Genomic DNA, 57,671 nt, shown 5'->3' on the forward strand with positions numbered 1-57,671 from the left:
TCCAACCATCAAAAAAATGGTTCACGAAATGATCGACGAATTCGGAAAAGACAAGTATATCGTAAATTTAGGTCACGGAATTTTACCAAATATCCCTGTAGATCATGCGAAAGCGTTTATTGACGCTGTTAAGGAATACGGGCAATAATAACATATAGTATTCAGTCGCAGTCTTCAGTCTCACTATAAAACTGAAAACTGCGACTAAAAAAACTAAACCTATTTGATGGGTATGAATCAAAAGAATGTTAGTTCTGAAATTGAAGAAGTAAGTATTAATTTCATTGGATTTAATATCCTGGTATTGTTGATTTTTACAATTTGGTGGTATAACGTAATTAATGCTTTTACTTTTGGTAATTATCATCTATCAGGCGAAAAGATAATGTTTGAAATCGGGGTTTATTTCATTGGTTCAATTGGTTTACCTCTACTATATACTTTTTATGTTTTAGCTCATATCGACTATAATAAAATTAAAAAGCAGTCGCTATATTTTAAACTCATTGGATTAGCCTGGCTTCCAACTGTAATTGTTTTAGCGATTTTCTTTTATAATCAAGCAACGGTCGATAATCGTGTATATTTCGAATAAAAATTATTCCATTACAAACAAAAAATGCTCAACAAAGGCCTAAGAGACAACGAAGCGATTAGAATAGAAAATACTCTAAGAACTTTGCATGCACTAATTTTTGTGCCAAAATTTTGGAATGCGGAAGACACCAGCCTTATAGACGAACAACTAAAAAGTTTTGGATTAAGTTTACAAAGAACAATTGAAATCCCGGAAGAAGAGTTAATTATTCTATTACAGCGATGCCATTTAGACTGGAATCAGCAAGAACAATTTGCAGATATTCTGGCTGGTTTATCCCAAGAAAAGCAATTTGACTTTTTAGGAAAAGCACTTGCCATTTACCAATACATCCAGCAGGAAAGCAAGGTGTTTTCCTTTGGAATAAATGCTAAAATTGCTTCGGCAAAAAACAAATAAAGATGAGTTTTACCGATTGGAAAACAGAAACAATAAACAACATTCTTCCTGAGGAGTTTTATAATCTCATTGAAAAGAATAAAAAACACATTGAAAAAACTTTTCCAGTTACACTATCTCATTGTTTAGACTTAGAAAAAACAAAAAACTTTATTGCTTTTAACCAGGATAAGGAAAATCATAAAGAAGGATACTTTTTTTATCCTCGCGATATAAAAACCAATGCATTAATTGGCTATTTATGTATAAAAAGCATCGATAATCAAAAAGCAAAATGTGAATTAGGTTATTTTATTGATGAAGATTATCAGGGAAAAGGAATTACTTCAAAAGTAGTTTCTGAAACTTTAGACTTATGTTTCAATACCTTAAAAATGAATAAGGTTTTTATCTGCACTTCAAAAATCAACAAAGCAAGCCAGCAAATTGCCCTGAAACATCGTTTTAAACAAGAAGGAATATTAAGGGAGGAGTTCAAAAGTGCAGACGGAACATTAGAAGATGTCGTTTATTTTGGATTACTTAAATCAGAATACAATCATGAAAGATAAATTTTACGCCTACATACAACAACTACAAGACCAAATCTGCGCCGGATTAGAAGCTGTTGACGGAACGGCTAAATTCCGTGAAGATCTTTGGAAACGCCCGGAAGGCGGTGGCGGAAGAACACGTGTAATCGAAAATGGGAATGTTTTCGAGAAAGGCGGTGTCAACATTTCAGCTGTTCACGGGACATTACCGGAAGCAATGCAAAAGATGTTTGGTGTTGGCGAAGCTGATTTTTTTGCCTGCGGGCTAAGTTTGGTTTTACATCCTAAAAACCCAATGGTACCAACGGTTCATGCAAACTGGCGTTATTTTGAAATGTACGACACTTCGACTTCGCTCAGTACAGGCTCTCCAAAAATAATTGAGCAATGGTTTGGAGGCGGACAGGATTTAACGCCTTATTATTTGTTTGAAGAAGATGCTAAACACTTTCATCAAACCTGTAAAATGGCTTGCGACAAACACAATCCGGAGTTTTATCCGAAATATAAAAAACAATGTGATTCGTATTTTTGGAATGCACACAGAAATGAAGCCCGTGGAATTGGCGGTTTGTTCTTTGATTATTGCAAAGCAAATGAAGCAATGTCAATGGAAAACTGGTTTAACTTTGTTAGTGAAGTTGGAAATAGTTTCCTGGAAGCTTATGTTCCGATTGTGGAAAGAAGAAAAAATCTGGACTTTACTTCTGAAAACAGAACCTGGCAGGAAATTCGTCGTGGCCGTTATGTTGAGTTTAATTTGGTTCATGACAAAGGGACTTTATTCGGTTTAAAAACCAACGGAAGAATTGAGAGTATTTTGATGAGCCTCCCACCGCATGTGCAATGGGTGTATGATCATCATGCAGCAGCGGGAAGTGAAGAGGAAAAATTGATACAAGTACTGGAAAATCCTCGTGAATGGCTTTAATATTTGAAAGTGAATGAATCTAAAAATGGTTTATATAGCGTATTTTAGAAGCGTTTTTGGGTGCTTTGCCAAAATGATTCGCTGCAAAATCCCTATTTTAAATCTTATGATGATAAAGTGACCACGAGCATTTATTATCTCGATACTTCCAATAACTTTCAAATTGGGATTGATTCAGAAGGACAAAAGAATACGACAAAGTAAACAGCAGAATTGCATAAAAAAATCCCCGAAAATTTAGAAGCCTTTTCGGGGAAATTTGTTTTGGGTAGAGTAAAACTATTTAGCTGTTAATTCATCTGCTAAGTCTAAAATTTGTAAAATAATATTTTTGTCTGATTTTATAGCGTTTAATTTAAATGCAAAAACCAATTTATTGTTGATTAGTTTTTTATGGGATTCCATTGTTATGTCAGAAAACTGTTCAGAAACTCTATTTAATTTTTGTACGTCAGAAGTTTTCGTTTCGGTTTTACGGAATGCATTTACTAGTTCAGTAATGTTCAATTTTCCAAACATGTAATTTTTCTTTAAATCCTTTTTTGCTTCTTTAGAAAATGTTCCGTTTTCTGGATTAAGATAGTTAAGAGCATTAGATACTATAACAACATCCTTATCTTTTTTGATAAATACATCACCATATTCTTTCGTACCGGTAATAATGTAATAATTGTCTTTTTGAACCAGCCCCTTTTTTCGAATGCCTAATTGGATTAATTTATCTGCAAAAGTGGGATGCGTAGAGGTAAAAATCAATGAAAATAACGGAATTGATTTCTTAACCATTTTATCCGTTATAATTTCTTCATAATTTTCATCATAATCGTACGATTTAGTCATTACCTCCATTTCTTTAAAATCGTACAGGAATGCGCTCAAATCTCCGTCAAAAAGCGATGCTGTCGCTTTTTCATCAACAATTGTCGAGATTAAATCTGTAAAAACTGCAATATCTTCTTTTACAAGTTTTGGATTTTGAAAAATATCGGCCGTTAATGACGGGAAATTTTCAAGTGTCGCTTTTGTATTTAAATGATATGACATATATGCCAATGGCTTTTCTTTCGGGAAATAATCAAAAACATTCTTGTTTATTTTTCTGTTCGTCATTTTATTCACCACTTCTGCAATCTGTTCTGAATATTCTATGATTTCCTCAATACGTGCATTATTGTTTTCAAAATAAAAATCAACATTGATGCCTTTTATAAAATTCCCGAACTCTTTCTGCATGGGCAAAAATTTATCATATCCACCAAACATTGCCATTGGGTAGCTGTATAAAGAATGTAAATTTGACATTACCGATTCATAATTCACCCATGATGAAATATCCGCATTATTATTTATCTTATCAGAAGAAGGAACCGTAAGTCCATTTTCGAAAAGCAATTTGATAAGTTCATTCTGCTGAATGTTTTGGATACTGTCTAATGCTGTTTTTTCTTCCTGATAGTTAGCATAATAATTATCTGTGTATGGAGTGTCTAAAACTGATTCGTCAATTGTTTCATCAACCTTTCCGTCTACAATAATCTCTACAGGATAACTACCCGTTTCAATTGTGTCCTCTTCCACAAAAGGTTTATAATCGTTATAAGCATAATTTTTTGTAAGTCCAAAAATTATCAAATGACTGTCATTCCATGCAACTGTCATTCTTTTATCACCCGAATTAAAAACTGAGAATAATCCAAAATCTTCAACAATGGCTTTTGTAGCTGGCTCTTTTTTAGCCTTCTTGTCGTTCATCTTAAGCAAAAAAGCTTTGATTTCATCCCTGTTTTTTATTGGAATAGTAACCTGGTAATACGGAATACTATCTGAAAAATTTCCGTGAACCGTTATTTTCTGATCTAATTTAAAAAGATCCGCAAATTGTTGTATATCAAAACTATCGTTCTTGTATTTTTTTAAAACAGAATGATTTAACACATCAGCGACACTGATTTTTTTTGAAAGCTGGCTGCCGTTAAACTGAACAAAATAATCATATTTTTTAGAAAGGGCCTGAGTATAGGCCAAACTGCAAGTCAACAGAATTAAAAAAGTAAAGAAATGTTTCATAAAGGATATTTGTTTTATAATTTTTGAAATAGGAAAACCACATCATTAAGGGGTCAATTGTATCGTATTATTCATAAGTGACGATTTTTTAAGCACACTATACATACTTTGTTTAAGGAAAACCGTTTTTTTATTTTTTGATATTTTACTATTCGTATTCTCTGAACCCAATATATCACGATCAAAAGTGTAAATAGCTATTATATTGGCCTTTTCCAGATTTTCTTTTTTCTTATCATCTTTCAGCAAATCCTCAGGTATTGGATAGGAAGCGATTCTTTCAAAACTCTTTGAATCACTAGTAAAATGTATCTGATTCTTTTGCTTGTTTAAAGTATTTACGACTTCGTTCAGGGCTTTGAGATTTTTATAGTCGAGCTTGATAATAAATATATATGTGTCAAAATCTGTTTTTGTCGAAACATTTGAAATTCCTTCAATTTTAGAAACTTTTGCTTTGAAATCGTTCAGTTTCCGGGTAATTTCCTGTTCGTTTGGAATTTTCACACCATCAACTTCTTCCAGCCAGATAGCGGATTTGGTTTTAAGCCAGGATTTCGAAAAATCAACCATCAGGGTATACTCACCACTCTGATCGTCATGGTGTTTGATTCTTTCTGTTATCTCAAAACAACCTGTTAAAAGCAAACAGCAGCATATGGCAAATAATTTCTTCATCATGCAAATTTAAATTTAAATTCTGAAAAAATCTTCCATAAGAAGATTCTTAATATAAGTTAAAAAAAAACGATACGAATTTAGATAATATTAACGAATTCTAACCACTTGAAAACTCTTTATTTAGTCGATTTTTCTTTAACTTTGCGCCACTTATTTTAATTTCATTTTAATAATGGATAAAAGCTCGTTACAGCAACTATTTATTTTTAAAATTTATAAAAAACAACTATGTTCCCACTACAAAGAAACCGCCGTTTACGAACCAATGAATCTATTCGATCTCTGGTTCGTGAAACTACTTTAAGTCCGAATGATTTTATGCTTCCGATGTTTGTTGCCGAAGGAAAAGATGTTAAAGTCGCCATTCCGTCTATGCCGGGAATTTACCGCCATTCATTGGATAATACAATAAAAGAAGTAAAAGAAGCCTGGGATTTAGGAATCAAAGCGGTGAATATTTATGTAAAAGTCAGCGACAATCTTAAAGATAATAAAGGTGTTGAAGCCTGGAACAAGGATGGGCTGATGCAACAAACCATTCGTGCCATAAAAGATGCCGTTCCGGAAATGATTGTGATGCCGGATGTGGCTTTAGACCCATATTCTGTTTATGGTCATGATGGAATAATAGAAAATGGTCAATTAATAAACGATGCTACTGTTGATGCATTGACACGTATGAGTTTAAGTCATGCCGAAGCAGGAGCTGATTTTGTAGCACCAAGCGACATGATGGACGGACGTGTTTTGTCTATCAGAAAAGCATTGGAAGAAAACGGATATCATAATGTCGGAATCATGAGTTACAGTGCTAAATATGCTTCGGCATTTTACGGGCCTTTCAGAGATGCATTGGATTCTGCTCCGGTAGATTCTCAAAATATTCCGAAAGATAAAAAAACCTACCAAATGGATTATGCCAACCGAATTGAAGGAATCCGGGAAGCATTATTAGATGTTGAAGAGGGTGCAGATATTGTAATGGTAAAACCGGGAATGGCGTATTTGGATATTGTCCGCGAGGTAAAAAATGCCGTTCATGTGCCTGTTGCAGTTTATCAGGTATCTGGTGAGTACGCCATGGTAAAGGCCGCAGCAGAAAAAGGGTGGCTGGATCATGACAAAATCATGATAGAGCAACTTTATTGCATTAAGCGTGCGGGTGCCAGTATCATCTCTACTTATTTTGCAAAAGAAGCGGCAATAATCTTAAATAAATAATAATGAAAAAAGTAATAATTGCATTTGCCATACTTGCATTTGTTTCCTGTAAAAAAGAAAGCCAGGAGCCTTTTGGAAAAACAGAATCCTATTTGGAAGGAGAAGTGACAGAAGCCAAAACTCCTGAAGCATTAGGGAAAGAAATATTCGAAGGCAGAGGAAACTGTACCTCCTGCCATCAGCCAGACCAAAAAGTAATTGGCCCAAGTATTCAGGAAATTGCTAAAATCTACAAAGATAAAAACGCAGATATGATTACTTTTTTGAAGGGAAATGGTGAACCAATAGTAGATCCGGGTCAGTTTGCCGTTATGAAAACAAATTTTCCCGTAACTCAGGCTATGTCTGATGAAGAATTAAAAGCAATTGAAACATACATGTACAGTCATTTGAAATAGAAAATCTTTATTTTTCAACTCTATTACTTAAACAAAAAACGGCGCTAAATTAGCGCCGTTTATCGTATTTATCAATTTACCAGATTTTAACCCTTTTTTCAGGTTCAACATACATGGCATCACCTTTTTTGATTCCGAAAGCATCGTAAAAAGCATCTACATTCTGAATTGGCACATACGCTCTGTACATTCCAGGTGAATGCGGATCTGTTTTTACCTGACTTTTTATAGCCTCATCTCTGGATTTAGTTCTCCAGACTGTAGCCCATGAAATAAAGAAACGTTGTTCTGGTGTAAATCCATCAATCAAACCAGGATGTGGATTAGATTTTAAATACAATTGCAAACCGTCATACGCAGCGTTAATTCCGCCTAAATCGCCAATGTTTTCCCCTAAAGTAAATTTACCGTCAACATGGATTCCCGGTAATGGCTCTAATGCGCTGTATTGTGCTGCAAGATCACCGCCAAGAGCAGTAAATTGTTTTAAATCATCTGCTGTCCACCAGTCAACAAGGTTTCCATCGGCATTGTAACGCGCACCAGAATCATCAAAACCATGTGAAATTTCATGGCCAATAACAGCTCCGATACCGCCATAATTCACCGCTTCATCAGCCTGGTAATTGTAAAAAGGCGGCTGTAAAATCGCTGCAGGGAAAACGATCTCATTGAACGACGGATTGAAATACGCATTTACAGTTTGCGGAGACATTCCCCATTCTGTTTTATCAACCGGCTTGCCTAATTTTGCAAGATTTTCTGAGTAAGTCCATTTTGATATATTTTTCATATTATCAAAATAAGTTCCGCCTTCAGAAACATTCTTAAGCTCTAATTTCGAATAATCTTTCCACTTATCTGGATATCCAATTTTAACCGTTAGTTTATTTAACTTCTCAATAGCTTTTGTCTTTGTTTCTGCCGACATCCAAGGCAATGCATTGATTCTGTTTTGATAAGCCAGCATTACATTAGCAATCATGTTTTTCGCCTTTTCTTTTGCTTCAGCAGGAAATAACTTTTCTACATACAATTTTCCTAAAGCTTCTCCCGTTGCTCCGTTGATTACCTGTAAAGCTACTTCTTCACGCGGACGTTGTTTTAAAGCGCCTGTTAATGTTTTTCCGTAGAAATCAAAATTTGCATTTTCGATATCTGTACTTAATGTTGAGGCTGCTTTATTTAATGCGGACCATTTTAGGTACTCTTTCCATGCCTGTACTTTCTTTTCAGTAAAAATTTTTTCAAGCGCTTCCATATAACGTGGCTGAGCAACATTTACAGTGTCTAGTTTCGCCATTCCGATTCCGGCAAAGTATTTATCCCATTGAATGGAAGGCGTGCTCTTTTTTAAATCGGCAACAGCAGTTGGGTTATATTGTTTTCTGCGGTCTCTTCTTTCAACACGATCCAGTCTGGGAGCTGACATTTCAATTTCCAGGGCTACAATTTGTTTAGCGCTCTCTTTGGCTTTAGCAGGAGATTCTCCAATAAATTGCAACATTCTGGCAACATGAATTTCATATTTTTCCCGTTTTTCTTTAGAATCATTGTCATCTGCGTTATAATAATCCTTATCAGACAATCCTAAAGTTCCGGGACTTAAGCTAACAGCATTTTTATTACTGTTTTTAGCATCTGCTCCAATAAACACTCCAAAAAAACCAATTCCTCCCTGAGGCTGCATTTCGATAAGGAAATTTTGTAAATCCGTAACATTTTTAATAGCGTCTATTTTTTTTAAGTAAGGCTGAAGCGGCGCAATACCCCTTTTATTTCTTCCAACGGTATCTAAAATAGTATTGAATAAGGCAATTGCTTTACCCTGGTCTGTATTTGATTTATACATAGGGTCTTTAGAAGCATCTTTTAAGATGGCAAGTGAATTTTCATCCGTTTTTTGACGTAATTCATTAAAACTTCCCCAGGAATTTCGATCACTCGGAATTTCGGTTTTGTCTAACCATGTTCCATTTACATAACGGAAAAAATCTTCTCTAGGACTAATCTCTTTCTTCATAAAAGAAAGATTGATCCCGGGCTCTTTTTGGGCGATGGTCTGAGCTTGTACTGCAGCAAACGAAAGCATTGCAGAAATAGCATAAAAAGCAGGTTTAGTAAGCACTTTTTTCATTTTTATTTAAGTTTATAGAGTATATACAAACATATTGTTATTATCTTGAATGCTATGTTAAATTTTTAGAATAAAATTAACTGATGCTGATTTTAACTTTAAAAAAAGCAAAAGATATGCTTGTTTTTACTTTCTGAATTCAAATTCTTTTTGGAATATTTGTTCAAAAATTAATTCTAGCGTGAAAGCAAAAATTCAAAATGCCTTTTCAGGAAAAATAGATGCCATCGGATTGCCAATTTTAGCCTTGTGCTGCGTGAGCTTTTTTTGGGGAACAACATGGATTGCATCAAAAGAAGGTGTAAAACATATGCCTGCATTACAACTGGCAACAATCAGGCAATTTATAGGCGGAATTATATATGTTGGTTATTTTATCCTGAAAAAGGAGCCCTGGCCAAAAGGCAAGCAATGGAGAACAATTTTGGTTCTGGCTATTTTAAACTTCGCTTTAAGTAATGGGTTGAGTACCTGGGGTGTTAAATATATTAGCAGTGGATTAGGTGCTATCATTGCTGCCATTTTTCCGATTTGGATTGTAATTATTTGTTTTTTTCGAGGGGAAAGAGTTGCAAAATTAGCCGTTCTGGGCCTTTTAATCAGTTTCTGTGGAATTTGCGTTATTTTTATTGATCATCTAGCCGATTTTTTAAGGCCCGATTTTCAGTTTGGAATTATTTTATCTGTTATTGCGACTATTACATGGGCTTTCGGAATTTTACATACCAAGAAAAAAGCAGCAAGTTTCAATCCCTATTTTAGTTTGGGATTACAGATGCTTATTTCCAGTTTTATTCTTTTAGGACTTACTGAATCCGCTGGGATCAATATTCCGTTAAGCCAGATTCCCATGTCATCATGGTGGGCAATTTGGTATCTGGTAATTATTGGCTCACTGTTAACTTTTGTTGCCTTTATTTATTCGCTGCAGCATCTTCCAAAAGAAATCACCAGTATTTATGCTTACATTAATCCAATTGTAGCGATTATTCTGGGGTTTTTCATCTTTGGAGAAACCCTCACACAGGCTATTGCAATTGGTGTTATAATTACCTTAACTGGCTTGTATCTGGTTAATAAATCCATTCGAAAACCAAAAAAGAAAAAGCAATTGCTATAATTTGGTTAAAAACATGATGATTTAAAGTTTAAAAAAGTCCTTTTCGTATTTTTGTATCCAAATTATTTTTATGAAATCGCTCCTTTACAAATACCGAAAGTTTTTTATCGTTTTAATTGTGTTTTCGGCTATCACCATATCATCATTTTATTTCGCTTTAAAACCTCAAAAAACGTTACCGGTTTACAATCCGGCAGATGTCAATCCGGAATTGGTTGACAGCACGGTTCAGTATAAAAGCAAATACCATACGATTGCCGATTTTTCATTTGTGAACCAAAATGGCGATACTATTACCCAAAAAAATTACGAAGGAAAAATTTATGTAGCCGACTTTTTCTTCACTACCTGTGGATCTATCTGTCCAAAAATGACAACCAATCTGGCCGGGGTTCAAAAAGCTGTTCTGAATAATCCAAAAGTGATGTTGCTTTCCCATACTGTTTTTCCTGAAATAGACAGTATTCCTGTTTTAAAAACGTATGCCATAAAACAAGGTGTTGTTGATAGTAAATGGAATTTAGTTACCGGCGATAAAAAAGAAATATACAAAATAGCCCGAAAATCATATTTGGCTGTAAAATTAGGCCGCCCTGATCAACTATACGACATGGTCCATACCGAGAATTTTGTTTTGGTAGATCAGAAGCGACGTGTTCGTGGATTTTATGACGGAACGAACAAAGAAGAAATGAACCGTCTTTTAGAAGATATTGATTTCTTGTGTAAAGAATAAATCCCTCAATTTTAGAAACATTTAGCATATTCAAAAGGATTAAATGCCTTGAAATAAAGAATTATTGTCTATTTTTGCAATCTAAACTCAATCTAAATAAGCTTGCGAAATACAATCCACACACTCAAAAAAGGCGAAAAAGCCATTATCAAAGATTTTGATATCGATTTGATTCCCCTTAAATTATTAGAGATGGGCTGTTTGCCTGGCAATTTAGTCGAACTACTTCAAATTGCTCCTTTTGGAGATCCTTTATATTTAGATATTAATGGCTCACATGTGGCCATTCGCATTGAAACTGCTCGTGAAATTGAAGTTGAACTTATCAAAACCAATTCGTAATGAGCGTTCAGAATATTAATGTTGCCCTTATCGGGAATCCAAATACCGGAAAAACCTCAGTTTTTAATCAGCTTACAGGTTTAAATCAGCAAGTTGGGAATTATCCGGGGATTACGGTTGAGAAGAAAATCGGTTTCTGTAAATTACCTCACAACATCAAAGCCAACATTCTGGATTTACCCGGAACGTATAGTTTGAACGCCAGTTCGATGGATGAAAGTGTGGTAATTGAACTCTTGCTGAACAAAAACGATAAACTATATCCGGATGTTGCGGTTGTGGTTACCGATGTTGAAAATCTGAAACGAAATTTGCTGATTTATACACAGATAAAAGACCTTGAAATTCCGACGATTTTAGTCATTAATATGTCAGATCGTATGGAAAGCAAAGGAATTACTTTGGATATTCCATATTTGGAAGAAAAACTTAAAACTAAAATTGCTTTAGTGAGTTCTCGTAAGGGTTTAGGGATTGAGGAGTTAAAAGAGTTAATTGTTACTTACAAAAACATCCCTCATGAACCTTGTCTGAATGCATCGGTAATTGATCCTCAATATTTTAACAGCCTTAAACACGCTTTTCCAAATCAATTATTGTACAAATTATGGCTTGTAATTACGCAGGATGTTAACTTTTCAAATTTAGATCGAAATGAAATACGAAGTTCTTTTACCAAATCGCATTCAGAATTAAAGCGTTTACAACAAAAAGAAACCATAAAGAGATATCAGTTTATAAATGATGTCCTAAAAGAAGGTTTACAAGTTGATGCCTCGGTGGCGACAGATTTCAGAGCCAAACTGGATCGTATTTTAACTCATAAATTTTGGGGATATTTTATTTTCCTTGGCATTTTATTCGTGATTTTCCAATCGATTTTTAGCTGGTCAACCATCCCTATGGATTTCATTGACAGCACTTTTGCCTCATTAAGCAGCTGGGTTGCTGAAAAACTGCCTAGTGGTATTTTAACAGACCTGCTTTCTCAGGGAATCATTCCCGGAATTGGCGGAATTTTGATATTCATTCCACAAATTGCCTTTTTGTTTCTGTTTATTTCTATTTTGGAAGAAAGCGGATATATGAGCCGGGTGGTTTTTCTTATGGATAAAATCATGCGCAAATTTGGCCTTTCAGGAAAAAGCGTTGTGCCTTTAATTTCAGGAACTGCCTGTGCGATTCCGGCAATTATGGCGACCCGAAATATAGAGAACTGGAAAGAACGCTTAATTACGATTTTAGTGACGCCTTTTACAACCTGTTCTGCAAGACTTCCTGTTTATGCTATTATTATAGCTTTGGTAATTCCGGATCAGCGTGTTTTGGGAATTCTGAACATGCAGGGGTTATCCTTGATGTTGCTGTATTTATTAGGATTTGGCGCGGCTATTTTTTCTGCCTATATTTTGAACAAAGTTTTAAAACTTGAAAGCAAAACCTATTTTGTAGTCGAAATGCCCAGTTATAAATTGCCTCTTTTCAAGAACGTTGCTATTAATGTTGTAGAGAAAACAAAAGCTTTTGTAGTAGGTGCTGGTAAAATTATCCTGGCCATATCAGTCGTTTTATGGTTTTTAGCTTCTTATGGCCCCGGAAAAGATTTTAACGAAGCTGAAACTATTGTAAAAGAAAGAACTGCTGAAAACCCATTAAATGACGAAGATTTTGAAAATGCTGTTGCCTCCCAAAAAATAGAAAGTTCTTATATCGGAATTATGGGGAAAGCCATTGAACCAGCTATCTCTCCTTTAGGTTACGATTGGAAAATTGGTATTGCAATTATCAGTTCGTTTGCAGCGCGTGAAGTTTTTGTGGGAACATTAGCTACGATTTACAGCGTTGGAAACAGTGATAATGAAGCCACTATAAAAAACAAAATGCAGGCAGAAGTAAATCCTGAAACCGGTGAAAAGATTTTCAACTTTGCCTCCGGAATTTCTCTTTTACTTTTTTATGCCTTTGCTTTGCAATGTGCCAGTACATTGGCCATTACCAAAAAAGAAACCAATTCCTGGAAATGGCCGGTAATGCAACTGGTCTTAATGAGCGGACTGGCCTATTTTGTGGCACTTTTTGCCTATCAACTTTTAAAATAAAAGGTTATGATACAAGAAATTATTGCCTTTGTTATCTTATTTATTGCCGTTGCTTTTTTGATTAAAAAATTCTTTTGGAAATCGAAAAAGAAAAAAGATTGCGGTGACGGGAATTGTGGGTGTTCGTAGGGACATTTCACAGAGCTGCACTAAAATATACACAAAGCTTCACAAAGAATTTAAGTCTCTGTGAAGCTTTTGTGTTCTTTGCGAATCTTTGTGGTAGAAAAACCTACTTCACTCCTTCCCACTCTGCATAAAACTGCGCTAGAAACGACTCCATAAAACGATGTCTTTCAGTAGCGATTTGTTTTCCGGTTTCGGTATTCATTTTATCTTTTAAGAGCAATAGTTTTTCGTAAAAGTGATTTATTGTTGGAGCATTATTCTTTTTATACTCTTCTTTTGTCATGTTGGTAATTGGCGTAATTGCGGGATCGTATAGCGCTCTGTTTTTAAACCCTCCATAATTAAATGCCCTTGCCACTCCAATTGCTCCAATAGCATCTAAACGATCGGCATCCTGCACAATATCCAATTCTGTTGAATGGAACCTCTTTTGAAAATTTCCGCCTTTGTATGAGATGTTTTCAATGATGTTTACCACATGCATTATTATTTCTTCTGAAACATTTTCTGCCTCCAGGAATAAACGTGCTGTCTTTGGTCCAATGGTTTCGTCACCGTTATGAAATTTACTGTCGGCAATATCATGAAGCAAAGCGCCTAATTGCACAACAACCAAATCACAATTAGTGTCTTTTGCAATTAAAAGTGCATTTTTGTACACGCGCTCAATATGAAACCAATCGTGTCCGCCTTCAGCATCATTCAATTTTTCTTTTACAAATGTGATCGTTTTATTTATTAAATCTGTATTATACATCAGCCAATTTATTAAAAAATGCTGATTATCAAAGTTTTAAAAACCTCAACAATCAACATTTATTTGTTAGTATTTATAAACGCAACTAAGTTGCTTTATTTTAAAATCTACAAACTAAACTCTAAAATTAAAATCTAAAGCCTTGCAGGTTCAACCCATTTAAAAATATGTGATTCCTGCGGTATAACGATTCTCTCAGAGATTCTCGCCATACGTCCTGGTAATTTCATTAAATAATCACGTGCTTTTTCTGCTTCATCTGTTAAATTAGAAATTTTGTCAATTTCCCATTTATCGATTAATTTTTGCATGATGTCAACATAATCACTTGCAGTATAAACACCAATACGCTGTGCTGAATCAGAAAATTGTTCGAAAGCTGTACTGATCTTTTGACCTGATTCTCTTAAAAAATGTGCCGGCATTACGATTTTTTGTTTCATCATATATTGAAATGCCAACATCATTTCACTTGGATCAACTGCAAAAATACGTGTTACAAATTCGCTATACGCATGGTGATGACGCATTTCATCACCTGCAATCATCTTACACATTTTAGACAACTTGTTATCACCAAATTTCTTGGCCATTTGTGCTACCCTGTTGTGCGAAACATACGTTGCCAATTCCTGAAAACTGGTATATACAAAGTTTTTGTACGGGTCAGATCCGGTTCCAATATCAAAACCGTCGTTGATTAGATGCTGTGTCGTCATTTCGATTTCACGCATATTCACACGGCCTGACAAATACAAATATTTATTTAGCAAATCACCATGGCGGTTTTCTTCTCCGGTCCATTGACGAATCCATTTAGACCAGCCATTTCCACCATCTTCCACCTGATTAATCCCCTCTACATCCATCAGCCATGATTCATACGTTGGCAAAGCTTCTTCGGTAATGGTATCACCTACTAAAGTTACCCAGAAATCGTATGGCAATTCTTTAGCAATCTCACGTAATTCCCTAACCTCTTCAAAGAAATTATCTCCTTGAGAATTAGGCAAAAAATCGGTGGGCTGCCAAATTTTTTCCACAGGGATTAAATACTGTTCAACGAAGCTGTCCACGTTTTTTTCCAAAAACTGCATCACTTCTAATCTAATGTTTTTTATAGACATTACTTATTTTAAATTGGGATTTAAGTTTAGTTTTTTAACAAAATACTTAAATCTGTTTATACTCGTTTACTCCTTCTACTATGGCCTTTTCTGTCAATGCCATCAACCCGGCAAAATCATGATCTTTTACAGCCATTGCTTTATGTGCGGTAAAGGTAAGGTGATTTCCTAGACCAACAGGGAAAAAACCAAATCTTACCATTTTCCATGAATTGTTGATACTCACCGGTACAACATATGCTGAAGGCGCATATTTACATAAAATTTTTACTCCATTTTGAGCAAATTCTTTAGGTTTTCCTGTTTTACTTCGGGTCCCTTCAGGAAAAATTACCGCTGCTCTTTTATATTTCTCGATATATTCGGACAAGCCTTTTATCGCTGGGATCGCTTGTTTAGGGTCTTTACGGTCAATTAGTACAGATCCGCCATGGCGTAAATTAAATGACACACTTGGGATTCCGCTTCCTAACTCTTTCTTGCTTACAAATTTACAATGAAACCGTCTAAAGTACCAAATCATAGCTACGATATCGTACATGCTTTGGTGATTGGATACAAAAATTAACGGAACTCCAGTAGGAATTGTCTCTCTGTTTTCAATTTTATAAGTTGTTCCAACCAAATTGGTACACCTTAAAAGGGAAAAATTTAAATAATCAACACTTTTTTTGTGCGCCTGATAGCCAAAAACAGTAAGGCAAATCCATTGTATCGGGTGAAAAACCGCCAAACACAATCCAAAACATAAATAGTAAATTACGGATATTGGATATGAAATTATCTTTTGCATGCTTGAAAAATTAAAGGCCAAAAGTAATAAATATATTTTTAGCCTTCTAAAAATTATCCAACTATCAATATATAGCTGCTTAAAGAAAAACTTTATCAAAGATCACATACATTTGTACGAATTTATATTGATATTAATTGATTCACTTTCATAAAAATAAGCCTATTGCCCTAATTAACTTTACAGAAAAATATAAATTCATTTCATAAACCCCACAAGGGATCATTTTTACCGAAAATAAAAAATTACCTTTGTCATTAATTTGCCAACATTTTTCAATTTAATGAACTTCACTTACCCAAAAAACGAACATTTAAAAAGCAAAACGATAATCGGGTTACTATTTTCTGAAGGAAAATCAGTTTCAAAGTATCCGCTGCGTTTGGTTTATCGTTCAGCAGAAGCTTATCAGAAGGAAAAAATTAAAATTGGAGTTTCGGTTTCTAAAAAATACTTCAAAAAAGCCGTTGATCGCAATTATTTCAAACGTGTTTTAAGGGAAACCTACCGATTAAACAAACATTTGCTTTGGGATAATGTGGAACAGCCTTATTCTATCATGTTTTTTTACCAAACCAAAGACCGATTGTCTTACAAAGAAATCAATACTAAAACAGTTCAGTTGTTTGAGAAATTTGTGATGCAGGTAAATACAACCAACGATTCTGAAACAAAACCTCTATGAACTGAAAGCCCGCAGATTTGGTTGGCAGACGGAGAGTCTGTAAGGTTGTAACATTATTTATTAGCCACAAATTTTACAAATTAATTAGTGCTAATTCGTGTAATTCGTCGCTAATATTTTTTAGAAGGTAAAGAAAATACACTAAAGCACCTGTTGTAAACTATAGCTGAGACCAATAAAACAAAATTGTAAATTCCAAAAAGACAAAGTTATTTCTCTACTTTAATAGAAAATTATAAAAATATTGTAGTTTTAGCTTTAAATTGAAATCTTATGAGATACTTACTTTGTTTATCAATATTCGTTTTAAGCCTTTTAAGCTGCAGTAAAAATGAAGCTGGAAGCGCTGATATGATGATTACTACTGTTAAGCTTCCTCCTATGGTATCAAACTCAGATACAAAATATGACAAGGCTGAATTGGCTTCTCAGGAGATACCGCAAAAAATAATCAAAGAAGCTACTCTTCGTTTCGAAACCAATGATCTGAAAAATACTTTTGCTCAGGTTCAAACTGCGATTAAACAAAATGGCGCAAGCATTCAAACAGATTCTGAAGGAAAAAATTACGATAACATTTACAGAAATATTACTGTTCGTGTTCCGAGTCAAAATTTTGATGCTTTTATACAATCTATATCAAAAGGGGTTTCCTATTTTGAAAGAAAAGATATCTCTTCAGAAAATGTAACTGAACAATATATTGACCTTACTACCAGATTAAAAACCAAACGCAAACTTGAAAACCGTTATTTAGAAATTTTACAAAAGGCCACAAAAATAAGTGAGATTTTGGAAATTGAGAAACAAATTTCGCTTATCAGAGAAGAAATTGAAGCTAAAGAAGGCCAGTTAAAATATTTAGAAAGTCGTGTTGCTGAAAGTACTATCACAATTGAATTCTACAAAACAATTGCGGAAAAAGAAGGTATTAAAACTTCATATGGTTCCAAAATTATAACTGCCATAAAAACCGGATTTTTTGAATTATCAGGTTTTTTAATTTCCATTATCAGTGTTTGGCCATTTATTGTTATATTCTGTGTCATTGCGTATTTTATTAGAAAAAGATTTAAAAGAAAAAAAATATAATCATGTATCCTTATTTCAAAAAAAAGTTCATCATACCTGCAGTTGCAGCAGGATTTTTATTTATTGGAACCAGTTTCAAAGAAGATTTTTTTGAGATAGCCAAACAAATAGAAATCTTTACCACTTTATTTAAAGCTGTCAACACGAACTATGTTGATGATACCAATCCCGGTGATTTAATGGATAAGGCTATCAAAAGCATGTTGGTCAGTTTAGATCCTTACACCGTATATTTTAACGAACAGGATGTTGTTAATTTTAAAATCAATAATACGGGCGAATATACCGGAATAGGTGCTTTAATTACAAGAAAAAAGGATCGTCTGATTGTGAGGGAACCTTATAAAAATTATCCGGCAGACAAAGCAGGATTAAAAGCTGGTGACGAAATTATTCAGATTGGTGATGTCCTGATTACTGATTTTAAGGATGATGCTTCCCAATTATTAAAAGGAACGAAAAACACAAAAATTACCATAAAATATCTTCGTCAGGGAAAAACGAATACAACAGAATTGATTTTGGATGAAGTTGATATTAAATCGGTTCCTTTTTATGGGAAAATTGATGACAAAACCGGTTATATTGTTCTCGCTCATTTTAGCAGAAAAGCTTCGAATGAAGTAAAAGAGGCACTTGAAAAACTAAAAGCTGAAGGTGCAACCCAAATTGTATTGGATTTACGAGGAAATCCTGGCGGTTTATTGAATGAAGCTGTTGATATTTGTAATTTATTTGTTCCAAAAAATGAAGTGATCGTAACGACAAAATCAAGAATTGAAAAACACAACAATACTTATAAAACTACAAAAGAGCCTATTGACACGCAAATTCCTTTAGCTATTTTAGTAAACGGAAGAAGTGCTTCTGCATCAGAAATCGTATCCGGTGCTTTACAGGATTTAGACCGGGCAGTGATTTTAGGCAGCCGAAGTTTCGGAAAAGGTTTGGTACAGCGTTCTGTAGATTTGACATACGGAACACAGCTAAAAGTTACCATTTCCCGTTATTACACTCCTTCAGGCCGTTGTATCCAGGCTTTGGACTATGCACATAAAGACAAAAATGGTGTTGCCCTAAAAACAGATTCCAAGAATTACAATGCTTTTAAAACCAGAAAAGGGAGAGCTGTTTATGACGGAGGCGGCGTTTTACCTGACATTGAATTGGAAGAAACCAAAATGAGTCCGATTACGACTGCTCTATTAAAAAATGACGGAATATTTGACTACGCTACTTCCTATTATTACAAAAATCCGAATTTAGGAGATAAAATTCCAACACTTACCGATGCAGATTATGCCAGTTTCAAACAGTATCTGAAAGCTAATAAAATTAGTTTTGATACGGAGACCGAAGTGGCTTTGAGAAACACTCTCGCTGCTGCCAAAAACGAAAAAATAGATGAAACCATTGCTCCTGAATATCAACAATTACTAAACGCTCTTGAGAAAAGTGAGGTGACTTTACTGGATAAAAACCAAAAAGAAATTAAAAACCTGATTACGGAGGAACTCATTAAAAGATACCAATATCAGGAAGGTTTATATCAATATTATATTAAAAACAATTCGGAAATTAAAAAGGCAGTAACCGTTTTAAATAACCAAACGGAATATAAGACGATTTTAAAAATGTAAAACTATGATTTGCAACGCTTAACTGCGTTGCATCTCTATATGCGGAATATCGTCTTCCAGATACATTTCACTTGTTTGCACAAATCCGTGACTTTCATAAAATTTCTTTAAGTACAACTGAGCACCAATCGTTATTTTTTCTTTTCCAAAATTTAACTTTATTCCCTCAATAGCTTCACGCATTAAATTGTGTCCCCATTTTTTATCCCGGTAACCGGCATCGACTACTACTCTGCCAATTGAGGCATTTTCAAAGCTGATTCCTGCATCAAATAAACGGGAATAGGCCACTATTTTACCTTCATATTCTCCTATTAAATGTAAAGCTTCTTTATCTTTTCCATCAAGGTCCAAATAAACGCAATTTTGCTCTACTACAAAGATCTCACTTCGGAGTTTGAGTAAATCATATAGTTCGTTAACAGTTAAAGCCTCAAAAAGCTTTATTTTCCATTTTAATTCCATTTAATATTATCTCTTTTTGAATCATAAAAGTAAATATATAACCAAATTCATTAAAATAGAAATCCCGATTGCAAATTGCAATCGGGATTTCTATTTTAATGGATCGATAAATTATTTTTTCTTCATAATAATTTCCATGCTCTTAAATTCCTCACCGTTCTTAGTGTCAAACATTTCAATTTTACGGGTGGTTGCATCTATGATTGTATAGATTTCTCTAAATGGCGTTTTTTTACCATTTACCGGATTTACCATATCTCCTTTAAGTTCCATACTCTTGGTTCTTTCATCATATTTGCCAATAGCTACCATCATACCAGTACCCATATTATCGATAAAAGTAGTGGTATATTCTTTGCTTGCGTTGTTGTAAGCCAGTGTACTTTTACCTTCAAAAGGCTGCCCCATCATAGTTCCCTTGTAGTTTGTTTCCTGATAGCGGCCGCCAAGTACCATCTTGACATTGGCTGTAGAAGTAGCTTTTTCTGGTTTTCCATTGGGTTCCATCCAAAAAGTCATATCACAGCTCCATGTCCCGGTTTCATCTGCCATCATTTTATGAGAATTTCCCGGGGTGGCATATTTTTTCCATGCCTCCATCTCTGCCACAGAATCCATAGGTTTCTCAGCAATTGTTTCTTCACTTTTAATGCTATCAGCAATATTATTCGTGTCTATTTCTGTTTTCACGTCTTTTTTACAAGAAGCAAAACACAATAATAACAATGATAATGTTACATAAAAAAATTTCATAATTATCTGATTTAATATTAGTTATAACAAAAATAAAGAAAATACAATTATTTTATATCAACTTTTACGGATTTTATAATTGCTTCTAATTCTACCATTAAATCCCTTTCCTGATTAGATGGTGAATAACAAAATCCTTCAATTACTAAAATGCGATTATATATTTCATCAACCATGGCATAATTGATGAAAGGTCCTGTCATAAAATCGTTTTTTAATTCCCATGTCCCTTTGGTTTCATAGGTTTTCATTCCTTGCAGTGAGGTAATTGAAAAATACGGAGCATAATCTTCGCCGGTAATCATTTGTGTATTGGGTTCACGGCCTTTGATATAATGACCTACTGAATCCCTCATACGAATGATATTGCCTACGATGTCTGAATTCTTTGTTAGCCTGTTTAAAGGTATCTGATAAATAAGCAAACTTGTATTACCGCTTATTATTTCTTTTTTAAGCCAGATAAAATTCATTTTGTGCAACATATAGTCATAGCCTTTGGGAATTTGCAAGTCAATATGAAATTTGTTTTTTATTACTGCCGGATTCAATAATGATTTACTGTTATCCTGCTGTAATTTTTTGATTTCGGTTTCCCGGATCACCTTAATGATTTCTGCCGAATTCATTTCGATGCTGCAAATAATGTCGTCTACAGATTTTCCATAAATGCGAAAAGTATTATACGGCAACGATTTGTTTTTTATGACTTCAAATTTATCCGTTGTTGCTTTTTTCACAACGACAATGCTTCGACTGTCGGTAACAAACCCTTCTAATAATTTTGCCGGATATTGGTTAATGGTAAATAATGGTTCTTCCTGGGTGAGTCCCAAAACCGGCGAAGCAAGTTTATTCCTGATGCTGTCGCCTACTTCTCCATACCACAACTGATCGTCAATAATAATAGATATTGTGTTTGGTTTACCCTCTTTAGGTATGGATTGGTTTTCGTTTTTTTGAAAGCACGAAACCAATATAAGGGGAAGTAGTAATAATAAAAAATGGGTTTTATTCATTTTTATAATTTTATGAAATAAAACCCAAATTTAGGTAAGATTTTTTATTATCCGTTTATTTTAAGCTTCATTCCCGGCTTAATATCTTCATTTTTAATTCCATTCCATTTTTTAATGTCTGAAATAGTCACGCCAGGATATTTTTTTGAAATGCTGTACAATGAATCTCCTTTTTTAACGTAATACTCTTCCATACTTTTAGCAGACGGGGATTTTTTTCTGAACGAATCAATTGAGTTTGATGCAACGGCTGTAGATTCAACATCTGTATTCTCCTTTTTAGAAACAATTAATGTTTTACCTAAAGCCAGATTATTGGATGTCAAATTGTTCCATTCTTTTAATTCCGGCAGTGTTATTCCGAATTTTTTTGCAATACTACCCAGATTGTCTCCGCTTTTCACCACGTATTCAACCTCTATTTCTGTTTTATCTGTATTATTATCAACAGATGCAAGCGCTGTTTCATCGGAAACTTTTTTATCCGCTTCCGCAGTTACTTGTAGATGTTCTTTAGAATTTTTGGAATTTGTTTCGTTTGAATTAATTTTTAAAATCCTTCCATAAGCCAGAGAACTGCTTTTAAGATTATTCCATTTCTTCAAATCCAAAACAGTAACATTGTATTTGTCTGCAATAGCTGATAAATTATCGCCTTTTTGTATTTTATATAATTGTGTATTTTTTACAAGATCTACTTTTTGCTTATACAATTTAGTTTTTGGGGTAATTCTGGAAGCTAATTGTGTCGGGAAATCCTGAATACCTTTTTCATGTCTCAGATAAGCATAAATTTTGTCTTCATTTGAAACAAAAGTAGCGACTTTATCTTTTGGCAAACGCAAAAAATGCTGTTCATTTTGGTAAAAAGGGACAATTTTTAATTTATAGGAAGGATTCAAAAGTTCTAATTGTGATTGAGGCATATCTAACAAATCGGCAATTTGTTTAAATGACATTTGGCTCTTGATTCGAATAGTATCCGTTTCAAAATTTTTCAGAACAGCTCTAACCGGGTTGATTCCGTGTTCTTTATGGTATTCAAAAAGATACATTGTGGCTAAAAAAGCTGGAACATATCCTTGTGTTTCTTTAGGAAGGTAATTTCGAATATCCCAGTATTTTGTTTTTCCGCCTGAGCGACGAATTGCTTTGGTAACATTTCCCGGCCCTGAATTGTATGAGGCCAAAACCAGTTCCCAATCACCAAAAACACGGAACATTTTAGTCATATATTCTGATGCTGCGGCAGTTGCTTTAAGCGGATCACTGCGTTCGTCAATATACGAATCTATTTTAAGGTCGTATTGTTTTCCTGTTCCGTACATAAACTGCCAAAGTCCTGTCGCGCCCATTTTAGAAACTGCTTTAGGATTTAAAGCAGATTCTACAACGGCTAAATATTTAATTTCTAAAGGCACATTTTGTTTGGCAAAAGCATCTTCAAAAATTGGGAAATAATATTCTGACAAAGCCATTAATCGGGAGAACGATTTTTTACGATTCTTAAGAAATGACTTTATTATATTTTCTAATCCCTGATTGTATTCTATTTCAAAAGGTGATTTCTCATTCATTACCTGAAGACGCTGCCTGAGCAAATCTGTTGGTAATTCTTCATCAATGGTAATGTCTTTATTAATTGTTTGAATATCCTTAGTCAGATCATCGTAAATATCCAGGCTTGTTAATTCTTTCATCCAGAGACTATCTACACGACTAGCTAAATCATCTTTTACAAACGAATTTTTAACTGAATCTAAGTACGAAATCTTTACTTCTGGTTTAAATTCGATATCTGCTTTTACGGTATCTTGTGCAAAGGCAGTTATTGAAATAAATACTGAAACGGCTAAAAAAATTTTTCTTATAATCATATAACATTTTTTTTAAAATTCTATAACTCAAACGATTACAGAAATTCTACTTTTACAAACATAAGCAGATTAACGCTAAAAAGCATTAAAAAAAATGTTAATTCTGATGTTTAGTCTAAAATAGCTGCAATGCCAGGCAGTACTTTTCCTTCTAACATTTCAAGCATTGCTCCCCCGCCTGTAGAGACATAACTCATTTTATCTTCAAATCCGAATTGTTTTACAGCAGCAACAGAATCACCTCCGCCAACTAATGAGAAAGCCCCATTTTTAGTAGCCTCAGCGATATAATCTCCCAAAGCAATTGTTCCTTTAGAGAATGACTCCATTTCAAAAACTCCTAGTGGACCATTCCATAAAATTGTCTTAGATTCCAGTATAACTTTTTTGAAATTTTCAAGGGATTTTGGACCTGCATCAAGACCTTGCCACCCGTCAGGAATTTCTTTCACATCTATAATTTGAGTGTTTGCTGTGTTTGAAAAATCATCAGCAGCAATTACATCAACCGGAATATGAATCTGAACTCCCTTTTCTTTTGCAAGTCTTAAAATTTCAAGTGCTAACTCTTGTTTGTCATCCTCACAAATAGAATTACCTATTTTACCACCCAGGGCTTTAACAAATGTAAAAGTCATACCTCCACCAATAATCATGTGATCTACTTTGTCTAAGATATTTTCGATAACGGTGATTTTTGAAGATACTTTAGAACCTCCAAGAATAGCTGTAACCGGTTTTTCGCTATTTTTAAGCACTTTATTCAAACTTTCTATCTCTTTTGCCAATAATGTTCCGAAACATTTTTCTGTTGGAAAAAATTGTGCAATAATCGTTGTTGAAGCGTGTGCTCTGTGTGCAGTTCCGAACGCATCATTTACATATATATCCCCAAGTGATGCCAATTCTTTTGCGAAAGCAACATCTCCTGCTTCTTCTTCCATATGAAAACGCAGGTTTTCAAGCAATAAAACTTCGCCTGGTTTAAGATTTTTAGCTGCCGTCTGAGCTGCATCTCCAATACAGTTTTCAGCAAACTGAACTGGAACTCCTAAAATTTCTGAAGCTGTTTTTAAAATATGTTTTAATGAATATTTTTCTTCAACTCCTTTTGGTCTTCCTAAGTGTGACATTAAAATTACACTTCCGCCCTGTGCCAAAATAGCATCAATGGTTGGTTTTGCAGCCTCGATTCGTGTAGCATCTGTTACATTGAAGTTTTCATCCAAAGGCACATTAAAATCAACACGGATAATTGCTTTTTTATTTTTAAAATCGAAATCGTTTAAAGTTTTCATTTGATAAATATTTTTAGTTTTTTCTGAAAGAAAAACAAATATAGAACTTTTAAGGTAGTTATAAATTCGAATAAACCAAAAAATTGACAATCAAAAGAACGAAATCGTTATAATTTCACAAATAAATTCGTTTATTAAATATTAAACACAAATTCAAATATTAATTTAGCATCTGCTCCGGCTAAAAAAACCTTTTCTGTCAACTATATCAGGATAGAAAAGGCAAAACAAAAGACCTGTTTTTTTTAATCTATCTTATCCTTCTTTTTGAATGTAACAAATAGACAAATGTGGCTGAACAGGAAACATTATCGTTTCGTATCCATTGGCCTTTTCAGTGTTTTTAGAAACCAGGTAATTCCCTTCTGTAATTCCGAAATAAGACAACAACGGTGAGTAAAATGTAATCCCGATTTTATGCTTGGATTGGTTAGTTACATCACTGTTTAATATATCTAACTTAACTCGGATAGTTGTATGACAGCATCGGGTGTTTTATCGTCTTTTTTTAAAGCCAAAGCATAAATACTATTCAATGTATTAAACAAAAAATGCGGATTGATTTGTGCTTTTAAAAAAGCCAGTTCCGATTTCATTTTTTCTTTTTCTACATTTTGCAAACGTCCCGAAATAGCAAACAATAAACTTGAAATTATCCCCAGTAAATATACTAAAGCGGTGTGTCCATATTGGGTTGGAGGCCTGCCGGTAGTGTCAAAAAACATTGGCCTGGGTGGCATATTTTGAAAATGTGGAGGAGGTTTCATTCCTCCTTCAAAAGGTTTTGGGTTATTTAAAAAAGAGCCTGGGCGGTTTCCAAAATCTAAAAAATTATGATCGGGATGATCTAAGAATCTTGAAATCCAGAGAAAAAACAAAAGAAAACAGGCAATAATTATAAAATATAAAAATTGCCTGTTTAAAAAATAATATTTTGGAATTAAATAATAGTAGTTAAAATAAAAAAAACATAATAGACTAAAATAGATAAAGAAATAAATACGATCATGTACATTAGAATACAAATTAGGCCATACGAAAATTGTTTTAGCCGATGTAAATGCATAAGGCAAAAATAAAAAAGCCAGGCATAAACATATATGCAGGGTATAAAACGAAAGTTTTGTTTTCATAAATCAAATTGATTTATTCAAATTTAATGATCCCGATGGTTTATATCAAATTATTGAGGTAAAACCACACAATCTTGCGATTCGTTTTTAAATAATTGCTTAAAGCGTTTACAATATTTTTGTTCTAAATCTCGTAAACAAATTAATCGTGAACCGGACTTTGTGTACAAGGACAGTTACTGATAGACTGAAGGAAATCAAATCCGATGGTAACCACGTGGGTACCTGAATTGTAAGCACCTAAATCATTAAACATAACCTGATACGAATATCCAAAATAGAATTTAGATTTCATGAAACCAGCCATTGGACCAACGGATAAAGGTTTTGCGAACTGGTCATTCAGCATACGATATGAAACCCCAATCCAGTAATAATCTTCATAGCGATTGTAACGTCTGTATTTAAAGTTAAAATCGGTACTGGAACGTTTGTCACTTGCAAAATACTGAAAGTAAACAGATGGTTCATATTCTATACGGCTGTTTTCACCATCCCTGAAAGTGTAACCTGTGTAAACCTGATAATTAGAAAGCAAGTCAGGTTCTACTCCTCTAAACTTATCTACATTTTTCTTTAATACGTTATTGGCATTAAAACTCAAATAAAAATTTCTGTTACGGTATAATGCACTAATATCAAAGTTGTTATTTGATGTATAACGATTATCCGTTATTGTAGGATCTAAAATAGGATGTTCTATGTCAGTATTAAATTCGTCTGTATCAATCCTAAAACTATTAAAGTTATAGGAAAGACCAAAAGACAAATATTGCTTGGAATAATAATCTAAAATGATATGATGGGCAAACGAAACCTTGGCACCTGTTTGTCTTGTATATCCATTTTTATCATTATAAAGTGAAATACCAACTCCGGAACGGTCCAATATCCTAAAATCGGCATAGGCAGATTGATTTTCAGGTGCGCCTTTAATTCCGACCCATTGTGTCAGTCCGTTGATTCTAATTCTAAGATTGTCACCAATACCGGCATACGCTGGTGAAAGTACAAAAGGGTTATCAGCTAAATACTGCGTAAACACTGGTAGGTTTAACTCTTGGCTGTAACCTGATGTTACAGCCATGAGTACTAAGGATACTATTAATTTTTTCATTGTAATAATTTTTTTTGACAACATCATAGGGGCTATTATTTTGTTATCTGTATAAAGTGAAATGTCCAACAAACTCTCTTGCATCTTTCGCGTCATTTAGTTTAAGAACATACCAGTAATCACCAGTAGGCAATTCTTCGCCATTGTATCTACCATCCCATTTTTGACCATAACGATATTTAGCAATCACACGTCCGTATCTGTCGAAAATAGAGAACTCAAGGTTGTTATAAATATTAGTACAACCAGGACCCCATTCATCATAAAGACCATCTCCGTTTGGAGTAAAGTAATTCGGGATACAAACATCGATATAAGTCATTGGTACGATTAATGTCGCTGTACAACCATTCTGATCTCTAACTATAACTTCATAATCTCCAGATTGGTAGATTTTGTATTTGTTAGAAGTTGTAAACGGCTCACCGTTGAAACTGTACTCATAAGCAGGTGATCCACCTCCAGCTGTAACCGAAATTACATTCATTTCAGGTTGACCTCCTGATAATGCTAAAGTTAATGGAGCAACAGCTACTATGCTAAAATTAGCAGTTGGAACTTCACAACCATTACTATGTCTTGCTACAATGAAGTGAGTTCCCGGAGCAACATTCATAAAGATATTACTTGTTTGGTAAGTTCCGCTTCCATCAAGAGAATAATCAACATCCGCCGGATTTGTAATGCTCGCATCAATTGTCACCGTTACCATATTAGCACTAGCATTGTTGACACAGTCGTAATTAATTTCAAATGTTGGATCAAGAACTACTGAATCAGGCATTACTACCTCAAACTCGTAAATACAATTTAAAGCATCTTTTATGAAAACAGTATGTGTACCTCCGGCAAGATTTTCAAAAGTATGCTGTGTTCCGATAACAGGAACATAGGTGCCATCTATATTATCAATAGTAGCTGTATAAGGAGCTGTTCCGCCTTGAATATCAACAACAAAAGAACCATCATTATCACCTTTACATTCTTCTGGAATTATAGAATCCGGAGTAAGTGTTGCGAATAATAGATTTGGTTGAGTAATCTCAACATCTTCGATGATATAACATCCATTTTGATCCTGTACAATTATTTTGTAGGTACCTGGCGCTAGTCTATCGAAAGTGCTAATGAAATCAAACTGATTCAAATCAGGAGAAATAGCATATTTAATAGTTCCTGTTCCACCGATAGCTGTAACTACAATTTTACCATTGTTTTCTCCGAAACAAGAAACATTAGTAGCTGTAAATATTGCTTGTAAAGCTGTTGCAGGCTGGGTAATTTCAACATCTACAGATGTACTGTTACAATCTCCACTATCAACTCTTACTCTGTAGTTTCCAATAATCAGGTTTTCGAATCTACCGTTATCCTGTGGCCCTTGAACAATAGTTCCAGTAGTATCTTCTAAAGTATAAAGATAGTTACCTAAACCACCTTTTGCTTCAGCTACGATAACTCCTGTAGCTTCACCAGTACATTTTACAACTGCATTGGTAACATCTAAGTCTACTGTTAACGGAAGTAAAGCATCTATTTTAACTTCATTTGAAATGGTAGCCACACAACCGTTAGCATCTCTTACATAATATTGGTAAGTTCCTACTGGTACAGCAAAAGTAACCGAAGAGGTAAAAGAACCTGTTATTGTTGCAAAAGTAGCATCTGTGCTATAAGCATATGGCGCAGAACCTCCTACAGCACTCAATGTAAGTGTTGATTGAGTATTACATGTTTGCGAGGCAGCTAATACTAAACTTGGTATAACTTCTGTTGGTTCTGTAATAACAATATCAGTTGTTGTAGCAGTACAATTAAATCCGTCACTAACTGTTATGCTATAAGTTCCAGCTCCTAAACCTGTGAAGATTGGATCAGGCTGTGGACCAGAAACAATAACAGGATCTGCTGAAAGGATATTTAAAGTGTACATGTAGTTACTTCCTTGACCACCTGTTGGAGGATTAACAGTAATTACACCCGATTTATCTCCAAAACATGATAGTACCGGAGTATTTGCATTCGCTGTAATTACAATTGGTGTAGGTACAACTAATGCTGCTGTTGTTGATACAGGACATCCATTACCATCTCTCACATTGATTGTATATACTCCAGCAGATAAGCCTGTGAAGTTAGACTGAGTTGAATAATTTACTACAGTCGCTCCATTCAATACTAATTCATATTCATAATTATTATCCCAACCACCTGTTGCAGAAGCGGCTATCTCACCGTCATTGTTACCTGGATTACAGGTAATTTCTGATTGCGTTGTTGTAACTGCTAATTGTGTACTTGGTTGCACTATATTAAATACAGTAGAAACTTCACATTCAGGACTATTAATTAATTTAGCAACAACAGTATATTGGCCAGCGGTTAAATTAGAAATTACAATTGGACCAGCAGTTGTTGTTGTTCCGGTACTTGGAACCGGACCCGTAATCGTGTAAGTAAACGGACCAGCTTCATCAGCAGGAACTAATTGATTATCGACAAAAGTTAACTCAACGCTTCCGGTGTTTGTACCGTAACAGATGTTTCTGTTAATTGGTGTTGCTTTAATTTCGAAAGTATTAGGTTCGTTAACGTAATGAATTTTTTGGATTGTACATCCTGTAGCAGGGTTTACAACCGTGATTAAATAATCTCCTATTGTTAAGCCTGTGAAATTACCATTTGTATTGGACTGGTTAAATGGGTTACCATTTGTACCTGTAACTGTATAGTTTAACAGAACCGGTGTTCCTCCTGTAGAAGTCACGGTAACAGTAATGTCTTCATTTGAAACACAAGTGATTCCTGCATTAACAACAACATTAACAGCATCTAAACTAATGAAAGGATTCACTGTTACTGTTCCTGCGCTTGAACCTGTACATCCGTTATCGTCGAAAACATTTACAGAATAATTGCCTCCTAAGAAATCTGATTCAATATAAACAGTTTCAGAACCTCTTTGAACAACTACACCATTTCTAACAAATTCGTAGATAGTATAGGCTCCAGATCCACCAGCTACCGTACCTACAGTAACTGTAGCATAATTTGAAGCATTTGTACCAGCAGTACATCCGTATTGTACAATTATCGGAGCTCCAACTGTAATTAAAGCTGGTTGTGAAATTGTAACATCTTCAAAATCCTCACATCCTCTGCCAGAAGTCACAATAACCGTATAATCTCCTGCTTCTAAGTTTTCGAAAACAGGGTTTGTCTGGTTTGGTCTGCTTACAGCAACACCTAAAACAGTAGTTCCTGTTAATCGATATGTATAAATTGGGTTGTCATTTACTCCGGTTGAACTTGCAGTTAAACTAGCTGTAATTGTACCATTGTTACCCCCGTTACAAGTTACATCTGTTTTCGCTAATGTAAATCCGGTAATAGTTGTAGCTGGAGCTACGTAAACAACTACTTCAAAATCACAAGTGGTATCAACATCTCTAACTCGAACAATGTGGTTACCTGGAGTAACGTTATTGAAAACTGCAGGAGTAGTTGTAACAATAACTCCACCATCCAGGGTATATCTATAATTTGCTGTTCCTGAACCACCTGTTGCAGTTGCAGTAATCACACCATTATTAGTAACGGTACAACCTGGCAATGCTGTTATAGAGGTCTCTAATTGCAGCACAGGTACTATTGTCACGGCAGCAGTTGCAGTAACTTCACATTGATTAGCATCTCTAACTATTACATCATAAGTTCCAGGTGCGTTTACTGTAAAAGTATTGCTTGACTGGAAACCGCTTCCGATACTGTATTCGAAAGGTGCTACACCACCTCCTACGGTTACCGTAAAGGTATAATCTCCCGTAGCAGAAGGACATTGGCTTACGATATTTGTGGTAATAGCATTTGGCAACTGATCTACTATAATAGTGATAGGAATAAATGTTTCACAATTATTAGCATCTAATACATAAGCTCTCCAGTTTGTTCCTAAAGCAGGATCTAAGACAGCAATATTACTGTTTGAATAATCCCCTGGCGCTGGAGTACCTGTACCCAAAACAAATGCATATTGATAATTTGGAGTACCTCCTGCTGCCGTAACAGCAACCTGAGCACCTGAATTACAATTTGCATTAATATTTCCGGTTTGCGTTAATGATAATGCATCAGGCTGACCAACAGTAACCGAAGCTGTTTCAACACAATTTGTCACATTATCGATTACCTGAACTGTATAAGTACCAATTGGTAAATTAGTAAGTGTTACCACTTTGCCTGTCTGAGTTAACGTTCCAGTCATTGGACCGCCAATTAATGTTGCGGTATAAGTTCCGTCAAAGTTATCAACGTCAAATTTAACTGAACCGTTTGCTACTCCGTTACAAACTACGTCATTCACTAACTGACCCGCTATAGTTATGTTTACTAAAGGATCAACTGTATAAGTATCCTCATCTATACAACCATTTGCATCTGTAACTTTGAAAATATAAGTACCGGCAGGCAATAAGCTAAATACACCGCTAGATGCTCCTGAAACATTTGAAACCGCACTCGCAGGAGAAGTAATTTCAAAATTTAATGTTCCAACACCATGACTAACACTTACCGTAACGGTACTTGTAGTATTAGCTCCAGGATTACACCAGATTGGTGTTCCGGTAACTGTATCAATCGTTGGAGGGTCTAATGCAGGAATAATTACATCAACTGGTACAGCAATCACACAGTTATTAGCATCTTTAACATATGCTGTAACAGTACCTGAAGTCGTTGTAGTATACTCATTTTCATTACCATAACGCACTCCTCCGTTGAAACTATATTGATATGGAGCAGTACCTGTTGTTGGATCAACAGTAACTGTAACAGTTGCTGCCTGAGCCGCATTTCCTGTTCCGCAAGTTAATCCTTGAGTTAAAAATGCTGTAGCCACTAAAGCATTAGGCTCTGTAATGGTTACTGGCAATATAATTGAAATACATTGTTTCGCATCTTGTACAACGATGTCGTATGAACCAGCTGCTAAACCTGTAAAAATATTAGAATCTTGAAAACTTACTCCATTGTCAATACTATATCTGTATGGTAACACACCATCAGCAGCCGTAATAACAATACTTCCGTCAGAACCACCCGGACAGCTCACATTATTTTCAATAGCTGTTGCTGTTGGAGTTGTTCTGTCTGTTACTTCAACAGAAACAGAAGCAGCCTGACATCCCTGACTATCTGTAACCCTGAAAGTATAAATTCCAGGAATGTTAGTTGTGTAAGGCAATGGCAATGTTACTGCTGTGTAAGCTCCTCCATTAAAACTAACATCAAAATCAGTATAAGTAATCGTTCCCTGAGTTGCTAATAATGATATTGAAGCATCTCCTGCACAAGTATAATCTTGTGTTAAAGTAGCTTGTAATAACAATTCCTGGTTTAAAGTATATGGACTTGGTGTAATACATCCGTTTCCATCTTGAATATAGAATGTGTAATTTCCTGGCGCATTCAATACAAAGTCTGGACTAGACTGGTATCCGTTTCCAATACTAAACATTGGTGTACCAACATAAGTTCCTGTAATCGTAATAGGAACCGGGCCACCTGTATAACAATATAGTCCTACAGATGAATCAATTGTTGGCAATGCATCTGTACCTATTGTTACATTTAAAATATCAGGACAATTATTAGCATCTAATACATAAACATCCCAAGCTGTGTTTACAGTTGGATCTAAGACTGCACTTGCAACAGTATCGTAGTCTCCCATTACAGGAGTTACTCCACTTTGTACAAAAGCATATCTGTAACCAGGAGTTCCACCAGCAGCAGAAACAGATACTCTTGCACCAAAGTTACAATTTGCATTCACATTGCTTACCAATGTTAATACAACCGGACTTGGCTGTGTTACTTCAATAGATGCAGTTGCTGTACAACCTGTTGTATTGTCTCTAATTTCTACTGTATACGTTCCTGGAACTAAACCAGTAACATTTACAGTATTACCTGTTTGTACTAATGTCCCTGTTCCAGCGATCAAATTCGCAGTATAACTTGTTGCATAGTTAGCCGCTGTAAATCTAATGGCTCCGTCTGCAGCTCCATTACAAGTAACGTTCCTTACAAGCTGCGCATCAATTGTAATATTTGTAACTGGATTAATTGTAATTGATTCCTGGTCTTTACATCCGTTCGCATCTGTTACTTCAAATAAATAAGGACCGTCTGCTAATCCTGTAAACACACCATTTGAGGCACCAGAAACATTTGATGTTGCACTTGCTGGTGCAAGTATTGCATAACTCAAAGGCCCAACCCCATTTGTAGTTGTTATAGTAGCAGTACTTGTTGTGTTAGCAACCGGATTACACCAGATTGGTGTTGCAGCAATATTTGTAATAGTTGGCGGGTTCAAGGCAGGAATATTAACTCCATCGACTAAAGGAAAAAAACATCCTTTTGCATCTCTTACTAAAACATCGAACGTTGTTCCAACAAAAGATTCATATGTATTGACATCCGAATAATTTACACCGTCAAAACTATATTGATAAGGAGATGTTCCCCCAGAAGCTGTTACTGTAACAACTGCTTTAGTTGGGACATTTCCAGAAGCACATGTCAATGAAATTGTAACCACTGACGAGGCTGTTAAATCATTAGGCTGTGTTATTGTAATTGGTGCATTACTATATACACACGATTTTGCATCTCTAACTGTAACAACGTATGAAGTACCAGCTGTTAAATCTGTAAATATATTTGATGATTGGAATGCTCCTGCATCCAATTGATATTCGTATGAACCAACACCAGAAGAAACATTTACCGTAATTGTACCATCATTACCACCAAAACAACTTACATGTGTTTGCGTAGTTGTAAATACAGTTGGCGGAATAGCGTCTAATGTAAATGTTGTTGTGGCCTGACAAGCAACAGGTAATTTTGCATCACTTACTCTGAAGATATAATTTCCTAAAACACTTGTAGATAAAACATTACTAGCCATCGTTGTATAGGAAACTCCACCATCTGTAGAGTACTCATATGTATAAGAAGTATTGTAACCTCCTGTTGCAGTTAATGTTATCTCTGCATTTGGTGTCGCTGTACAATCTAATTCCCTTGTCAATAAAGCACTTAAGAATAGTTGTGGTTTTACTTCATACGAAGTTGTTGCCGTACAACCATTACCATCCTGAATTACTAAATTATAAGTACCTGAATCATTGAATGTAAAGTTTGGGCTTGTTTGGAAAGCACTTCCATTTACGCTATATGTAGCACCTCCATTAATTGCAGGATCAACTGTTCCTGTTATCGTAATTGTAAATGGATTTCCATTATAACATATTTCAGCAACAGGGTTGATTGTTGGATCTGCATCTCTGTCTAAAGTTATTGGGAATGGTTTGATACAACCATAATCGTCTTTTACATAAGCAACATAATCTCCTGCATTTCTATTAAATGTATTAGCAGAAGCCCATCCAGCAGTAGTTGCGTTTGGAGCAGGATCTGAAGCAGGTAATAATAAATAAGAGTAAGGAGCTGTTCCATCTTTTGCAACTGCAGTAATTACACCAGAATTAGGATTACAATTTGCGTTTTTAGAAACAGAAGCTGTAACTGATAAATCAATTGCAGATTCAGTAATATTAAATGGCACTGTTGCAACACTACATCCGGCATTTGTAGCACCAGCTGTTTCACTTACTACTATAATATAATTTCCAAAAGGCAATGAGCCAATATTTGAAAGTGTTAAACTTCCGCCTGTTGGTACCGTTCCTGTTCCTGTTATACCAGTAGAAACCATAGATAGAGAATTAAATATCTCATAACTAATTGGTGTATCTGATGTGTATGTACTATTTATTGTAAATGTTACATTTCCATCAGCATTGCCACGACAAGTAATATTATTTGAAGTAAGTGCGCTTGTAGTTAAGGTTGAATTGGTTGGAATAGGCAACTCCGCAGTTTCAAAATAATAACAACCTGTGTAAGCATCGTGTACTATAAAAGTATATAAAACACCTGGTATTAAATTAGGAATAGTAGTTTTTTTACTTTCAAAACCATCTTCATCATACCATGGAAGTGCAGTTGGACCAGTATATGTCATTCCAGGCCCAGTGTAAACAGCAAAATGGAAAGGACCATCACCCGTAATAGCTGTTGATGCAGCACCAATTGCTACAACAGCAGAACCTAAAGCAGAACAATCTGCAGGTGGAGGCGTGACAGTTATATCTAAATCTTCCGGTGGGGAAGCAACTAAAACATTTTGAATTAATACTGAACATCCATTTGAATCTACAACATTAATCTGATATAATCCAAAATCTACAACATTGAAACTTACTGAGGTAGTTCCCAGATTGTTTAACTCAGATTCGTCATATCCGTTAACGCCAGTAACAAAATAGTTGTAAGGACCTACTCCCCCTGTCACACTATCAACAATAACAGAACCTTTAGATATTCCAGTTAAAATATTACAAGTAATAGGTACAGAATGATGAATCACGGTTATAGGCAAAGGTTCTGAGATCACTATGTTTTGAGTATCAAAACATCCTCTGGCATCAGTAACGGTAACTGTATAGTTACCAGCTGCCAATCCCGAAGTTTGCGTTCCATAATCAACACCGGTAGTAGTATTTAAAACAGTAATTAAAAACGGAGATTGACCTTTAGTAGCATCATACACTATAGCAATGGCTGCAGTATCATCTCCACTACAATTAATACTTTGTGTTTGCGTAACAGACGTGATCTCTGGTTGAACTGTTGCCGTGATAATAATCGGAGTTGTAGTTTCAAAAACACATCCGTTAGCATCGGTAACTCTGAAAGTATAACTTCCAGGATTCAATGTATTGAAAACATTCGAAGCCAGAGCCGTGTATGCTCCAAGGGCTTCTTTAGATTCGTAAGTATAAGGAACACTTCCTCCATTTGGAGTTAAAGTAACCTGAGCATCCATTGGTGCAGTACATGTAATATCTTTATCCAATACAGCTGTCAATCCTAATATATTGTCAACTATAACAACATTGCTGTTAGCTGTACAGCCGTTACCATCCCTAACTCTAACGGTATAGTTTCCTGGTGCTGAAATTACAAAAGTATTTCCTGTCTGGAATGATGCGCCATTGTCAATACTATACGTTATCGGAGCTACTAACCCTGCTCCTGGAGTTGCAGTGATTGTGTAGGTTCCTACGCCAAAACACTGACCTGTTGCTGAAGCAGTAACTGATGGAACAACATCTCTTGCAATAGTAATATCTAATTTTAAAGTACAACCATTAGCATCTATAATATGAACATCCCATTCTGTATTTACTGCAGCGTCTAAATTCGCAGTATTAGAATTGGTATAGGCACCTATTGCTGCATTATTTTCTACAAATGAATATCTGTAAACTGGTGAACCACCTGTAACAGTAACGGTTACACTTGAAGTAGTAACAGCACAATTTCCATTAATTGTTGCATAAGTAGCAGACAGCGCTGCTGGTTCATTTATTGTAACCAAAGCTGTTTCTGTACACCCAGTCACTTCATCTGTAACAATAACAGTGTAATCTCCAGCTATACGATTCGTTAAATTAATTGTTGAAGCAGTTTGTCCTGTAACTGCAGATCCTCCATTTACAGTATAGCTGTATGTACCAGCGTATCCTGCAACAGTATATCTGGCTGAACCAGTATTTCCTGCATTACATAATACATCGCTTATTTTAGTACCAATAAGGGTAATTGGAGTAACCTGGTTTATAGTATGTGCCTCAGTATAGAAACATCCGTTAGCATCAGTCACTTTAAACATATAAGTTCCCGGAGCAAGATTTGCGAAAGAATTAGATGTTTGTTTAGCAATAATTACTGGGGATGGAGCAATCGTTTCATATTGAAGAATTCCTACACCATTTACTGCAGTTAATGTAACTGTTGTTGTTGTCGCAGTACAAGTAATTGCATTAGCAGCAAAAGTTAAATCTGTTGGAGGATTTAATCTAAATAAAGTCCCTGAGCCTGAAATTATACAACCTTGTGCATCTCTAACAGAATAAGTATAATTCTGGTCTGCACCATTGTCATTTAAAGTAAAAGTATTTGCATTACCAAAATCACCTCCATTAAAGCTGTATTGATATGGAGCAGTTCCTGTTCCGGTTGTAGCATTAATTGTTACTGATCCTGCTACTTTTGAATTTGCTATATCGCATGTAAATGGAACTTCTGTAACTGTAGCCTCCAATTGATTTGGTGCCGTTAAATTAACTATCACTGTTCCTGTACAATCTTTACTGTCTTTTACATAGAAAGTATAAGTTCCTGCTGCTAAACCTGAGAAAGTAGCATTTGGAGTATACGTTGTTCCATTGCTGCTGTAAGTATATCCACCTGATCCACCTGCACCAACAAGTTCTACAGAACCATTATTTCCTCCATTACAAGATGGATTAACATGCGTTTCTGTAACTGATGGATTGGCAATTCCAACTACAGTTGTTGTTGATGAGGTTGAACAACCATTAGCATCTGTTACTGCAAAAATATAACTATCTACATCAGCCTGGATTACATTGTATGTAAATGTTGGTCCAGAAATAGGGGCACTTAGTGCACTTGGAGTTCCGGTTCCTTTAGTTACTGTGTATCTAAATGGAGCACGACCCCCAGAAATGACAACTGTAATAGTTGCATTAGGTGTTGGTGTACAATCCAGTTCTTTAGTAACAGATGATACAACTGCTAATTGTGGGTAAATTACCAGCGGAGTTGTTGTTGTTGCAGTACACCCGTTACCATCTCTTACCGTAACTGTATAAGTTCCTGCAGGAACATTAAATATGTTACTCGCCTGAAAAGATGTCCCGTCAATACTATACGTTAAAGGCGCAATTCCTGTACCAGTCGCAGTAAGTATAAATGAATTTCCTGATCCTGTACATTGATTACTGTTTGAAGCAGTAACCGTTGGTAAAGCATCGCTGCTAATTGCAACCGGATTTGTAGTGATACATCCGTTTGCATCTTTTACATAAACATCCCAATTTAAATTGGCTCCAGAATTAGTATCAACTGAAAGAACATTTCCACTTGCATAAACCGTTGGAGCTGCTGTTCCGGCTCTCACAACTGCATAAGTATAATTTGGAGTTCCACCATTTGCAGTTATTGTAATTTGTGCAAGACCATTATTACAACTAATATTAGTTCTGGTTGCAGTAAAAGTTAAAGCATTTGCAGGCTGATTTACTATTATTGTAGCTGTGTTAGTACATCCTGTTGCATCGTCTGTAACCTGAACTGTGTAAGTTCCTGCTGGTACATTTGATAAAGTTACTGTATTACCAGTTTTTACCAGGGTACCTGTTCCGGCAGTTAAAGTAGCTGTATATGCCCCAACTGTTGCATTACCTGAAACTGTAAATGTAATATTACCTGTTGAACCTCCTCTACATAATACATCGTTGTCTTTGTTTCCAACAATTGAAATCGGAGTCACGGCAGCAATTGTAAATGGCTTATCAAAATAACATCCGTTAGCATCCGTTGCTCTAAAATTATACGTTCCCGGTGCTAATCCTGTAAAAACACCTGTTGTATTAGATACCACAGAAGCAACTGGTGATGTAATTGAATAAGTTATAATTCCAACACCATTTGTAGCGACTGCCGTAACGGTAGTAGTAGTTGCTGTACAGGTAACTGCAGCAGCATTAAATGTAATATCTGTTGGTGGATTTAATCTATTAATAGTAATAGTCTGTACAGGTGTTTTACAACCCTGAGCATCGCTAACTACATAAGAAATAGTTTGATTTGTACCATTATCCGTTACAGGTAAAGTACGTGTATTTGTAAAAGTTGTTCCACCATCAAAACTATATTGATAAGGTGCCGTACCTGTTGTAGGAACTGCTATAGTTACAGTAGCTGTCTGTTTTACATTTGATGCATTACATGTAAATGTAGTTGCAGAAGCAGTTGCTGTTAAAGTTGTTGGCTGATTAATTGTAATACTTCCCAGAACAGATGTACAGCCTTTACTGTCCATTACCTGGTAAGAATAAGTTCCCTCAGCTAAACCTGTATAATTAGATTGCGCTATAAATGTTGTAGGGGCTGGAGTTACTGAACTATTATAGAATAAGTACGTAAATCCTCCTGATCCTCCGGCGCCCACTAATTGCACTGAACCTGTTGCTGCTCCATTACAAGTAGCATCAATCTTCGTCGCTGTAATAGTAGGATTTATAATTGCATTTACTGTTGCATTTACTGTTACAATACAACCTGTTGCATCAGTAATTTGGAAAGTGTAAATGTCGGCAGTACTTGCTGAATAAACAAATGATGTTCCAGTCACAGCATTACTTGATCCGTAAGCTCCGGCACCTCTTCTTACTCTATAAGTAAAAGCACTAGTTCCTCCGGTAATATTTACCGTAATAGTAGCATCTGGTGAAACACTGGTACAATCTAATGTTTTAGAAATTGTTGCAATCGCTCCTAATTGTGGTGCAATAACAATATCGCTTATTGTAGCAGTACAATTGTTACTATCTGTTACAATAATGTTATGAGTACCAGGCCCAACATTTGTAAATGTATTTGATGTTTGAGCAGGCAGGCCATTTAAGCTATATGTTAGTACACCAGTACCTGTAGCTGTTACCACAAGTGTTGATTGATTTGTAGTATCATAACATAAATCTGAAGTAGTGTCCAATGATGCTGTTGGTGGCGTTGGAGCATTAATATCTACTTGTACCGATGCTGGAGACGCACAAGAATTAGCATCACGTGTTACCACTGTATAAGATCCGGAAGCTACATTAGTAAACACTCTGGAACTCTGAAACGGAACTACTACTGTAACACCGTTAGATTCTCTTAATTCATATTGATAACTAGGTGTTCCTCCTAAAGCTGTAGCTGTTATTGAAGCCCCTGTAGTACAGGTAGGCTGTGTCGTTACCTGCGCAGTAACTGTTAATGCTGCCGGTGCATTTATTTCATGAGTCAGAGGTAAAACACAACTAGAGGCAGATGCATCAAAACGTACTCTGATATTATAATTTCCACTTCCTAACCCTGTAGCCGTCACTGGAGAAACTTTAGAGTTTATCCATGTCGTTCCATCGTTTAATGAATAATCAAATCCATAAGGCAGATTAAAGTTTTGAGCTGAAATTGTAATTTCTCCATCGTTAGATCCGCTACATGTAAGATCTTTAAATCCTGTTATTGACGCTGTAAATGCTCTATTACTATCAATTAAAATTGGAAAATCTTTTTGAGCAATACAGGACTCTGGTATCTGACGAACCCAAATATCATCTAAAAGTACATCATTACCGTTAAACTGAATACTGTATGAACGAATAACAAAACTTAAATTATTATAGGTCCCAGGATTTAATGATAATTCATTGTATTCCCACTGCTCGCTCTTAGGTATTCTCCAAGGATTTGTAGTATCAGTTGTAGCAACAATGGTTTCAGGACCACCAACACCATTCAAATTATTAATCAATTGAATTGTTAATTCCGGATCTGCATGGCTTGTAGAAGATCCAACAATTAAATTTTCCGCCCATAAGGAAATAATTACTGGCTGGTTTGGAATCACATCATTAATAGGTTTACTATATAATATACCTCCAACACCAGCAGATGCTCCAACATTCACACAAAGGAATCTTCCTAGAGGGTTCGCTGGCAGTGTATGATCTTTTGCAAAAATCCAAGAGCCACCAAAGTTCGTATTAATAGAACTCGCAACTGCATATTTACCGTCATTAATTTGATAATCATTTATATCACCACATAATGCCGGCCAGTTAGTTGGATGAGGAGTCGTCTCATCTTCAAAACAATAAAGCGGGCTGATTCCAGGAGTTGTAGTATACCCTCCTATACCAAAGTCTTCTTGCAATAAATTACTATAAGTAGATACAGTAGTTACATTATACTTAACAGAGATAGTATGCGTACCGGAAGGAACATCTAAAAACACATTATTTGTAATTGGAGCATTAGGAACGCCATCCAAATAATATTCGTAACTATAATTTGCTGAAGTTCCATTTGTAACGGTTACTGTACTAGTTGCAGTACCATTACAATTAAATACCGGATCTTCTACAGTAATGGTTGGTTCTGCAGGTTTTTGGTCAAGAATTATATCATAAGGAATTGTAAATTCACAACCTAACGCATCTCTTATTTTTAAAATATACTGACCAGGCAATACATCTTTTTCATTAGAACTCTGCCAGGTCGTTCCATTATCAAAACTGTATTGGTAAGGCGCAGTTCCTCCTTGGGCATTATTAATTCTTAATTTACCCCCTTGGTTAACACCGCTCCCATCTGGCAAAGTACAACCGGCCAATGCAGCTACACCACCAGAAGCTGTTACTGCAGAAGCGGGCCCAGAAATGATAACTTGCTGTGCAGGATCTGTACAATATTTAATTTGTGGTTGAGTCTGCCATTGTGGTATATAGGATATACCATATCTTACTACAACATTATAAGTTCCAGGCTGCAAATTTGAGAATACAGGATTCGTTTGAAAAGATCCTCCGTTATTAATACTATACGACATACTATATCCGTTAGCATTTGTAACATTTACACTTATTTGTGAATTATCATTATAACAATTACTATTGGTATTTGATATTGTATAAGTTGGTTTTGTAGCGTTTGGAATAGTAATAGATGTTGTTGTACTACAATTTTGAGAATCAACTACTCTAATTTCATAGACTCCCGGTTCAGTAACTTCAATTTCATTCGATGTTTGAAATGTAGAAGATCCGTTTATAAAATAATAATATGGAGCATAATTTCCTCCTGTTGCTGATACAACAATTTTACCATTGCTACAAGCGGTTAATGGTTCTACCAAAGCCGCCGTTGCTACAATAGCACTTACCGGTTGTTGTATGTAGATATACTCTGACACATCACAATTAGGTGCCGGACTACCATTAACCGGTCTATTAGTAACTCTAACCCGATACGATATTCCAGGTGTTAAATTATCAAAAGTATAATCTGATTCATTAATTGGACCCACGCTATTTACAAGAGTACTGCCATCATAAATATAATAGTAATATTGTGGATCAATATTAAGAGCTCCTACTTTTATAGCTCCTTTTTCGCCAAAACATGAAGGTTGAGTTACAAAGGTGCTTATCTCTAAATTTCTTCTTCTGATAAGAATATTTGGAACTGTAAAATTACAAGGATTTGTAGTTACACCAATTTGTCTGATGTGGACTGTATATGAATTTGGATTACTAATAGTAAAAGTATTACTCGTCTGATAAGTTCCTACAGTGCCATTAGGATCTGTGCTAAGTGCATATTCATATCCAGCTGGTACACCTTCAATAGTAATACTACCATTGGTACCACAAATAATATCCTCATGTATTTCAGTTGCATTTAATGAATTCGTATAAACATTAAAATAAAAGCGGTTAAAACATCCGCCGGCATAATTTAATGTTAAACGATATTGACCAGCTATACTTGCATTGTAGTTTCCACCACTTCCAACCGGAATCCAGGTACATGAATTACTTTCATTAGCACAGTTTTGATTAGTTACTGCAGTACAACTTGCCTCATCTAGTCTTTCCCAAACGATACTTGAAGCATCTGAAATATTCGTTGTAATTTGTCTTGATGCATTTGCACCGCACAAGAAAATATTTGGTAATCTTTTTCCATCATTAGAACAAGTTACTACCTGATCTGCAAAAGGAATTACAGGATTTTCTGTGGTGTTACCAAATCTGGTTACAACAAATGATTGATAAATAGATCTACAAGGAGCAGCTGCTAAATTGTATACATAGTATGTTCCCGGATTTCTTACGTTGAATGTTTGTCCTGTTCCAATTTGGTTGGTACGGGCTTCGTCACTGTACCATGTGTAATTTGTATATCCATTTGCAGCTACAAGATTTATACTCTCACCACATAAAGTAACGTTTTCTTCAAACTTACAACCATCAATCCCAACTAAAAAGTTAGTAGCTTTTGGAATTAAAATACATCCGGTATTGACATTCACACTCGGATCATCAGAAATTATAAAAGTTGTATTCTGTGTTCCTCTATAAGTAGCATAAGCAGAATTATCAATACTGTTTGAACATGCTTCACTTAACATATGGCAATCCGGAACTACCTGAACCTTAAAACTAATTATTTTTTCAGGGTCTCCAACTTTAACTACATTATTATCGATAGCAAAAACAATATTTCTTGTAGTCGCATCATAACTTTGGATTGTCACTCCTGTTGGCAAGGAAACTATGTCCCCAGGATAATTAAAAATAATATTTATTGGCAATTGATCTCTAATAGTAAAAGAAGTAGCGTTATCATTGCCGGTATTTCTGAAACCAATTTCATAATTTAATTGCTGACCCAAAGTTACATCCTGCCCACCAATATCAACACCTGCAGAATTTTTTACAATTTTAGTTAGAACAATTTTTGGCTCAATGATCTCAACATTAAATGCATTAAAAAAGAGCCCATAACCATCTCCGTTGGTACTCAGTTTTAACACCGCAGATGTGTCGTTATTATTAATAATTGAATTTGAAGCGTTATTTAAATTAATTATTCCAGCTTCAAAACCAAGGGTATTTCCACTATTTGGATTTCTATTAGTATAAGGCCCTGAAGTATCATTGATAGTACTATTAAAAAAGTTATTAATAGGGCGTTCAGTCGTTGAAATATCAGTATTATTTATAGAATATCTGTCACCAGTAAGATTAACATCCCCTTCTAAAGCTGCAAACGCAAGTTTTGCTTTTACAACTCCTGTTGGAATAGTTTTAAACCCTGAAATTGGATACGTTACCGGGCCGCTTGAAGACTGAATCCAACGAAAACCATCAAAAGAAGTAATATATTTTGCAGATGATTTAGGATCCTCATATACTACAAATAAATTCCAGCCTGCAGAAAAACCACCATTTATCGTACCTCTTGCAGAAATAATATTTGCCGCCGTATAAGTTCCTTCAGGATTAGCTAATGCTTGTACCAGAGTCGTTGCATCATAATAATAAGCGTACGGCATCTGATCACCATTAGATGTCGCCGGAAAATAATCATAGATTAATGAACCAGTGATGTCGGTATAATTCGTTTGACCAGGAAGCTTAAATTTAATTGAACCTAAGTTAGCACGATTAACGGTGCCGTTATCAACAGCACCTTTACTATAAATACCAGCCCAATAAAGTCCAGCATACACAACTTTATAACATTCTCTACTACCTGTTGGTATAACTAAATTTGCCGAACTTGAACTAAACGTGGTAGCATCACTATCGATATCAATATACTGCATATTAAGATCGTTATTGTTCTGACTAGTTGAATTGAAGGCATTGTTTGGCCGTTCACCATTTCTATTGTTATCTCTATTCAGAATATTATTGCCTATCAAAAGCATATCGCCTTTTAAACTCGTATCATAACGGGCAGTGAAATCTTTTTGCGAGAAAACAATAAAACTTTGTATAAAAAATAATACAACTAAAACGGATTTAAAAGTAGTAGGTTTTTTCATGGTATTTACTTTTTTGGGCTTTGTCTTATTCCCTAAAGGGGCTTTCAGGGAATAAAATTTTTGCGCTTTAAAACTTTTATTTATATACTCCCTAAAAATTTAGGAAGTAATGACTTTAATATTTTATACTAACTGCTATTAATTTTCAACTTTTACGATAGCCATTTTACCATTATATGGTTTGCTTCCTTTTTCTTCTAATGCTTTTTGAGCCTCAGGTAAACCTTCAAATTTCTCGTAATAGATATAATATTTACTTGTTGTTACATTATAAAAGAAATTAACATCTGAACGTCCGGCGGCAACAGCTTTTCTCAAAAATTCATCACGTTTTTCTACACTGTTATGAACTGCAATAATAAGGTAATAACCACTTTCCGAATTTTTAATATTCTTGATAATCTGCATATTTGACTGATCTTCTCCAAAATCAAAATCATTTGCTTTTAATGGTGTATTGCTGACTTTCGTAGTTTCTTTTATACGTTTAAGAGCGGCCACATCTTGTGCGTATCTTCCCTGATCATTTTCGTATGCAGCACGTTTAATTCTACGTTTTCTCTCTATTTCTGTTTCAGTTTTAATACGCTCTAAACTGGCAAGCATTTCAGCATTATTTTTTTCTGCTTGTATTTGTGCTGCTTTCAACTGATTTATTTTTTCTAAATATGCTTTATTTAAGGCATCATTTTTATTTGGTACTTTTTTCAGCCTTTCATTATATAAATTTGTCAGTTTTGCAATTTCAGCATTTTGGCTTCGGCTGGCTTCGGCAATTTGTAATTTTAAAGCTTCCATCTGGCTGTTTTCTGCAGCAACGCTTTTGAATGGTTTTGGCTCTTTATAAATTCCTTTTTCACTTAAATCGTTTTCTTCTCTTAAATCATCAAGATCTTTTTGTTTACTGGCTAAAGTAGCTTTAAACTGTGCTAATAAATCATCTTGTTCTTTACTTGACACATCAATTGATTCTGATAAATTATCCATTGCTTTTGCCGTCTCATCTTTTGCAGATGCTGCTAATCTGGCTTGTGCTTCAGCATCAGCTTTCGCTTTGGCATCTTCCGCCAATTTAGCCTGACGAGCATCTTCGGCTAATTTTAATTGTCTTGTTTCTTCTTCAGCTTTTAATCTTTCTGCACCTTCAGCATCCGCTTTTACTTTTGCATCTGCTAATAATTTTGCTTGTAAGGCTTCCATATCAGCTTTAGCTTTCGCATCAGCTGCTAATTTGGCTTGCAAAGCTTCAGCATCGGCTTTTGCTTTCGCATCAGCTGCTAATTTAGCCTGCAAAGCTTCGGCATCGGCTTTAGCTTTCGCATCTGCTGCTAATTTAGCCTGTAAAGCTTCAGCATCGGCTTTAGCTTTCGCATCTGCTGCTAATTTAGCCTGTAAAGCTTCAGCATCGGCTTTAGCTTTCGCATCTGCTGCTAATTTAGCCTGCAAAGCTTCAGCATCGGCTTTAGCTTTCGCATCAGCTGCTAATTTAGCCTGCAAAGCTTCGGCATCGGCTTTAGCTTTCGCATCTGCTGCTAATTTAGCCTGCAAAGCTTCAGCATCGGCTTTAGCTTTCGCATCTGCTGCTAATTTAGCCTGCAAAGCTTCGGCATCGGCTTTAGCTTTCGCATCTGCTGCTAATTTAGCCTGCAAAGCTTCAGCATCAGCTTTCGCTTTGGCGTCTGCTGCTAATTTGGCCTGCAAAGCTTCCGCATCGGCTTTAGCTTTGGCGTCTGCAGCTAATTTGGCCTGACGTTCTTCTTCAGCTTGTTGTAACTGTTTAGCTTCGGCATCGGCTTTAGCTTTGGCAGTAGCTTCAGCATCTGCTTTTACTTTAGCATCAGCTAGTAATTTAGCCTGTAAAGCTTCCATATCAGCTTTAGCTTTGGCGTCTGCAACTAATTTGGCTTGTAGGGCTTCAGCATCGGCTTTAGCTTTTGCATCTGCAGCTAATTTTGCCTGTATAGCTTCTGCATCGGCTTTGGCTTTAGCTTCGGCAGCTAATTTGGCTTGTAGGGCTTCAGCATCGGCTTTGGCTTTGGCTTCAGCAACTAATTTTGCCTGTAAAGCTTCGGCATCGGCTTTAGCTTTGGCTTCGGCAGCAATTCTGGCTTCTCTTGCCTCTGCATCCGCTTTCGCTTTGGCATCTGCCGCTAATCTTTCTTTTTCTGCAGCAATGGCCGCAGTTTTCGCTTTCGCTTCAGCTGCTAATCTTGCTTTATTGGCTGCGTCTTGTGCGGCTTTAGTTTTTGCAGCTTCAGCGGCTTTGGCTTTGGCCTCAGCGGCTAATCTGGCCTGAAGTGCATCAGAATCAGCTTTAGCTTTGGCATCAGCGGCTAAAATAGATTCTAAATCTGCTGCCTCACTTTTCGCTTTCGCTGCAGCTTTACGTTTTGCTTCTTCTGCATCCGCCTTCGCTTTAGCATCGGCAGCTAATTTAATTTTTAAGGCCTCAGCATCGGCTTTGGCTTTGGCTTCAGGGGATAATTTTAATTTTTCTGCAGCTTCGGCATCGGCTTTCGCTTTTGCATCAGCTTCTAGTTTGATTTTTAATGCCTCAGCGTCAGCTTTGGCTTTATTGTCAGCTTCAAGTTTTGCTTTAGCAGCTGCTTCGGCATCAGCCTTAACTTTTTCTGCAGCTGCCAACCTTATCTGCAAGGCTTCGGCATCGGCTTTCGCTTTGGCATCTGCCGCCAATTTAGCTTTTGTTGCACCATCTACTCTTGTAATTGGTGTAGTTGGTTTTTTTGCCATTACTGGTTTTGCTTTCGTCGGATCAATAAGCGAACCTTCTTCATCATCGCCATAATAGTAGTTTCTGCTTTTAAATTTATAAGCAATTGCAAACTCATGAGAAGGACCCAAATTGGTAAAATTTCCCATTCCTCTCTCGTAATTATATTCAATAGCAATGCTAGGTGTAATATTAATCCCCAAACCTGCTGAAATTCCGTATAATGTATTGTAACCCATTTGTGCCCAAATTCCTTGGGGAATTGTAAGCATGGCTAACCCTGAAACTATTGTATTATCCTGTTTAATTTCTGTTTTAACAATTCCGGAAAATTTGCTTTCATTAAGAAATCCATAACTATCAATATATCCGGTGTACATTCCATGCAATACAATTGCTCTTTCGGGATCATCTTTTATCATTCCGGAACCAAAATTATACAACACTAAATTGTTCATTGATAATCCGAAATCAAAAAAAGCTGTACCATAATTAATTCCCGGATTTACGGTAAGCAATGTATTTGAAGGGTAATCTCCGTCTAAACTTGGATCATCAGAGATTATTTTTCCTTTGTCCAAACCACTTTGATAAGCACCAACGTTTAATCCAAAAGTTAAATTACTGTCTTCCTGTAATACAATATTGTGCGCAAAATTAACTACTCCGCCAAATACAGTCATCAAACCGTAATTTTGCTGAAATAAGCCTATAGCATATGCATCATTTTCTTTTAAACGACCTGAATAATTGAAAAGATATGTATTGGGGGCATCATCAAATTGTACATATTGTCTTTTATTATAAAAACTTAAAATTGGATTTTGCTCACGTACAAAACTAAATGTTGGGTTAATTAGATATCTATTAAACTTTAATGAATTTCGGATAGGTAATGAAAACGAAACAACTCCACCCTCATTATCTTGAGAGTAGAGTAATTGTGACGAACCGTAAAATAAAGTTAAGAATAGTAAAATTTTCTTCATATTATTTCAGCACCGTTATTGATCCTTTTTTTTCACCTGCATCGCCTTGAATAACATAGTAATATACTGGATTTACATTTTTAATATCAATTGCTGTCTGTGGCCAATCCCCTTGATAATTGACAACATCTAAAACCTTTTCTCCGTTTGAACTTATTATGATGACTTTGGTATTTTCATTTTTATAGATATCAGGGATATTCCAATACGGGTTAGAACCTTCCATTTTTATAATATTAGCAATAACAGCAGTTGGTGAAGAAGGACCATTAACCTTAAAGCTAAATTCTTTTGAAGATATACAGCCAGATGCCTGAGAAATTTTTGCTCTGTAATTACCTTTAATAGCAACTAAATAAGTATCTGTTGTTGCTCCGGAAATAATGTTCCCATTTAAATACCACTCATACGTTGGATTTGAAGCATCATCTGTTACGGTAACGCTTACCGTTTCGCCTTCCTGGAGTTCAATTTCGTCAGCAACATCAATACTAGCCTCAAAACTATTGCTGCTAAGGTTGATATTTCCTGTAGCTTTACATCCGCCAAAATCAACTTCTACGCTATAAAGCCCGGATTGATTAGTGCTATAGGTACGATTAGTAGCATTTGTAATTACTGCACCGTCTTTTTTCCAAATGTAACTATTTCCTGAAGTTGCAGTTAGGACAGTTCCTACTCCATTTGAACAAAAAGGATTACCCAAACTGGAATCCACAGTTACAGCAGATCCTGAACTTGAACTTGTAACTGTAACACGGTTTGAGCTAAAATTAACATCTGAACACTCCCCATAATCAATTTCTGCATAATATTTACCGACAGCATTTACAGTTAATGTACTAGAACTTTGTCCAGCAATAACTACATCATCTTTGAACCATTTATATTTAATATTTGAATAATTAGCCGGTGAAGAATTTTGCACTTCAGGAGTTTCATTATACACAGAAAGAGTAAGACTTCCTCCTGAACAAATCATCGCATTTTCGATCTTATTATTTATAAAAAATGAATTCTCATACTCTTTATAAAATGCAGGGAAAGAAGTATTTCCCAAAGAGTTTTTAAATCTCGTCGGACTAACATATCCGGTTGAAGCTTTCACTCTCAAACTATATATATCAGATCCTGTTAAATTGTTAGGCACAGCAAATTTTATTGTTTGCTGCGAAGGAGAAACATCAATAGTTTGCAATATAGTTGTTGCAATGGGATTTGTAAAACTTCCTGTAGCATCTGATAATTCAAGTACAAAAGTGGTACCGGAAGGAAAATTCAAATACGTAAATGTTGCATTAAATTCATTAAAAAAATTACCTGCACACAGCTTTTCCAGACCATCAAACTGTTGTGGTACTATTACTGTTTGTGCATGCAAATTAGTTTTAGCAAATAAAAAAATACTACAAAGAAGAATAAATCTAAGTAATGACAGAGTAGTTTTTTTAATCATATAGTACGAATTCTGGCTAAGTCTATATCTTCAAAAAATAAAATATCAATAAACGTTTCAGAGAAATCGTATTTATAGTTTTCAATAATATCCTTTGCTAAAGCAGAATAAGTTGCAATATTATCTGATGATTTTTCTTTTACGGCAGAGATCAGATTTTTAATTCCGGCAGTTTCTATAGTAAAGCTACCCTTGGGGATGGATAGCCCTACTATAAACTGTTTAGAATTACCTAAATGATTAACGGACTCGATAGTCGTTATTGGATTTTGGTTGCCAAAAGCTTGTTCTATAATATTGCCTTCAACTGAATTTTTAGATTTTTCAATTGTATTTTGAGCAAATAAACTTAGCGATAAAGGAGAAACCAAAAATATTGTATAAATAATATATTTTCTAATGTTTGGGGCCATTGTGTTTTGATCTTTATTTGGGTCCTGACAAAAACGCATACATAACTTAAATTATGTCTGGGACTTTATTAATAAAATTTACGCTTTGAAATAAAAATCTAAATATTTATCTATTACCACTAGAAGCTGTGATTTTTCCTAATTGAAGTCTGAAATCAGGTTTTTTTGGATTAAAGATATCGATAAAGGTTTCTTTATTATCACTTTGTGAATAAACATTAAAGAATACGCTATTACCATACCAGCTCTCTAAATCTTCATTGTTAGAATTATATTCTGTAAAAATGTTTCCTTTACATAAGTTGAAATACATTTCCTCGAATTTAATTCTTTTAAGATTAGCATCATTAATTTCAGTTTTGCTATCTAATAAAACTGCAGGATTAAATCCTGAAATAACGCTACGTTTGATTTCAAGTGAAGCATTCTCTCTAATGTAAATAGCTTCTTTAATCAATCCTGATTGAATATCGGCATTGATGTTTTCGCTATCATTAATCATTGTAATATTTGAAGCAACAACTAAAGTTGCTTTTTTGGTAAAATCGGTCTCATTTTTTTTCTCATAAGAATTAACTTCAAAACAACGTGACCCGTCTTTATTACTTGATAAATATGAAGATCTTACCGCCAATGAATTATGAAGACGACATTGAACTCCCTGAGTAAATTTGTAATCATCATTGATTGATTTGTAAGAAACCAATTTTGTAGCATTTAGATCACCACCAAAGAAAGCGAATGAATCTCCTGCTGAATAACTCACCATAATGTTTTCAAGAATGGTTTTGTTTCCAACACCTGCAATTGTTAATCCATTGAAACTTCCGGCATTTTTCACTTTTTTTCCGGCAAATTCAATTCTGACAAATCTTAAAATTCCTGAATTTCCAGCAACATTATCACCTCCATAAGTAGTAAGCGAAGGATCAAGATCCAGATTATAAGATCCTACGTTTCCAAATTTGTTTGTAGGAGCATCACCAAGTACTACTATTCCTCCCCAATCACCTGCTTTTTTCATGCTTCGGTTTGAAGTAAATACAATTGGGTCAGTCTCTAAACCATCAGCTATAATCTGGGCTCCTTTTGTAACTACTAATGTTCCTTTAGTTTCAAAATCACCAATAATCAAAGTTCCTGGTTCAATAGTTAAAACGGCATTATTAGTAACATATACATTGCCTTGCAAAACATAAATGTTTCTCTTAAGTAACTTAGTGTTTACAGAAATGTTTCCAGCCAAAATTTGGTTTGCTTCTCCATAGTCAACTTTGTTAGGCTTAAATTCAGTCCAGTTGTTTAACCAGTTGTTGTAGCCCATGATTCCTTTTTCTTGTTGAGCACTCACATTGGTAACAATCAAAAGAATGATTATGCTTGTAATTTGAGTAATTTTTTTCATGGTAAAAAGGTATTAGGTTAATAATAAATTTGGGTATGCGTAAATATTAAGAAACTCATTCAAGTTCTTTTCAAAATCAGAATTGTACGGAAATGAGTTGTTTAAATAATAATGTAAAGACTAAAAAATATCTTAAATTACATATCATTTAATTCATTAAATTCATGTAAAGATTTCAATGTTCCTTCGTAAAACAAAATAGCGGCTACTAAATTTGATTTATCAGAATAAGGCATCATTTTTCTTTGGAATTCAACAGTTGTATCTAAGAATGTTGATGTACCCAGTGCCTGAGATTCTAAAACTTTTTTATGCTCATTATCGTCTGGAATACCTAAATCGGCCATAGTTACCCCGGGTTTAGTAACCAACGCAATGTAAGGGAGGGTTTTAACTAATACTTTTATTCTCTCGATGTATAATTCCAACAATTCTCCTTTTTGCATACCACTTAATTCTTTTTGATCATGGTATTTACGAATAAGAGCTGTTGTACTAATAATACTTCGAGGAGCGTTTTTAGCTTGTGCACAAATGGCACCTGTAGTCAATAAAAAACATACACTTAAAAAAATAATTTTCCCTTTCATAAATTCTTAATTAAATTTGTTGTTGATGAAAACAAAAATATATAAATTAACTTAAACTGCAACTTTAATATATTTTTTTTTCTGCAAAAGCTTAAAAAAAACTTAAAATATTTAAATGTTTCCAGAAAAAACAGGCTTTCACATAGATTTTTTTAAAATTGTTAAAGTTAATCATTGTAGGATTTTTATCGTTTTTTTTTCATCATAGCGACTACATTCTCTATAATGATAACGAAAAAAAAACCGGGTTTACACTCTTATCTAAAAAACTATTAACAAAAAAACCTCGATTTATGTTCAAAACAATTTCCATGTAGAAAAACTTGACAATTAAAATAAAGCAGTTTGTATTGATAATCAACAGCATCAATAATCTTTTTTTACAAAGTTTTTGACTACGTCATTTTCTTCTATCTTTGCTTCATGCAATTTTCACAAATTTTAGGTCAGGATTACATTAAAAACCACTTGATAAACAGTGCAGCTTCCGGGCGCATTCCGCACGCACAATTATTTATTGGGCCTGAGGGAAGTGGTACATTATTAACAGCTATTGCCTATGCACAATACATTTTGTGCAGTAATACTGGTGATGAAAACTCCAATGGTAATGATGCCTGTAATTTAAAATTTAAAAATATTTCGCATCCCGATTTACATTTTATATATCCAACGGTAACGACCGAAGATGTTAAAACAAAACCTAAGAGTTTAGATTTTATTCAGGACTGGAGAACTTTTATTCAGGAAATGCCTTATGGAGGTTTATTTGACTGGTATAAAATTTTGGGTGTTCAAAATAAACAGGGTGAAATTAGGGTCGAAGACGCACAGGAAGTTTTAAAATCCCTTTCGTTAAAATCGTATGAAGGGGGGTATAAGATCATGATTATCTGGATGGCCGATAAAATGAATATCGCGGCATCAAATAAATTATTGAAACTTTTAGAAGAACCGTCAGATAAAACCATTTTTATTCTCATTTCTGAAAATGAAGAAGATATTATACAAACCATACGCTCTAGATGTCAGGTCATTCATTTTAATGGTTTACCAGAAAAAATAATTGCAGAAGCACTGGTTTCTCAGGAAAATATCGATTCAAACTTAGCCAAAAAAATTGCACATCAGGCTCAGGGAAATTTCAATAAAGCAATGTCTCTGTTAAAAGAAGATGATTCTGAATATCCGTTTGAGCAATGGTTTGTCAATTGGGTCCGGGCAGCTTTCAGGGCAAAAGGAAATGCAGCCGCAATTCAGGATCTAATTTCCTGGAGCGAAGAAATCGCTGCCTTAGGCCGTGAAAGCCAGAAAAAATTTATCCAGTTTTGTATCGAAATGTTCCGTCAGGCACTTTTGCTTAATTATCAGGCTCCAACACTGGTTTATATTGAACCGAAAGTTGATAAATTTAAATTAGAAAATTTTGCGCCTTTTGTAAACGGAAATAACATTCACGATATTTTCAAAGAACTTTCTGATGCGATGTATCACATTGAAAGAAATGGAAATGCAAAAATAATTCTAACGGATTTATCTATAAAACTGACTCGTTTAATTCATAAAAAATAATTTTCAAATGAATAATGTTGCCTCAATTTTAATTCTGATTTTTTTAGCCCTGACTTTTTTACAATCAGGCTATGAGAAAATTTTTTACTGGAAAGATAATGTTAACTGGCTTAAAGAACATTTTGCCAAAACAATATTGAAAAGCCAGGTACCACCCGCCTTACTTCATCTTTTAATTTTAGAATTAATTTCAGGGATTTTATGTGTCGTTGGTGCTATTCAATTATTCACAAATAGTGGTCGTGAGTTTGGTTTTTACGGAGCCTTATTTTCATGCATTACTTTGTTAATGATGCTTTTCGGGCAACGTTTAGCGAAAGATTATGATGGTGCCAGAACCATTGTTATCTATTTTATACCAGCTGTTATGGCTGTTTATTGGCTGAATTAAAATATGCCATAAATTAAAATTACACGAATTAGCACCAATTAATTTGAAGTAATTTGTGTAATTTGTGGCTAACATTTTTTAGAAGCTAAAGCAAAAGACACTGAAAGTACTTAGTTGTAACTATATCTGAGACCAATAAATTTGTTCGCTTTAGCGGACAGCAAATTAAAATTTTACATTAAAAAATGAATCCAAAACACCCTTCAGAATCTCTAACTATTTTAACCGATTTAGTTTTACCGAGCGAAACAAATCCTTTAAATAACCTTTTTGGTGGCGAACTTTTAGCCCGAATGGATCGCGCAGCCAGTATTGCTGCCAGAAGACATTCACGCCGGATTGTGGTTACTGCTTCTGTAAATCATGTCGCTTTCAACAGGGCCATTTCATTAGGAAGCGTCGTTACGGTTGAAGCAAAAGTGTCAAGATCTTTTAAAAGTTCTATGGAAGTTTTTATCGATGTTTGGGTAGAAGACCGCGAATCAGGAAACAGAACCAAAGCCAACGAAGCTATTTATACTTTTGTAGCCGTTGATGATACCGGGAGACCAGTTGAAGTTCCCGCAATTGAACCTGAAACAGAACTGGAAAAACAACGTTTTGATGCAGCCTTACGTCGTAAGCAATTAAGTCTGTTATTAGCAGGAAAAATAAAACCCTCAGAAGCAACAGAATTAAAGGCTTTGTTTATATCTTAAAAATCTTACTTTTTAAGAGGTTGTATTTAATTGCTACTTCAAAAAAAAGAACTAATTTTACAAAATTACAAGCCCATAGAAATCTAAATCAGGAAGTTATTAATATTCCTGGTTTGCTTTGAAAGAGAAAAAAATTATAAAAATTTAGATGAAAGAAAAAGACAAAGAAAAGATGAGTTCAGAGAAAGATGCCAAATTAAAAGCGCTACAACTTACGCTTGATAAACTTGATAAAACTTACGGAAAAGGAACCGTAATGAAAATGGGGGATAAAGCCATCGTAGAAGTTGAAACGATTTCTTCAGGTTCTCTTGGTGTTGATTTAGCACTTGGAGTAAATGGTTACCCCAGAGGACGAATTATTGAAATATACGGACCAGAATCATCTGGTAAGACCACATTAACATTACATGCAATTGCGGAGGCTCAAAAGGCAGGTGGAATTGCTGCTTTTATAGATGCTGAACATGCTTTTGACAGAAACTATGCCGAAAAATTAGGCGTTGATATCGAAAACCTGATCATTTCACAGCCGGACAACGGTGAGCAGGCTTTAGAAATTGCTGAAAACCTGATTCGTTCTGGCGCAATTGATATTGTAGTAATTGACTCTGTAGCTGCTTTGACTCCAAAAAGCGAAATTGAAGGTGAAATGGGAGATTCTAAAATGGGTCTTCATGCACGTTTAATGTCTCAGGCTTTAAGGAAATTAACCGGAACAATCAGTAAAACAAATTGTACAGTTTTCTTTATCAACCAGTTGAGAGAGAAAATTGGTGTAATGTTTGGGAATCCTGAAACAACAACAGGTGGTAACGCATTAAAATTTTACGCTTCTGTTCGTTTAGATATTCGTCGTTCTTCTCAAATTAAAGACGGTGAAAATGTTATCGGAAACAGAACGAAAGTAAAAGTCGTTAAAAACAAAGTGGCTCCGCCTTTCAAAACTGCCGAATTCGACATTATGTACGGAGAAGGAGTCTCTAAAACCGGTGAAATTTTAGATTTAGCGGTTGAATTTGATATTGTTAAAAAAGCAGGATCCTGGTTTAGCTACGGAGAGACCAAATTAGGACAAGGTCGGGACGCAGTAAAATCTTTAATTAAAGATAATCCGGAATTAGCTGACGAATTAGAGGTTAAAATTAAAGCACATATCAAAGAATTGGCTAACGCTTAAAAAAATAAACCACTCCTATGGACTGAAGTGCATAGATTTGGTTGGCAGTCAGAAAGTCTACAAGGCTGCAACACTTTTATTAGCCACGAATTACACGAATTAGCACTAATTAATTTGTATAATTTGTGGCTAATATTTTTTTTGAAACTAAGGTAAAATACACTAAAACACATAGTTGTAAACTATAATCTGATACCAATAAAAATTCCTCAAATAGAAGACTTTGTTTCACAAACCCGACACGATTTAGTTAGCTGTCGGTTTTTTTATATCTAAAATTTTAAAAAAGACGCAACCATTTTAAAAAAGTTGCATCTTGTAAATAGACATGACTTTTTTATTTAGTATTCGCCATAATACTAATTCAAAGTTTTTAGAATAAATTTTGGTTAATTGGTTCAATAAAAGTCTGTTAGTTTTAATTTAGGTGCTAACGGACTTTTACTGTTTTAAGAATTTTCTACTTTTTTTACGCAACCTTTTATCTCTTTAGCTCTCTTAATATTATAACCGGAGTTCTAATCAAACTTTAATTATCAACTATTAATATTTTAGTCATGAAAGAGAAAATAGAAGTATTGTTGAATAAAAACCGAAAAATAACCAGATTGCGATTTAAAAAAGTATTACGATTTATCTCGGAAAAAATAATTCACAGATAAGATTTTGAATATAAAAGGGGTTTTAGTTCAAAAGAAAACCCGACAAACTTAAAAAATTTGTCGGGTTTAATATAAATCATATTTTGAATTTTTCATTCTTAAATTCGAGTAATCCCTTATAAATCAATTGTCTTGTTTGATCCCGAAGTTCTTTCCTGTTTTCACCTGTCAGCCCTTTCGTTTCAATAAAATTAAAGATTTTACCTCGCATTTTTCCTGGGCTTCCGCTTAAAAAAGTATACGAAAATCGTTCTTTATTGTCTGCAAAAACAATCGGTACAATCGGAATTTGATGATCTATAGCCAACCTAAAAGCACCGTCCTTAAACTCATCCAACAAAACCGATTCATCATAAGGAACGCCTCCTTCCGGAAAAATACAAATACTAAGTCCTTGATTCAGCCTGTTTTGTGCTCTTTTAAAAACTTCATTTTTACTTTTGGATGAATTTCTATCGACCAAAATACAGGTTCTTTTGTAGAAAAATCCAAATAATGGAATCTTTGAAAGCTCTTTTTTTCCAACAAAAACAAATGGGTTTCTCACCACTGCCAACATCAGCATAATATCGGTCATTGAGGTATGATTGGCTACAATCATATAACTTTTTCCTTTTTCAAGCTTTTGCAGACGTTCGATTTTATAATAAAAGCCCATTCCAAAAAGAATGAATTTAGCCCAAATTCTGGCCATTTTAAAGAAATACGGGTACCCACTCTCGGTTATAATAGAAACCAGTAAAAATGGCAACATAATCAATATCGGAATAGCCATTAAGATATAAAACCAAATGCGCCATAAGACCCAAAAAACAATTTTAAT

39 protein-coding genes (2 of these 39 cut by a window edge) are annotated in these 57,671 nt (G+C 35.0%); 19 read left to right on the top strand and 20 right to left on the bottom strand.

The features are described 5' to 3' along the window. The 5 genes from hemE to hemF all read left to right on the top strand — a co-directional run. On the top strand, window positions 1–148 hold the end of the coding sequence (gene hemE / locus J2W48_RS15870) for a uroporphyrinogen decarboxylase (protein WP_310282623.1). It extends 878 nt beyond the left edge of the window; the window shows 148 of its 1,026 coding nt (coding positions 879–1,026); its start codon lies beyond the left edge, outside the window; its stop codon occupies window positions 146–148. Window positions 149–232: 84 nt separating this feature from the next. Further along, on the top strand, window positions 233–595 hold the full coding sequence (locus J2W48_RS15875) for a hypothetical protein (RefSeq protein ID WP_310282624.1): 363 nt from the start codon (window positions 233–235) through the stop codon (window positions 593–595). Between the two features lie 24 nt (window positions 596–619). Continuing rightward, the gene (locus J2W48_RS15880; protein ID WP_310282625.1) at window positions 620–997 is read left to right on the top strand and encodes a hypothetical protein; all 378 of its coding nucleotides are present in this window, start codon (window positions 620–622) and stop codon (window positions 995–997) included. A 2-nt stretch (window positions 998–999) separates the two neighbouring features. After that, window positions 1,000–1,548, top strand: coding sequence for a GNAT family N-acetyltransferase (locus J2W48_RS15885; protein ID WP_310282626.1), 549 nt, complete (start codon window positions 1,000–1,002; stop codon window positions 1,546–1,548). Then, window positions 1,538–2,461 carry an oxygen-dependent coproporphyrinogen oxidase gene (hemF, locus tag J2W48_RS15890; protein WP_310282627.1) on the top strand — a complete coding sequence of 308 codons (924 nt, stop codon included), beginning with the start codon at window positions 1,538–1,540 and terminating at the stop codon, window positions 2,459–2,461. The genes J2W48_RS15885 and hemF overlap by 11 nt, the downstream gene beginning before the upstream one ends. A gap of 279 nt (window positions 2,462–2,740) precedes the next feature. Here the strand turns inward: hemF and J2W48_RS15895 are convergent, their stop codons facing one another. Next, window positions 2,741–4,528, bottom strand: coding sequence for a hypothetical protein (locus J2W48_RS15895; RefSeq protein WP_310282628.1), 1,788 nt, complete (start codon window positions 4,526–4,528; stop codon window positions 2,741–2,743). Window positions 4,529–4,573: 45 nt separating this feature from the next. Then, window positions 4,574–5,209 (bottom strand): hypothetical protein, encoded by a 636-nt coding sequence (locus J2W48_RS15900; RefSeq protein ID WP_310282629.1) that lies wholly within the window; start codon window positions 5,207–5,209, stop codon window positions 4,574–4,576. A gap of 228 nt (window positions 5,210–5,437) precedes the next feature. On the opposite strand from J2W48_RS15900, the gene hemB reads away from it, so the two are divergent. Together hemB and J2W48_RS15910 are read left to right on the top strand one after the other, a co-directional pair. Further along, the gene (hemB, locus tag J2W48_RS15905) at window positions 5,438–6,430 is read left to right on the top strand and encodes a porphobilinogen synthase (RefSeq protein WP_310282630.1); all 993 of its coding nucleotides are present in this window, start codon (window positions 5,438–5,440) and stop codon (window positions 6,428–6,430) included. Window positions 6,431–6,432: 2 nt separating this feature from the next. After that, on the top strand, window positions 6,433–6,828 hold the full coding sequence (locus J2W48_RS15910) for a c-type cytochrome (RefSeq protein WP_310282631.1): 396 nt from the start codon (window positions 6,433–6,435) through the stop codon (window positions 6,826–6,828). A gap of 76 nt (window positions 6,829–6,904) precedes the next feature. On the opposite strand, the gene J2W48_RS15915 is transcribed toward J2W48_RS15910, so the two are convergent. Then, window positions 6,905–8,965 (bottom strand): M13 family metallopeptidase, encoded by a 2,061-nt coding sequence (locus J2W48_RS15915; RefSeq protein WP_310282632.1) that lies wholly within the window; start codon window positions 8,963–8,965, stop codon window positions 6,905–6,907. Between the two features lie 181 nt (window positions 8,966–9,146). On the opposite strand from J2W48_RS15915, the gene J2W48_RS15920 reads away from it, so the two are divergent. The 5 genes from J2W48_RS15920 to J2W48_RS15940 all read left to right on the top strand — a co-directional run bounded on the left by J2W48_RS15920 (window position 9,147) and on the right by J2W48_RS15940 (window position 13,391). Continuing rightward, complete coding sequence (locus J2W48_RS15920) at window positions 9,147–10,085, top strand: DMT family transporter (RefSeq protein WP_310282633.1); 939 nt, start codon at window positions 9,147–9,149, stop codon at window positions 10,083–10,085. A 70-nt stretch (window positions 10,086–10,155) separates the two neighbouring features. Further along, window positions 10,156–10,821, top strand: coding sequence for an SCO family protein (locus J2W48_RS15925; protein WP_310282634.1), 666 nt, complete (start codon window positions 10,156–10,158; stop codon window positions 10,819–10,821). Window positions 10,822–10,923: 102 nt separating this feature from the next. Continuing rightward, window positions 10,924–11,163: a FeoA family protein gene (locus J2W48_RS15930; protein WP_310282635.1), complete on the top strand. Its 240-nt coding sequence runs from the start codon at window positions 10,924–10,926 to the stop codon at window positions 11,161–11,163. Continuing rightward, complete coding sequence (gene feoB, locus J2W48_RS15935) at window positions 11,163–13,262, top strand: ferrous iron transport protein B (RefSeq protein WP_310282636.1); 2,100 nt, start codon at window positions 11,163–11,165, stop codon at window positions 13,260–13,262. Before J2W48_RS15930 ends, feoB begins: the two co-directional genes overlap by 1 nt. A 6-nt stretch (window positions 13,263–13,268) precedes the next feature. Next, a complete protein-coding gene (locus J2W48_RS15940) occupies window positions 13,269–13,391 on the top strand; it encodes a FeoB-associated Cys-rich membrane protein (protein ID WP_310282637.1) in 123 nt (40 codons plus the stop codon). Between the two features lie 103 nt (window positions 13,392–13,494). On the opposite strand, the gene J2W48_RS15945 is transcribed toward J2W48_RS15940, so the two are convergent. The 3 genes from J2W48_RS15945 to J2W48_RS15955 all read right to left on the bottom strand — a co-directional run bounded on the left by J2W48_RS15945 (window position 13,495) and on the right by J2W48_RS15955 (window position 16,068). Beyond that, entirely contained in the window at window positions 13,495–14,148 is a 654-nt protein-coding gene (locus J2W48_RS15945) for an HD domain-containing protein (RefSeq protein WP_310282638.1), read from the bottom strand. Between the two features lie 134 nt (window positions 14,149–14,282). Next, window positions 14,283–15,275: an acyl-ACP desaturase gene (locus J2W48_RS15950; protein WP_310282639.1), complete on the bottom strand. Its 993-nt coding sequence runs from the start codon at window positions 15,273–15,275 to the stop codon at window positions 14,283–14,285. A gap of 46 nt (window positions 15,276–15,321) precedes the next feature. Beyond that, complete coding sequence (locus J2W48_RS15955; RefSeq protein WP_310282640.1) at window positions 15,322–16,068, bottom strand: lysophospholipid acyltransferase family protein; 747 nt, start codon at window positions 16,066–16,068, stop codon at window positions 15,322–15,324. Window positions 16,069–16,351: 283 nt separating this feature from the next. Between J2W48_RS15955 and rnpA the strand changes: the two genes are divergently transcribed. From rnpA to J2W48_RS15970, 3 genes are all read left to right on the top strand, one after another. Then, window positions 16,352–16,753, top strand: a complete 402-nt coding sequence (gene rnpA, locus J2W48_RS15960) for a ribonuclease P protein component (RefSeq protein ID WP_310282641.1) — start codon at window positions 16,352–16,354, stop codon at window positions 16,751–16,753. Window positions 16,754–17,026: 273 nt separating this feature from the next. Then, window positions 17,027–17,845, top strand: a complete 819-nt coding sequence (locus tag J2W48_RS15965) for a DUF4349 domain-containing protein (protein WP_310282642.1) — start codon at window positions 17,027–17,029, stop codon at window positions 17,843–17,845. Window positions 17,846–17,847: 2 nt separating this feature from the next. Beyond that, the gene (locus tag J2W48_RS15970) at window positions 17,848–19,485 is read left to right on the top strand and encodes a S41 family peptidase (protein ID WP_310282644.1); all 1,638 of its coding nucleotides are present in this window, start codon (window positions 17,848–17,850) and stop codon (window positions 19,483–19,485) included. 18 nt (window positions 19,486–19,503) lie between these two features. Here J2W48_RS15970 and J2W48_RS15975 read toward each other — a convergent pair whose 3' ends face one another. The 13 genes from J2W48_RS15975 to J2W48_RS16035 form a co-directional block, all read right to left on the bottom strand. Beyond that, the gene (locus J2W48_RS15975) at window positions 19,504–19,950 is read right to left on the bottom strand and encodes a GNAT family N-acetyltransferase (protein ID WP_310282646.1); all 447 of its coding nucleotides are present in this window, start codon (window positions 19,948–19,950) and stop codon (window positions 19,504–19,506) included. A gap of 111 nt (window positions 19,951–20,061) precedes the next feature. Then, window positions 20,062–20,703 carry a DUF1579 domain-containing protein gene (locus J2W48_RS15980; protein ID WP_310282648.1) on the bottom strand — a complete coding sequence of 214 codons (642 nt, stop codon included), beginning with the start codon at window positions 20,701–20,703 and terminating at the stop codon, window positions 20,062–20,064. A gap of 47 nt (window positions 20,704–20,750) precedes the next feature. Then, on the bottom strand, window positions 20,751–21,722 hold the full coding sequence (locus J2W48_RS15985) for a DUF4837 family protein (RefSeq protein WP_310282649.1): 972 nt from the start codon (window positions 21,720–21,722) through the stop codon (window positions 20,751–20,753). Between the two features lie 47 nt (window positions 21,723–21,769). Next, complete coding sequence (locus tag J2W48_RS15990) at window positions 21,770–23,599, bottom strand: LysM peptidoglycan-binding domain-containing protein (protein WP_310282651.1); 1,830 nt, start codon at window positions 23,597–23,599, stop codon at window positions 21,770–21,772. Window positions 23,600–23,709: 110 nt separating this feature from the next. Further along, window positions 23,710–24,897, bottom strand: a complete 1,188-nt coding sequence (locus tag J2W48_RS15995) for a phosphoglycerate kinase (RefSeq protein ID WP_310282653.1) — start codon at window positions 24,895–24,897, stop codon at window positions 23,710–23,712. Window positions 24,898–25,352: 455 nt separating this feature from the next. Then, on the bottom strand, window positions 25,353–26,030 hold the full coding sequence (locus J2W48_RS16000; RefSeq protein ID WP_310282654.1) for a histidine kinase: 678 nt from the start codon (window positions 26,028–26,030) through the stop codon (window positions 25,353–25,355). A gap of 142 nt (window positions 26,031–26,172) precedes the next feature. Then, complete coding sequence (locus tag J2W48_RS16005) at window positions 26,173–27,147, bottom strand: PorP/SprF family type IX secretion system membrane protein (RefSeq protein ID WP_310282656.1); 975 nt, start codon at window positions 27,145–27,147, stop codon at window positions 26,173–26,175. Between the two features lie 43 nt (window positions 27,148–27,190). Then, a complete protein-coding gene (locus tag J2W48_RS16010) occupies window positions 27,191–44,761 on the bottom strand; it encodes a T9SS type B sorting domain-containing protein (RefSeq protein WP_310282657.1) in 17,571 nt (5,856 codons plus the stop codon). 138 nt (window positions 44,762–44,899) lie between these two features. Further along, window positions 44,900–48,481, bottom strand: a complete 3,582-nt coding sequence (locus J2W48_RS16015) for a PorP/SprF family type IX secretion system membrane protein (RefSeq protein WP_310282659.1) — start codon at window positions 48,479–48,481, stop codon at window positions 44,900–44,902. Between the two features lies 1 nt (window position 48,482). Then, a complete protein-coding gene (sprC, locus tag J2W48_RS16020) occupies window positions 48,483–49,862 on the bottom strand; it encodes a gliding motility protein SprC (RefSeq protein WP_310282660.1) in 1,380 nt (459 codons plus the stop codon). Between the two features lie 71 nt (window positions 49,863–49,933). After that, entirely contained in the window at window positions 49,934–50,350 is a 417-nt protein-coding gene (locus J2W48_RS16025; protein WP_310282661.1) for a hypothetical protein, read from the bottom strand. Window positions 50,351–50,456: 106 nt separating this feature from the next. After that, the gene (locus J2W48_RS16030; protein WP_310282662.1) at window positions 50,457–51,755 is read right to left on the bottom strand and encodes a hypothetical protein; all 1,299 of its coding nucleotides are present in this window, start codon (window positions 51,753–51,755) and stop codon (window positions 50,457–50,459) included. Window positions 51,756–51,892: 137 nt separating this feature from the next. Beyond that, on the bottom strand, window positions 51,893–52,345 hold the full coding sequence (locus J2W48_RS16035) for a hypothetical protein (protein WP_310282663.1): 453 nt from the start codon (window positions 52,343–52,345) through the stop codon (window positions 51,893–51,895). 423 nt (window positions 52,346–52,768) lie between these two features. Between J2W48_RS16035 and J2W48_RS16040 the strand changes: the two genes are divergently transcribed. From J2W48_RS16040 to recA, 4 genes are all read left to right on the top strand, one after another. Continuing rightward, on the top strand, window positions 52,769–53,917 hold the full coding sequence (locus J2W48_RS16040; protein WP_310282664.1) for a DNA polymerase III subunit: 1,149 nt from the start codon (window positions 52,769–52,771) through the stop codon (window positions 53,915–53,917). Between the two features lie 7 nt (window positions 53,918–53,924). Next, window positions 53,925–54,308, top strand: a complete 384-nt coding sequence (locus J2W48_RS16045; RefSeq protein WP_310282666.1) for a DoxX family protein — start codon at window positions 53,925–53,927, stop codon at window positions 54,306–54,308. 185 nt (window positions 54,309–54,493) lie between these two features. Beyond that, on the top strand, window positions 54,494–55,006 hold the full coding sequence (locus J2W48_RS16050) for an acyl-CoA thioesterase (protein ID WP_310282668.1): 513 nt from the start codon (window positions 54,494–54,496) through the stop codon (window positions 55,004–55,006). A 172-nt stretch (window positions 55,007–55,178) separates the two neighbouring features. After that, a complete protein-coding gene (gene recA / locus J2W48_RS16055) occupies window positions 55,179–56,186 on the top strand; it encodes a recombinase RecA (protein ID WP_310282676.1) in 1,008 nt (335 codons plus the stop codon). Between the two features lie 738 nt (window positions 56,187–56,924). On the opposite strand, the gene J2W48_RS16060 is transcribed toward recA, so the two are convergent. After that, window positions 56,925–57,671: the 3' portion of a lysophospholipid acyltransferase family protein gene (locus tag J2W48_RS16060; protein ID WP_310282670.1), read on the bottom strand. It continues 9 nt past the right edge of the window; only the last 747 of its 756 coding nucleotides appear in the window; its start codon lies beyond the right edge, outside the window — the gene reads right to left on this strand; the stop codon is at window positions 56,925–56,927.

The sequence above is a fragment of the Flavobacterium piscis genome, from assembly GCF_031457575.1.
GTDB lineage: Bacteria > Bacteroidota > Bacteroidia > Flavobacteriales > Flavobacteriaceae > Flavobacterium > Flavobacterium piscis_A.

Bases quoted from the DNA above. Each gene is read 5' to 3' on its own strand.
- J2W48_RS16040 (WP_310282664.1), top strand. From the start codon at position 52,769: ATGCAATTTTCACAAATTTTAGGTCAGGATTACATTAAAAACCACTTG.
- J2W48_RS16025 (WP_310282661.1), bottom strand. From the start codon at position 50,350: ATGGCCCCAAACATTAGAAAATATATTATTTATACAATATTTTTGGTT.
- J2W48_RS15985 (WP_310282649.1), bottom strand. From the start codon at position 21,722: ATGAATAAAACCCATTTTTTATTATTACTACTTCCCCTTATATTGGTT.
- J2W48_RS16050 (WP_310282668.1), top strand. From the start codon at position 54,494: ATGAATCCAAAACACCCTTCAGAATCTCTAACTATTTTAACCGATTTA.
- J2W48_RS16035 (WP_310282663.1), bottom strand. From the start codon at position 52,345: ATGAAAGGGAAAATTATTTTTTTAAGTGTATGTTTTTTATTGACTACA.
- J2W48_RS16005 (WP_310282656.1), bottom strand. From the start codon at position 27,147: ATGAAAAAATTAATAGTATCCTTAGTACTCATGGCTGTAACATCAGGT.
- J2W48_RS15880 (WP_310282625.1), top strand. From the start codon at position 620: ATGCTCAACAAAGGCCTAAGAGACAACGAAGCGATTAGAATAGAAAAT.
- rnpA (WP_310282641.1), top strand. From the start codon at position 16,352: ATGAACTTCACTTACCCAAAAAACGAACATTTAAAAAGCAAAACGATA.
- hemB (WP_310282630.1), top strand. From the start codon at position 5,438: ATGTTCCCACTACAAAGAAACCGCCGTTTACGAACCAATGAATCTATT.
- J2W48_RS15990 (WP_310282651.1), bottom strand. From the start codon at position 23,599: ATGATTATAAGAAAAATTTTTTTAGCCGTTTCAGTATTTATTTCAATA.
- J2W48_RS15950 (WP_310282639.1), bottom strand. From the start codon at position 15,275: ATGTCTATAAAAAACATTAGATTAGAAGTGATGCAGTTTTTGGAAAAA.
- recA (WP_310282676.1), top strand. From the start codon at position 55,179: ATGAGTTCAGAGAAAGATGCCAAATTAAAAGCGCTACAACTTACGCTT.
- J2W48_RS15895 (WP_310282628.1), bottom strand. From the start codon at position 4,528: ATGAAACATTTCTTTACTTTTTTAATTCTGTTGACTTGCAGTTTGGCC.
- J2W48_RS15915 (WP_310282632.1), bottom strand. From the start codon at position 8,965: ATGAAAAAAGTGCTTACTAAACCTGCTTTTTATGCTATTTCTGCAATG.
- J2W48_RS15995 (WP_310282653.1), bottom strand. From the start codon at position 24,897: ATGAAAACTTTAAACGATTTCGATTTTAAAAATAAAAAAGCAATTATC.
- J2W48_RS15955 (WP_310282640.1), bottom strand. From the start codon at position 16,068: ATGCAAAAGATAATTTCATATCCAATATCCGTAATTTACTATTTATGT.
- J2W48_RS15940 (WP_310282637.1), top strand. From the start codon at position 13,269: ATGATACAAGAAATTATTGCCTTTGTTATCTTATTTATTGCCGTTGCT.
- J2W48_RS15945 (WP_310282638.1), bottom strand. From the start codon at position 14,148: ATGTATAATACAGATTTAATAAATAAAACGATCACATTTGTAAAAGAA.
- J2W48_RS15980 (WP_310282648.1), bottom strand. From the start codon at position 20,703: ATGAAATTTTTTTATGTAACATTATCATTGTTATTATTGTGTTTTGCT.
- J2W48_RS15875 (WP_310282624.1), top strand. From the start codon at position 233: ATGAATCAAAAGAATGTTAGTTCTGAAATTGAAGAAGTAAGTATTAAT.
- J2W48_RS16045 (WP_310282666.1), top strand. From the start codon at position 53,925: ATGAATAATGTTGCCTCAATTTTAATTCTGATTTTTTTAGCCCTGACT.
- J2W48_RS15900 (WP_310282629.1), bottom strand. From the start codon at position 5,209: ATGATGAAGAAATTATTTGCCATATGCTGCTGTTTGCTTTTAACAGGT.
- J2W48_RS15965 (WP_310282642.1), top strand. From the start codon at position 17,027: ATGAGATACTTACTTTGTTTATCAATATTCGTTTTAAGCCTTTTAAGC.
- J2W48_RS16030 (WP_310282662.1), bottom strand. From the start codon at position 51,755: ATGAAAAAAATTACTCAAATTACAAGCATAATCATTCTTTTGATTGTT.
- J2W48_RS15975 (WP_310282646.1), bottom strand. From the start codon at position 19,950: ATGGAATTAAAATGGAAAATAAAGCTTTTTGAGGCTTTAACTGTTAAC.
- J2W48_RS16000 (WP_310282654.1), bottom strand. From the start codon at position 26,030: ATGAAAACAAAACTTTCGTTTTATACCCTGCATATATGTTTATGCCTG.
- J2W48_RS16015 (WP_310282659.1), bottom strand. From the start codon at position 48,481: ATGAAGAAAATTTTACTATTCTTAACTTTATTTTACGGTTCGTCACAA.
- hemF (WP_310282627.1), top strand. From the start codon at position 1,538: ATGAAAGATAAATTTTACGCCTACATACAACAACTACAAGACCAAATC.
- J2W48_RS15885 (WP_310282626.1), top strand. From the start codon at position 1,000: ATGAGTTTTACCGATTGGAAAACAGAAACAATAAACAACATTCTTCCT.
- J2W48_RS15910 (WP_310282631.1), top strand. From the start codon at position 6,433: ATGAAAAAAGTAATAATTGCATTTGCCATACTTGCATTTGTTTCCTGT.
- J2W48_RS15925 (WP_310282634.1), top strand. From the start codon at position 10,156: ATGAAATCGCTCCTTTACAAATACCGAAAGTTTTTTATCGTTTTAATT.
- J2W48_RS16010 (WP_310282657.1), bottom strand. From the start codon at position 44,761: ATGAAAAAACCTACTACTTTTAAATCCGTTTTAGTTGTATTATTTTTT.
- J2W48_RS15970 (WP_310282644.1), top strand. From the start codon at position 17,848: ATGTATCCTTATTTCAAAAAAAAGTTCATCATACCTGCAGTTGCAGCA.
- feoB (WP_310282636.1), top strand. From the start codon at position 11,163: ATGAGCGTTCAGAATATTAATGTTGCCCTTATCGGGAATCCAAATACC.